Origin of the sequence: Amycolatopsis sp. 2-15 (assembly GCF_030285625.1) — a bacterium.
In the GTDB taxonomy this organism is placed as follows: Bacteria; Actinomycetota; Actinomycetes; order Mycobacteriales; family Pseudonocardiaceae; genus Amycolatopsis; species Amycolatopsis carbonis.
Genome location: NZ_CP127294.1, coordinates 3423878 through 3478276, shown reverse-complemented (window position 1 = coordinate 3478276; position 54399 = coordinate 3423878). Strand labels below are relative to the sequence as shown.

63 protein-coding genes and 2 pseudogenes (1 of these 65 running past the window's edge) are annotated in these 54399 nt (G+C 71.2%); 28 read left to right on the top strand and 37 right to left on the bottom strand.

Going from position 1 to position 54399, the window contains the following annotated elements:
* Positions 1-7, top strand: partial view of a zinc-binding dehydrogenase gene (locus QRX50_RS17120; RefSeq protein WP_285974792.1) — the 3' end only. 212 nt of this gene lie to the left of the window's left edge; the window shows 7 of its 219 coding nt (coding positions 213-219); the start codon falls outside the window, past its left edge; it ends in the stop codon at positions 5-7.
* 73 nt (positions 8-80) lie between these two features.
* Here the strand turns inward: QRX50_RS17120 and QRX50_RS17115 are convergent, their stop codons facing one another.
* The 3 genes from QRX50_RS17115 to QRX50_RS17105 form a co-directional block, all read right to left on the bottom strand.
* On the bottom strand, positions 81-593 hold the full coding sequence (locus QRX50_RS17115) for a hemerythrin domain-containing protein (RefSeq protein ID WP_285972930.1): 513 nt from the start codon (positions 591-593) through the stop codon (positions 81-83).
* Positions 590-973: a nitroreductase/quinone reductase family protein gene (locus QRX50_RS17110; protein WP_285972929.1), complete on the bottom strand. Its 384-nt coding sequence runs from the start codon at positions 971-973 to the stop codon at positions 590-592. The genes QRX50_RS17115 and QRX50_RS17110 overlap by 4 nt, the downstream gene beginning before the upstream one ends.
* Positions 974-1262: 289 nt before the next feature.
* Positions 1263-2438, bottom strand: coding sequence for an FAD-dependent monooxygenase (locus QRX50_RS17105; protein WP_285972928.1), 1176 nt, complete (start codon positions 2436-2438; stop codon positions 1263-1265).
* 106 nt (positions 2439-2544) lie between these two features.
* Here QRX50_RS17105 and QRX50_RS17100 point away from each other — a divergent pair, with 106 nt between their 5' ends.
* On the top strand, positions 2545-3450 hold the full coding sequence (locus tag QRX50_RS17100; RefSeq protein WP_285972927.1) for an IclR family transcriptional regulator: 906 nt from the start codon (positions 2545-2547) through the stop codon (positions 3448-3450).
* Between the two features lie 19 nt (positions 3451-3469).
* Positions 3470-4030 carry a GNAT family N-acetyltransferase gene (locus QRX50_RS17095; RefSeq protein ID WP_285974486.1) on the top strand — a complete coding sequence of 187 codons (561 nt, stop codon included), beginning with the start codon at positions 3470-3472 and terminating at the stop codon, positions 4028-4030.
* 151 nt (positions 4031-4181) lie between these two features.
* Here the strand turns inward: QRX50_RS17095 and QRX50_RS17090 are convergent, their stop codons facing one another.
* The 3 genes from QRX50_RS17090 to QRX50_RS17080 all read right to left on the bottom strand — a co-directional run bounded on the left by QRX50_RS17090 (position 4182) and on the right by QRX50_RS17080 (position 10095).
* Entirely contained in the window at positions 4182-6641 is a 2460-nt protein-coding gene (locus QRX50_RS17090; protein ID WP_285972926.1) for a CehA/McbA family metallohydrolase, read from the bottom strand.
* A 47-nt stretch (positions 6642-6688) separates the two neighbouring features.
* Positions 6689-8872: an outer membrane protein assembly factor BamB family protein gene (locus tag QRX50_RS17085; RefSeq protein WP_285972925.1), complete on the bottom strand. Its 2184-nt coding sequence runs from the start codon at positions 8870-8872 to the stop codon at positions 6689-6691.
* 119 nt (positions 8873-8991) lie between these two features.
* A complete protein-coding gene (locus QRX50_RS17080) occupies positions 8992-10095 on the bottom strand; it encodes an FAD-dependent monooxygenase (protein ID WP_285972924.1) in 1104 nt (367 codons plus the stop codon).
* A gap of 119 nt (positions 10096-10214) precedes the next feature.
* Here QRX50_RS17080 and QRX50_RS17075 point away from each other — a divergent pair, with 119 nt between their 5' ends.
* Positions 10215-11120: a TetR/AcrR family transcriptional regulator C-terminal domain-containing protein gene (locus tag QRX50_RS17075; RefSeq protein WP_285972923.1), complete on the top strand. Its 906-nt coding sequence runs from the start codon at positions 10215-10217 to the stop codon at positions 11118-11120.
* Here QRX50_RS17075 and QRX50_RS17070 read toward each other — a convergent pair.
* The 3 genes and pseudogenes from QRX50_RS17070 to QRX50_RS49520 form a co-directional block, all read right to left on the bottom strand.
* Positions 11008-11982 (bottom strand): alcohol dehydrogenase catalytic domain-containing protein, encoded by a 975-nt coding sequence (locus tag QRX50_RS17070; RefSeq protein ID WP_285972922.1) that lies wholly within the window; start codon positions 11980-11982, stop codon positions 11008-11010. The genes QRX50_RS17075 and QRX50_RS17070 overlap by 113 nt on opposite strands.
* A gap of 170 nt (positions 11983-12152) precedes the next feature.
* A complete protein-coding gene (locus QRX50_RS17065) occupies positions 12153-12557 on the bottom strand; it encodes an SDR family NAD(P)-dependent oxidoreductase (protein ID WP_285972921.1) in 405 nt (134 codons plus the stop codon).
* A gap of 133 nt (positions 12558-12690) precedes the next feature.
* Positions 12691-12822 (bottom strand): annotated as a pseudogene (locus QRX50_RS49520) (hypothetical protein); the annotation flags it as partial.
* A gap of 53 nt (positions 12823-12875) precedes the next feature.
* On the opposite strand from QRX50_RS49520, the gene QRX50_RS17055 reads away from it, so the two are divergent.
* The 5 genes from QRX50_RS17055 to QRX50_RS17035 all read left to right on the top strand — a co-directional run bounded on the left by QRX50_RS17055 (position 12876) and on the right by QRX50_RS17035 (position 16030).
* Positions 12876-12992, top strand: coding sequence for a LysR family transcriptional regulator (locus QRX50_RS17055; protein ID WP_285972919.1), 117 nt, complete (start codon positions 12876-12878; stop codon positions 12990-12992).
* Between the two features lie 35 nt (positions 12993-13027).
* Complete coding sequence (locus QRX50_RS17050; RefSeq protein WP_285972918.1) at positions 13028-13696, top strand: LysR substrate-binding domain-containing protein; 669 nt, start codon at positions 13028-13030, stop codon at positions 13694-13696.
* 467 nt (positions 13697-14163) lie between these two features.
* Positions 14164-15156 (top strand): hypothetical protein, encoded by a 993-nt coding sequence (locus QRX50_RS17045; protein ID WP_285972917.1) that lies wholly within the window; start codon positions 14164-14166, stop codon positions 15154-15156.
* A gap of 299 nt (positions 15157-15455) precedes the next feature.
* A complete protein-coding gene (locus QRX50_RS17040; protein WP_285972916.1) occupies positions 15456-15659 on the top strand; it encodes a hypothetical protein in 204 nt (67 codons plus the stop codon).
* Positions 15656-16030: a type II toxin-antitoxin system death-on-curing family toxin gene (locus QRX50_RS17035; RefSeq protein WP_285972915.1), complete on the top strand. Its 375-nt coding sequence runs from the start codon at positions 15656-15658 to the stop codon at positions 16028-16030. The genes QRX50_RS17040 and QRX50_RS17035 overlap by 4 nt, the downstream gene beginning before the upstream one ends.
* Positions 16031-16758: 728 nt before the next feature.
* On the opposite strand, the gene QRX50_RS17030 is transcribed toward QRX50_RS17035, so the two are convergent.
* Positions 16759-17814, bottom strand: a complete 1056-nt coding sequence (locus QRX50_RS17030) for a DUF3089 domain-containing protein (protein ID WP_285972914.1) — start codon at positions 17812-17814, stop codon at positions 16759-16761.
* 187 nt (positions 17815-18001) lie between these two features.
* Between QRX50_RS17030 and QRX50_RS17025 the strand changes: the two genes are divergently transcribed.
* The 3 genes from QRX50_RS17025 (at position 18002) to bcp (ending at position 19494) form a co-directional block, all read left to right on the top strand.
* A complete protein-coding gene (locus QRX50_RS17025) occupies positions 18002-18184 on the top strand; it encodes a hypothetical protein (protein ID WP_285972913.1) in 183 nt (60 codons plus the stop codon).
* Positions 18185-18364: 180 nt separating this feature from the next.
* Complete coding sequence (locus QRX50_RS17020) at positions 18365-18901, top strand: hypothetical protein (protein ID WP_285972912.1); 537 nt, start codon at positions 18365-18367, stop codon at positions 18899-18901.
* Positions 18902-19017: 116 nt separating this feature from the next.
* Positions 19018-19494: a thioredoxin-dependent thiol peroxidase gene (bcp, locus tag QRX50_RS17015; RefSeq protein WP_285972911.1), complete on the top strand. Its 477-nt coding sequence runs from the start codon at positions 19018-19020 to the stop codon at positions 19492-19494.
* Positions 19495-19531: 37 nt separating this feature from the next.
* Here bcp and QRX50_RS17010 read toward each other — a convergent pair whose 3' ends face one another.
* Together QRX50_RS17010 and QRX50_RS17005 are read right to left on the bottom strand one after the other, a co-directional pair.
* Complete coding sequence (locus QRX50_RS17010) at positions 19532-21298, bottom strand: sensor histidine kinase (RefSeq protein ID WP_285972910.1); 1767 nt, start codon at positions 21296-21298, stop codon at positions 19532-19534.
* A complete protein-coding gene (locus tag QRX50_RS17005; protein WP_285972909.1) occupies positions 21288-21986 on the bottom strand; it encodes a response regulator transcription factor in 699 nt (232 codons plus the stop codon). Before QRX50_RS17005 ends, QRX50_RS17010 begins: the two co-directional genes overlap by 11 nt.
* A 182-nt stretch (positions 21987-22168) precedes the next feature.
* Here QRX50_RS17005 and QRX50_RS17000 point away from each other — a divergent pair, with 182 nt between their 5' ends.
* The 4 genes from QRX50_RS17000 to QRX50_RS16985 are packed head-to-tail and all read left to right on the top strand — an operon-like array spanning position 22169 to position 25687.
* On the top strand, positions 22169-23245 hold the full coding sequence (locus QRX50_RS17000; RefSeq protein ID WP_285972908.1) for an efflux RND transporter periplasmic adaptor subunit: 1077 nt from the start codon (positions 22169-22171) through the stop codon (positions 23243-23245).
* On the top strand, positions 23242-23925 hold the full coding sequence (locus QRX50_RS16995; RefSeq protein ID WP_285972907.1) for an ABC transporter ATP-binding protein: 684 nt from the start codon (positions 23242-23244) through the stop codon (positions 23923-23925). Before QRX50_RS17000 ends, QRX50_RS16995 begins: the two co-directional genes overlap by 4 nt.
* A complete protein-coding gene (locus QRX50_RS16990) occupies positions 23922-25133 on the top strand; it encodes an ABC transporter permease (RefSeq protein ID WP_285972906.1) in 1212 nt (403 codons plus the stop codon). The genes QRX50_RS16995 and QRX50_RS16990 overlap by 4 nt, the downstream gene beginning before the upstream one ends.
* A gap of 11 nt (positions 25134-25144) precedes the next feature.
* On the top strand, positions 25145-25687 hold the full coding sequence (locus tag QRX50_RS16985) for a hypothetical protein (protein WP_285972905.1): 543 nt from the start codon (positions 25145-25147) through the stop codon (positions 25685-25687).
* Positions 25688-25768: 81 nt separating this feature from the next.
* On the opposite strand, the gene rdgB is transcribed toward QRX50_RS16985, so the two are convergent.
* The 11 genes and pseudogenes from rdgB to QRX50_RS16930 form a co-directional block, all read right to left on the bottom strand.
* Entirely contained in the window at positions 25769-26377 is a 609-nt protein-coding gene (rdgB, locus tag QRX50_RS16980; RefSeq protein ID WP_285972904.1) for an RdgB/HAM1 family non-canonical purine NTP pyrophosphatase, read from the bottom strand.
* Positions 26374-27150: a ribonuclease PH gene (rph, locus tag QRX50_RS16975; RefSeq protein ID WP_285972903.1), complete on the bottom strand. Its 777-nt coding sequence runs from the start codon at positions 27148-27150 to the stop codon at positions 26374-26376. Before rph ends, rdgB begins: the two co-directional genes overlap by 4 nt.
* A 38-nt stretch (positions 27151-27188) precedes the next feature.
* Entirely contained in the window at positions 27189-27956 is a 768-nt protein-coding gene (locus QRX50_RS16970; protein WP_285972902.1) for an MBL fold metallo-hydrolase, read from the bottom strand.
* A gap of 29 nt (positions 27957-27985) precedes the next feature.
* Entirely contained in the window at positions 27986-28792 is an 807-nt protein-coding gene (gene murI, locus QRX50_RS16965; protein WP_285972901.1) for a glutamate racemase, read from the bottom strand.
* Positions 28789-29460, bottom strand: a complete 672-nt coding sequence (locus tag QRX50_RS16960; protein ID WP_434533279.1) for a rhomboid family intramembrane serine protease — start codon at positions 29458-29460, stop codon at positions 28789-28791. The genes murI and QRX50_RS16960 overlap by 4 nt, the downstream gene beginning before the upstream one ends.
* 341 nt (positions 29461-29801) lie before the next feature.
* Entirely contained in the window at positions 29802-29939 is a 138-nt protein-coding gene (locus QRX50_RS16955) for a hypothetical protein (protein WP_285972900.1), read from the bottom strand.
* A 40-nt stretch (positions 29940-29979) separates the two neighbouring features.
* Positions 29980-31139, bottom strand: a pseudogene (locus QRX50_RS16950) (FAD-dependent oxidoreductase).
* A 130-nt stretch (positions 31140-31269) separates the two neighbouring features.
* Positions 31270-31980, bottom strand: coding sequence for an aspartate/glutamate racemase family protein (locus QRX50_RS16945; RefSeq protein ID WP_285972899.1), 711 nt, complete (start codon positions 31978-31980; stop codon positions 31270-31272).
* On the bottom strand, positions 31977-32927 hold the full coding sequence (locus QRX50_RS16940; RefSeq protein WP_285972898.1) for a PLP-dependent cysteine synthase family protein: 951 nt from the start codon (positions 32925-32927) through the stop codon (positions 31977-31979). The genes QRX50_RS16945 and QRX50_RS16940 overlap by 4 nt, the downstream gene beginning before the upstream one ends.
* Before the next feature lie 4 nt (positions 32928-32931).
* Positions 32932-33210: a MoaD/ThiS family protein gene (locus tag QRX50_RS16935; RefSeq protein WP_220243760.1), complete on the bottom strand. Its 279-nt coding sequence runs from the start codon at positions 33208-33210 to the stop codon at positions 32932-32934.
* Positions 33211-33276: 66 nt separating this feature from the next.
* Positions 33277-33693 carry a M67 family metallopeptidase gene (locus tag QRX50_RS16930; protein ID WP_220243761.1) on the bottom strand — a complete coding sequence of 139 codons (417 nt, stop codon included), beginning with the start codon at positions 33691-33693 and terminating at the stop codon, positions 33277-33279.
* A 74-nt stretch (positions 33694-33767) separates the two neighbouring features.
* On the opposite strand from QRX50_RS16930, the gene QRX50_RS16925 reads away from it, so the two are divergent.
* A complete protein-coding gene (locus tag QRX50_RS16925; protein ID WP_285972897.1) occupies positions 33768-34148 on the top strand; it encodes a hypothetical protein in 381 nt (126 codons plus the stop codon).
* Here QRX50_RS16925 and QRX50_RS16920 read toward each other — a convergent pair.
* The 3 genes from QRX50_RS16920 to clpS are packed head-to-tail and all read right to left on the bottom strand — an operon-like array spanning position 34145 to position 35981.
* Positions 34145-35131 (bottom strand): P1 family peptidase, encoded by a 987-nt coding sequence (locus tag QRX50_RS16920; RefSeq protein WP_285972896.1) that lies wholly within the window; start codon positions 35129-35131, stop codon positions 34145-34147. The two genes, QRX50_RS16925 and QRX50_RS16920, sit on opposite strands and share 4 nt — an antisense overlap.
* The gene (locus tag QRX50_RS16915; RefSeq protein ID WP_285972895.1) at positions 35128-35685 is read right to left on the bottom strand and encodes a DUF2017 domain-containing protein; all 558 of its coding nucleotides are present in this window, start codon (positions 35683-35685) and stop codon (positions 35128-35130) included. Before QRX50_RS16915 ends, QRX50_RS16920 begins: the two co-directional genes overlap by 4 nt.
* The gene (gene clpS / locus QRX50_RS16910) at positions 35682-35981 is read right to left on the bottom strand and encodes an ATP-dependent Clp protease adapter ClpS (RefSeq protein ID WP_220243765.1); all 300 of its coding nucleotides are present in this window, start codon (positions 35979-35981) and stop codon (positions 35682-35684) included. The genes QRX50_RS16915 and clpS overlap by 4 nt, the downstream gene beginning before the upstream one ends.
* A 74-nt stretch (positions 35982-36055) precedes the next feature.
* Between clpS and QRX50_RS16905 the strand changes: the two genes are divergently transcribed.
* Both QRX50_RS16905 and QRX50_RS16900 read left to right on the top strand, forming a co-directional pair.
* Positions 36056-37360 (top strand): nicotinate phosphoribosyltransferase, encoded by a 1305-nt coding sequence (locus QRX50_RS16905; RefSeq protein ID WP_285972894.1) that lies wholly within the window; start codon positions 36056-36058, stop codon positions 37358-37360.
* 13 nt (positions 37361-37373) lie between these two features.
* Complete coding sequence (locus QRX50_RS16900; protein ID WP_285972893.1) at positions 37374-37958, top strand: isochorismatase family protein; 585 nt, start codon at positions 37374-37376, stop codon at positions 37956-37958.
* A gap of 163 nt (positions 37959-38121) precedes the next feature.
* On the opposite strand, the gene QRX50_RS16895 is transcribed toward QRX50_RS16900, so the two are convergent.
* A complete protein-coding gene (locus QRX50_RS16895; protein WP_285972892.1) occupies positions 38122-38793 on the bottom strand; it encodes a hypothetical protein in 672 nt (223 codons plus the stop codon).
* Between the two features lie 178 nt (positions 38794-38971).
* Here QRX50_RS16895 and QRX50_RS16890 point away from each other — a divergent pair, with 178 nt between their 5' ends.
* The 3 genes from QRX50_RS16890 to QRX50_RS16880 all read left to right on the top strand — a co-directional run bounded on the left by QRX50_RS16890 (position 38972) and on the right by QRX50_RS16880 (position 42109).
* The gene (locus QRX50_RS16890; protein WP_285972891.1) at positions 38972-39562 is read left to right on the top strand and encodes a biotin transporter BioY; all 591 of its coding nucleotides are present in this window, start codon (positions 38972-38974) and stop codon (positions 39560-39562) included.
* An 81-nt stretch (positions 39563-39643) separates the two neighbouring features.
* Positions 39644-41695, top strand: coding sequence for an ATP-dependent DNA helicase (locus QRX50_RS16885; RefSeq protein WP_285972890.1), 2052 nt, complete (start codon positions 39644-39646; stop codon positions 41693-41695).
* Between the two features lie 81 nt (positions 41696-41776).
* Positions 41777-42109 carry a hypothetical protein gene (locus tag QRX50_RS16880; protein WP_285972889.1) on the top strand — a complete coding sequence of 111 codons (333 nt, stop codon included), beginning with the start codon at positions 41777-41779 and terminating at the stop codon, positions 42107-42109.
* A 65-nt stretch (positions 42110-42174) separates the two neighbouring features.
* Here the strand turns inward: QRX50_RS16880 and QRX50_RS16875 are convergent, their stop codons facing one another.
* The 3 genes from QRX50_RS16875 to serB form a co-directional block, all read right to left on the bottom strand.
* Positions 42175-42579: an OsmC family protein gene (locus QRX50_RS16875; protein WP_285972888.1), complete on the bottom strand. Its 405-nt coding sequence runs from the start codon at positions 42577-42579 to the stop codon at positions 42175-42177.
* A gap of 78 nt (positions 42580-42657) precedes the next feature.
* On the bottom strand, positions 42658-43434 hold the full coding sequence (locus QRX50_RS16870; protein WP_285972887.1) for a peptidyl-tRNA hydrolase: 777 nt from the start codon (positions 43432-43434) through the stop codon (positions 42658-42660).
* Positions 43431-44660 carry a phosphoserine phosphatase SerB gene (gene serB / locus QRX50_RS16865; RefSeq protein ID WP_285972886.1) on the bottom strand — a complete coding sequence of 410 codons (1230 nt, stop codon included), beginning with the start codon at positions 44658-44660 and terminating at the stop codon, positions 43431-43433. Before serB ends, QRX50_RS16870 begins: the two co-directional genes overlap by 4 nt.
* Before the next feature lie 287 nt (positions 44661-44947).
* On the opposite strand from serB, the gene QRX50_RS16860 reads away from it, so the two are divergent.
* Positions 44948-45331, top strand: a complete 384-nt coding sequence (locus QRX50_RS16860) for a hypothetical protein (protein ID WP_285972885.1) — start codon at positions 44948-44950, stop codon at positions 45329-45331.
* Positions 45332-45412: 81 nt separating this feature from the next.
* On the opposite strand, the gene ctaD is transcribed toward QRX50_RS16860, so the two are convergent.
* Entirely contained in the window at positions 45413-47185 is a 1773-nt protein-coding gene (gene ctaD / locus QRX50_RS16855; RefSeq protein WP_285972884.1) for an aa3-type cytochrome oxidase subunit I, read from the bottom strand.
* 136 nt (positions 47186-47321) lie between these two features.
* Here ctaD and QRX50_RS16850 point away from each other — a divergent pair, with 136 nt between their 5' ends.
* Complete coding sequence (locus QRX50_RS16850) at positions 47322-48149, top strand: phosphotransferase (protein ID WP_285972883.1); 828 nt, start codon at positions 47322-47324, stop codon at positions 48147-48149.
* On the opposite strand, the gene QRX50_RS16845 is transcribed toward QRX50_RS16850, so the two are convergent.
* Positions 48146-48874, bottom strand: coding sequence for an alpha/beta fold hydrolase (locus QRX50_RS16845; protein WP_285972882.1), 729 nt, complete (start codon positions 48872-48874; stop codon positions 48146-48148). The genes QRX50_RS16850 and QRX50_RS16845 overlap by 4 nt on opposite strands.
* Before the next feature lie 39 nt (positions 48875-48913).
* Here QRX50_RS16845 and QRX50_RS16840 point away from each other — a divergent pair, with 39 nt between their 5' ends.
* The gene (locus QRX50_RS16840) at positions 48914-49411 is read left to right on the top strand and encodes a GNAT family N-acetyltransferase (protein ID WP_285972881.1); all 498 of its coding nucleotides are present in this window, start codon (positions 48914-48916) and stop codon (positions 49409-49411) included.
* 252 nt (positions 49412-49663) lie between these two features.
* Here the strand turns inward: QRX50_RS16840 and QRX50_RS16835 are convergent, their stop codons facing one another.
* Together QRX50_RS16835 and QRX50_RS16830 are read right to left on the bottom strand one after the other, a co-directional pair.
* Positions 49664-49969: an Rv1322 family protein gene (locus tag QRX50_RS16835; RefSeq protein ID WP_285972880.1), complete on the bottom strand. Its 306-nt coding sequence runs from the start codon at positions 49967-49969 to the stop codon at positions 49664-49666.
* A 166-nt stretch (positions 49970-50135) separates the two neighbouring features.
* Positions 50136-51257, bottom strand: coding sequence for an alkaline phosphatase family protein (locus QRX50_RS16830; protein ID WP_285972879.1), 1122 nt, complete (start codon positions 51255-51257; stop codon positions 50136-50138).
* 44 nt (positions 51258-51301) lie between these two features.
* Here QRX50_RS16830 and QRX50_RS16825 point away from each other — a divergent pair, with 44 nt between their 5' ends.
* Complete coding sequence (locus tag QRX50_RS16825; protein ID WP_285972878.1) at positions 51302-51505, top strand: FmdB family zinc ribbon protein; 204 nt, start codon at positions 51302-51304, stop codon at positions 51503-51505.
* A 3-nt stretch (positions 51506-51508) separates the two neighbouring features.
* On the opposite strand, the gene QRX50_RS16820 is transcribed toward QRX50_RS16825, so the two are convergent.
* Entirely contained in the window at positions 51509-52621 is a 1113-nt protein-coding gene (locus QRX50_RS16820; RefSeq protein WP_285972877.1) for a trans-sulfuration enzyme family protein, read from the bottom strand.
* A 60-nt stretch (positions 52622-52681) separates the two neighbouring features.
* Between QRX50_RS16820 and QRX50_RS16815 the strand changes: the two genes are divergently transcribed.
* Positions 52682-53167 (top strand): Lrp/AsnC family transcriptional regulator, encoded by a 486-nt coding sequence (locus tag QRX50_RS16815; protein WP_285972876.1) that lies wholly within the window; start codon positions 52682-52684, stop codon positions 53165-53167.
* Here QRX50_RS16815 and QRX50_RS16810 read toward each other — a convergent pair.
* Positions 53148-53732, bottom strand: a complete 585-nt coding sequence (locus QRX50_RS16810; RefSeq protein ID WP_285972875.1) for a hypothetical protein — start codon at positions 53730-53732, stop codon at positions 53148-53150. The genes QRX50_RS16815 and QRX50_RS16810 overlap by 20 nt on opposite strands.
* Positions 53732-53941, bottom strand: a complete 210-nt coding sequence (locus QRX50_RS16805) for a hypothetical protein (RefSeq protein ID WP_285972874.1) — start codon at positions 53939-53941, stop codon at positions 53732-53734. The genes QRX50_RS16810 and QRX50_RS16805 overlap by 1 nt, the downstream gene beginning before the upstream one ends.
* Positions 53942-54121: 180 nt before the next feature.
* Between QRX50_RS16805 and QRX50_RS16800 the strand changes: the two genes are divergently transcribed.
* Positions 54122-54301, top strand: coding sequence for a hypothetical protein (locus QRX50_RS16800; protein WP_285972873.1), 180 nt, complete (start codon positions 54122-54124; stop codon positions 54299-54301).
* Positions 54302-54399: the final 98 nt, after the last annotated feature.

Below are 54399 nucleotides of genomic sequence, written 5' to 3'. Positions count from 1 at the left end.
GCCCTGATCGCCGCACGAGGAAACCGGCGCAGGGCTCGACAACGGAGGGGCTGTGCCGTACAGCCACTCCGGGATCCGGCTCAGCCGTACTGAGGTGCCGGGGCGGTCGCGTTGTGGGCGGTCACCACGGCTTGTTCCTCGAAGTCGAAGTGGGACTCCAGCTCCCCCGCGAGCCGCTCGAGCTCCGCCCGCAGCTCGACGGGATCGGACTCGCCGGGCACGAAGCCCTCGACGAGCGCCTGGATCGAGTCCTGCAGCTGCGCCACGACCTTGTGCCGCTCGGCGAGCTGCGCGACCGCGGGAGCGAGTGCCGGGAACTGCTCGGCGATCGGCGGGAACACCGCGACGTCCTCGCCCACGTGGTGCCGGCGCAGCGCGGTGCAGAAGCTCAGGCAATGGGTGCGCAGCTGCTGGGCGAGGTCCGGCTGTGGCCGGGTGGTGGTCGTCGCGGCGCCCTCGACGACGTTGTCCACCTGCCCGCGCAGCGTCCGCAGCTCCCCGCGCAGCCACTCGTGCACCTCGACGATCCAGTCGCCCATGCCCTTGACCCGTTCTTCACCGGGCGCGGCTTCGATGCGGTGCAGCACGATCACCGGGATCTGCCGGGTCGTCTTGGCCTGGTAGCCGCCGTATCGGGTGCCTCGGCGACCACTTGCTCGAACAGCTTGTCGTGCGCGTCGCCCTGGGGGATGGCGGCGATCGCGCGGTAGGTGTCCTCGCCGGTCTCGACCGTCACGATCGGGTTCTTGCGAATGTTGTGGTACCAGGCGGGGTGGTGGTCCGCACCGTTGGCCGACGCGACGACAACGCCGTTGCCGTCGATCTCCAGGTACCCGAGGATGGCCTCGCGCGGCTGACCCGTTTTGGCGCCGATCGTCGTCAGCACGGCCAGCGCCCAGCCTTCGAACATGCCGGTCAGCTTGCCGTTGTTCGCCCTGAACTCGGCGATGACCTGGCGCTGGAAGGCATTCACGTCGAAGCCGGACCAGTCTTACGCGTGCCCATTGTCTGGTTGTTCGTCGCTCACGTATTTCCTTTCGGTGATTCCGGAAGGAGGTCGCGGCACAGGATCAGACACGAAAAATACCCCGCAGGCCTGGACATGGCGCAGCAATCCCTACAGCGGGATTGAGAAGCTGCGAGAGACGGAGTTTCCGATCTCTGTGCTGGCTGGTTAGCCACTACCTCCATGCATAGGCCCATACGGGGCTCACCACGAAGTTAACACGGGTGCCCGAGTGCGACAAGTCCACAAAGGAGAGTCACGGCACGAGTTCCGCGTCGTACCCGTAGATCCAAGCGTTGGCGGCCAGCGGATCCTGATCGGACAACGACGCGTCGCGGGCTTGTTGGGCCGGGCCGTCGGGCAGGTGGTTGAGGTGGGCGCGCTCGTGCGAGACGGTCTGGAGCCGGGCGGTGCGGGCGCGGCGGGCGTACTCGTAGCGGCGCAGCGCGCGGGCCGGCTCGGTGGTGTCGTCGGCCAGGCACAGCGCGAGGGCGGCCGCGTCTTCGACCGCTTGTGCGGCGCCCTGGGCGAAGAACGGGAACATCGGGTGCGCGGCGTCGCCGAGCAAGGTCGCGGGGCCATGGCTCCACCGCGCGAGCGGGGCCCGGTCCACCAGTGCCCAGCGGCCCGGGGTGCCCGCGGCGGCGATCAGCTCGCGCAGGCGCGGGTCCCAGCCTTCGAACTCGGCGGCGAACTCCGCGTGGCTCGCGGTGGCGCTCCAGGACTCGACGACGTCCTCGCCGGCCGGAGCGAACGCGACGATGTTGATGAGCTTGCCCGCCGAGATCGGGTAGTGGACGAGGTGGTGGTCGGGACCGAGCCAGAGCGTGTGGGCCTTGCGCAGCGCGAACGCGGGCGCGTCGGCGGCCGGCACGAGGGCCCGGAAGGCGCACAGGCCCGAGAACGTCGCGGGCGACGGGCCGACCAGGGCGGTGCGGATCATCGAGTGCACGCCGTCGGCTCCGATCACGACGTCGGCGGTCGTGGTGGTGCCGTCGGCGAACGACAGGTCCGCACGGTCGTCGGCGATCTCGACGCCCACGCACTTCGCGCCGAGCCGGAGCGCGTCCGGCGGCACCGCGGCCTGGACGACGCTCAGCAGGTCAGCGCGGTGCACGGTATACGTGCGCTCGCCGTAGAGCCGTTCGCACGATTCGGCGAGGTTCTCCGCGGACAGCACAGTCCCGTCCGCCCAGCGGCGAAACTCCCACCCGACGTCGACGGCCACCGCTCGCGCGAGCAGTTCGTCCAGGACACCGAGGCGGCGCAGCAGGCGCACCAGGTTCGGGCCGGCGACGAGCCCCGCCCCGACCTCGCCGAGCTCGGCGGCCTGCTCGTAGACCGTGCACGCGAGCCCCGCCCGCCTCAGGAACGCGGCGGCGGCCAGTCCCCCGATTCCGCCTCCGACGACGGCGATCCGCAGTTCGGGCACCGGCGTTCCCTCCTTCGTTCCGGGTGCCGGTGAGCATGCCCGCGCGCAAGGCCGTCGAGGAACGTCGATGTTCATCCAACGGACATCGACGTAGGCTACGAGCACCATGCCCCGCACGAACGAACCCGGCCGCAGCGTCAGTTCTCGGCTGTTGCAGGTGCTGTTCACGTTCACGCCGGAGAACAGCGCCCTGACCCTCGCTGATCTGACCCGCCGCACGGGGCTCCCGCACGCGACGGTCCGGCGGCTCGGCCACGAGCTCCTCAGCGCCGGCGCCCTCGACCGCACCCCGGACGGCCGGTTCACCATCGGCCTGCGCCTGTGGCAGCTGGGCACGCTCGCGCCGCTGTCGGTGCCGCTGCGCACGGTCGCGCTGCCGTTCCTGGAGGACTTGCACGCGGCGCTGCACCAGCACGTGCAGCTCGCCGTCCTCGACGGGCACGAGGCCGTGGTGATCGAACGCTTGTCCGCGCGCGACGCCGTCGACCTGGCCTTCCACGTCGGCGGGCGGCTGCCGCTGCACAGCTCGGCCGCGGGCAAGGTGCTGCTCGCGCACGCCGGCCGGACCCTGATCGAGGCCTACCTCGCGGCCGGGCCGGCGCGGTTCACCGCGCGGACCGTGACCGACCGGGCGGACCTGCGGGCCGAGCTGTCCGCGTGCCGGCGGTCCGGCACCGCCACCGTGCGCGGCGAGATGACCGAGGACGCGGACTCGGTGGGTGCCCGCATCACCGACGGCCACGGCCGGGTCGTCGCGGCGCTCTCGGTCGTCGTCCGCACGGGCTCGCTCGACCTGGCCACGGTCGTCGCGCCGGTGCTCGCCGGCGCGTTCGGCATCTCGCGCCGCCTGGGCTGGCGGCCCGGGATCGGCGTGTGCGACGCCGACCTCCCCTGCCGGGCGCCGGGCGGCCGGCCCTTCGAAACGCCGATCGGCAACCCGGTACCGTGCCGTACCGATGACCGCGAACCTCACTCGCCCGGTGCTGTCCGGCAGCCGTGCCGCCGTGCGTGAGAACTGGGTGGGCCGGCAGGTGCGGTTGCGGGAGATCCGCCCCGACGACCAGCGGGCCCTGGCCGGGTTCGACCGCGACGGTGACGGTGGTTACCGCCACTGGGCGACGCACCGGGCGGAGGTGGCCGGGTCCGGCGGAGACCGCCACCTGGCGATCGAGACACGGCACGGCCGCACGCTCGTCGGGTCGATCTGGGTCCGGACGGACCCCGCGGCGAGCCGCTTCAGCTACGGCGTCGGGATCGGCGCGCAGCACCGGCGGTGCGGATACGCCGAAGACGCCGTGACGACGCTGCTCGCCGCGATGTTCGGGCCGGCCGGCTACCGCAAGTGCGAGGTCAGTGTGCACGGCCGCAACTTCGCGTCGCTCGCCCTGCACGCCAGGCTCGGGTTCCGGGAAGAAGGCCGGGTGCGCGACACCGAGGCACTCCGGGGACAGATCACGTACCCGGTGCTGATGGGTCTCGGCGCGGACGCGTTCGCCGCCCGGCGCCTGGACACCGCCGACGGCCCGTGGACCGCGCGGCACTCGCGAACCCGGCGGCGCGGGCGTCACTGGCGGACTCGCGTGCGGTACTGAGCCGTTCCCGGCGGCAATCCAGGCCGCCCGGAAGCGCGATCACCTCACACTGGGTGACTACGTCTCATGACAACCACAAGTGAACCCCTCCCCTCGCTCGGCGAGGACAACACGGCAGGCCCGGTGGACGGCGGCCGGGCCGGCAACCACTTCAGCGGCCGCCCGTGTCCACGATGTGAATCTGTTGCGTAGTGTCGCGCTGACCCCGATTTACGTTACGGTCCGTGACGAAAGCCACGACGCCGCCGGACGCCGCGGGGTACGTGGCGTTGCCCGGCTTCGTGAGCTGGACCGGAGCCGACCAGCCGGCCGGCGTGAGACGCGACGTGAACACCTTCCAGCGCCAGTCCGTGGCGCGGGAGTCGTACCAGACGGCGCGGACGGTGCCGTCCGGGTCGTGGCTCAGGCGGGGCCGCTGGCTCATCGCAGCCGGTTCGAGGGCGAACGGCGTGGCCGCCGACCAGGTGCGCCCGTCGGCGGAGCGGGCCGAGCGCAGAGACAGGTTCGCACCCGAGCTCTGGAGGGCGCCACTGTCCCAGGCGACGATGAAGTCGCCCGAGTGGTCGACCGCCGCGCTCGGGTGGCGGTCGGCTCGGTCGGTGGCGGCGCTGACCTGGGCCGGCGCGCCCCAGCCGCCCCGAGTGCCCGCGCGGGTGGCGGCGAGGATCTGCCAGTTGTCCGGGTCCGTACCGCCCGACGCGGGCTGGCCGGCGGGCGGGGTGTGGCCCGTCCACAGTGGATCCGGGTCGTACCGATCGTCTTGCCACGCAACGAGAATGCGATCGCCGTGGCCCACCGTGACGGTCGGGAACACCGAGGCCGGGTAGCGCGGCGAACGGGCGTCGACGGCACGGTTGCCGGCGCTGACCGTCTTGCCCGCGGCCGACAGGTTGACCGGCTTCCGGTCGATGCCGACCACCTGGGTGTAGACGTCGAACGCGCCGGCGGTGTTGTCGGCCCAGGTGACGACGGGCTGTCCGCTGGAAAGCAGCGCGATCGCCGGGTGCACGGCGCGGCCGGTGCCCGCGTCCAGCCGCACGGCGGGGCCGAAGAGCAAGCCGCCGGTGCTGCTGTGGCGCAGGTAGATCGCGGGGCGGTGCGGCTGTTCGTGGCCGCGCTCGTCCTGCCAGACCACCCACACGTCACGCCCGGAAGCGGCGACGCGCGGCGCGGTGGCCGTACCCGAACCGCTGGAGAGCTCGACCTCGAAGAGACCGAAGCCGCGCCGGTCCACGCGCTTGTAGACGATCCGGCTGCGGCCGTCGGAGTGCCGCTGCGCGACCACGTGCACGTCGTTGCCGGTGACCGCGATGTCGGCGAACCCCGTGAACTCACCGGTGCCGCCGAGCACCGCCGCCGCGTTGTCGCGCCCGGATTGCATGGCGGGCAACGGGATCTCCGGCGTGGGCGTGACCACGCGACCGACGGAGACGAACACCGGCGAAGTCGCCGCGCGCAACTGGTCGGGCAGCGCCGGGTCGGCGTCGGCGCCGGACGCGCTGCCGGGCGAGCGCACCTCGGCTCGGAACCACACGTGGTCGCCCGACAGGCTCAACGGCAGAGTGCGTGTGTCGTCGTTCCCCCGCACGGTGGTGTCCAGCAGGGCCTCGGCGGAGCGGCCCGGCGTGCCGTACACGAGCAGGCGCGTGCCGGCGCCCTGGCGGACCCGCACGCGCAGCGAAGCGCGCCGCGGCAGCTTCCGCGAACCGACCACGGTCTCGTCGCCGCCGATGGCCTCGAACCGGCCGTCGCCGTCGAGGTCGGCCTCGATCGTCACGAACGGTCCCGACACACCGGAGGACACGGTCGTCCGGCCGGCCTTCAGCGCGTCGAGGATCGCGCGGACGCTGCGGTCGCCGGCGAACACGCGCGTGGCCGGCTGGCCGGGACCCGCGATGTCCCACAGCTCTCGGAAGTGGCAGTCGCTCGCGGCCGTGACGCCCGTGACATAGCCGCGGTTCCAGCGCGTCTCGGCGAAGTCCATCTGCGCGTCGGGATTCGTCGAGACGTTGAGCACCTCGATGTTGTGGATGCCCTGCACGCTGGCGTTGTCGTTCGGTCCGGCCGCGCGGGTGTACTCACCGTCGTCGGGATGCGCGATGTGCCACACCGCGTCCTGCGACCGAGCGTCCCAAATGGACTGCTGCACGTGCCGGAACGCCGCCGAGCCGGGCGGGTTCGCGCCGTCGACGACGTTGTCCACCGCGCCGAGCACGATCGCGTGCGGCGAGCCGTTGGCCTCTTCGCCGGGGATCAGCAGCAACCGATCGGACGTCCACTGCGGATCCCAGTGCTGGTCGTACGTGCGGTGGTCGGTCAGCGGCAGGAAGTCCAGCCCGGTCTTCTCGGCCTGGCCGATCTGGTCGCCGACGGGCAGGTTGCCCGGCAGTGCCTGCTTCGACGTCTGGCGCGGCAGGCTGCCGTCGGACGAGTGGTCGTCGTGCACGTGCGTGTCACCGACGAGCCACTGGCCCTGCGGTTCGCGGCTGCCGCCGAACGGAAATCCGCCGAACGGGAGTCCCTGGGTCGCAGCGACGGCCGGCGTGGCCACGAGGCCGGACGCCGCGATCGCGCCGCCCGCCACCATGAACTGTCTTCGAGTGAGGCCCATCTCTGTCCTTCTTCCGGGCACCGGCACCGATCGGGCGCCCGTGGAACTCAGGGGAGGGAAATCCCGTGGACGACACCGTTCTGGTCGCCGACCACGAGCGTGCGCCCGTCGATCACCGGGCGGCCGAACGTGTAGACGAGGCTCTGCTGCAGCCAGCCCAGCCGGGCACCGTCGGAGAGCCGCACGCCGATCACCTTGCCGTCGACGGTCAGCACCCACGCCGTGCCGTCGCTGATCGCCACGCCCGCGTTGAACACGCGCAGCGCCAGATTCGTCGTCCACAACGGTTTCCCGGTGGCGAGGTCGACCAGGGTCAGCACACCCCACTCGGTGGTCAGCAGCACGCTGGAGCCGGCGATGAGCGCGGGCGCGTACATCGCGCTGCCGGCGACGGTCCAGCGCAGCGCACCCGTAGCCCGGTCGAGCGCGATCGCACTCGACACGGTGGCGACGATGACCACGTCGCCACCGAGCGCCACGACGGTGTCCCACCCGCTGTACAGCGCGACGTGGTTCTCGACACCGGACACCATCTGGTACGCCCACAATTCCTTGCCCGTTCGGGCGTCGTGCGCCCGCGCGTACCCGTCGGCCGCCGAGGTGTACACGCGCTCGCCGTCACTCGCGGCCTGACCGGATGAGAACCCGCGCGCCGGCACCGACCAGCGACGCCGGCCGTCGGTGCCGACCGCAAACAGCGCCTGCCCCGCCGAGAACACCACCTGCTCGTGTCCGTCCACAGTGGAAACCAGCGGCGCGCTCACGACCGGCGCCTTCGCGTCGAACGCCCACACCCGCCGTCCATTGCGGACATCCAGCGCGTACAGGTGATGGTCGGCCGAGGGGACAAAAGCCAGCGTCCCGCTGACCGCCGGACGCCGGTACACCGGGCCGAGCTGCGTACGCCACTCACGGTGGCCGCCGCGCCGCAACGCGGTCACCTCACCGGCCGACGAAGCGGCGAGCACCAGGCCGCTGCGCGCGTCCGCGAGGGTCACGCCGCCCTGCACCGAACCCGAAAGCTGCTCCTGCCACCGGTCGACGGGGTCGCCGGCCACCGCCGGCACCGTGAACAGCGCGACCTGCTCCCACCAGCTGCCGTCGGCCGCGTTCACGCGCACCTGAAGCCGCTGCCGCCCCGGCGCCAACGCCGAGACGTCGACGCTGCCGGTCCAGCGGTCCCCCGAACCCGCGAGCGGCTGCCACGCGGCCGGGCTCGTGCCGCCGAACACGGCCTGCGGGTACGGCTGCACGCCGACCTGCTGCGTGGCCGACGCGCGCACCTCGACCGGCAGCGAGCCGCCGGAAACCTTGCCCACGTGGACATAACGCGGCCGCTGCTCGCGGCCCTGTCCGCTGCCGGTCAGCGGCACGGTCGCGAACGGCGCCTCGGTGTCGGTGCCGTCGGCGGCCACGGTGACTCGCCGCACGTCGAGCACGTCGGTGCCGTCGGCGGCCGTCGTTTTCTCGGCCCAGTAGTAAATCGGGCCGTTGCGCACGGCGTTCAGGGTCACTTGGGTGAGCCCGTTGAACTTGGTGACGTCCTCGCGGTGCACGTGGCCGGCGATGACCCCGCGCAGGTTGTGCCCGGCGAGCACGTCGAGCACCGCCGGCTGGTCGTCGACGTAGTAGAACTGGTTGCCGAACGGGAAGTGCTGGAACAGCACCACCGGCGTGTCCCGGTGCACGCGGCGCAGGTCGCGCTCGAGCCAGTCGAGACCGGCAGGTCCGTAGTGGCCGGGCTCCTGCAGCACCTGCGTCGGGTCGAAACCGACGAAGTGGACACCGCCGGCGTCGAACGAGTACGGCGTCGGGCCGAAGTGGCTGTGGAACTCCTCCTTGGCCGACGGGTCCCACCGCGTCTCGTGATTGCCCGGCGAGTAGTGGATCTTCCCGCGCAACGCGGCGGGCAGCACCTTGCCGTACTGCTCGTACTCGTCGGGCAGGCCGGTGTCGGTGATGTCGCCGCAGTGCAGCACGAGGTCCGGGTCGCGGCGCGCGATCGAGGCGTACGCCTGCGTGAGCCACGTGGTCGACTGCGGGCTCGTGGTGTTCACGTGCGTGTCCGAGACGGCGGCGAACGTGAACTTGCGGCCCGGCCGGCCCGGCGTGGCGTCCGCCGGCGCGGCGCCGAGCAGCGTGGCCAGCGCCGGTGCCGCCACCACCCCCGCGGCGAGCCCGAAAAACGCCCTTCGGTGCAATCCATCGTGCCGGCAAGGCTCGTCGACCATCGGGTTCCTCCATTCGAGAAGCTGAACCCTCAAACCTTCACCCATTCAGGTGACGCCAACCTGACGCATCGCCGTGGCGCGGCTGAACGCCGGACCAAGCTCTGCCGGGCTCGTCGGCGTTACGTGAGGCTGATCGCATTCTTCGCGCGGTCCACCGACTCCTCGGCCGCCGGACCGCCGGAGTTTTCCGTCGCGAGCGTCTGGTTGGCGGCGACGAACGGGCGCAGCCGCGTTTCGTAGGCGGAGAACGCGGTGGTGTGGTCGTCGTGGCGAGCGAGTTCGTCGGCGAGCACGTACGCGCCGACGAGAGCGAGGCTGGTGCCCTGACCCGAGAGCGGCGACGCGCAGTAGCCCGCGTCCCCGAGCAGCGTCACGCGGCCGGCGCTCCAGGAGTCGAGATGGATCTGCTGCATGGCGTCGAAGTAGAAGTGGGGCGCACCGGCCATTTCGGACAGCAGCCGCGGTACCTCCCAGCCCGCGCCGGCCAGCTGCTTCGCCACGATTTCCTTCTGCGCCACGACATCGCGGTAGTCGTACGACAGCGGCGGCGACCCGAACCCCAGCGTGACCCGCAGCTCGGTATTGTCGCGCACCGGGTAGACGGCGCCGCCGGTTTCGCCGTCGCGGAACCAGACCTGCCAGTTGTCCAGTCCGAGCAGGTTGGGCGCCGGGAAGATCGCCAGGTACTGCCCGAGGTGCTGGGCGAACCGCTCCTCCGGGCCGAACGCCAGCCGGCGCACGGCGGAGTGCAGGCCGTCGGCGCCGACGACGAGGTCGAACGTGCGGAGGCCGCCACGCTCGAACTCCACGCGCACACCGTGTTCGTCCTGCTGCAGCGCGGTGATCGAATCGTCGAAGACGTACTCGACGTCAGGCTCGGTTGCCTTGTACAGCAGGGAAACCAGGTCGTCGCGGACCAGTTCCACGTCGGGGCTGTCCAGGCGGCCGCTGCTGTAGGTGTGCTCCTGCGAGCGGAACAGCTCGGCGCCGGAACCGTCCACCACGGACATTCCACGCATCCGCGTCCGCACCGCGCGCACCTGCTCGCCGAGCCCCATCCGGCCGATCACGTCGAGCGCCACCCCGCGCACATCGACTGCCTGACCGCCCTCCCGCAGGCCGGGCGAGCGCTCGACCACGGTCACGGAGAACCCGGCCCGGTGGAGCCAGTAGGCCAGCGTCGGGCCGCCGATGCCGGCGCCGGAGACGAGGACGTTACGCATGGTTTCCTCCAGGTGTTCGTCGTATCCTTACGGACCACACACTGGCTTCGGCCAGGCAACCATGCCAAAACTGACCTAGTACAGATGGTCAGCTGTACTGGTACAGATCGGAGCCGGGGATGGCCGAGCAGCGCTACCTGGAGATCGCCGCGGAGCTGCGCCGCCGGATCGCCGACGGAGAGCTCGTGCCGGGGGCGAAGGTGCCCTCGACGCGCCGGATCGCCGTCGAGTGGGGCGTCGCGACGGCCACCGCGGCCAAGGCGCTCGCCGCGCTCGGCCAGGAAGGGCTGGTGCGGGCCGAACCGCGGTCCGGCACCGTCGTCGCGGGCCGGAAACCCGAGCCGAAGCCGCGCCCGCGGCCGCCGGGCCTCTCGCGCGAACGGATCGTGCGGACGGCCATCACGATCGCCGACGAAGAGGGCATCGCCGCGTTGTCCATGCGGGGAGTGGCGGCGCGGCTGGGCGTCGCGGCGATGGCGCCGTACCGCTACGTCGCCGGCCGCGACGAGCTGGTGCTGCTCATGGCCGACGCGGCCTTCGGCGAACGCGGCTACCCCGCGCGGCCGTCGGGCGACTGGCGGACGCGACTCGAACTCACCGGTCGCACCCTGTGGTCGCTGTACCGGCGGCACCCGTGGCTCGCGCAGCTGTCGCCGATCACGCGCCCGTTGCCGCTGGCCAACCTGGCCACGCACGCGGAGGAGGCGCTCTCGGCGCTCGACGGCTTCGGCCTGTCCGCCAAGCAGCTGTGCGACCTGCACGTGCTTTTCTTCAGCTACATCCAGGGCGTCGCCATCCACCTCGAACGCGAGCGGCACGCCGCCGGCACGTCGGGGCTGACCGAGGACGAGTGGCTGGCCACCCAGGCGCCGGGCCACACGGCGATCATGGCCAGCGGCCGCCACCCGGTCTTCACGCGGATGCTGACGACGCTGGAGGAGGACGGTTACGACCTGGATCTCGACGAGCTGTTCGAGCTCGGCCTGCGCTCACTGCTCGACGGCGTCTCGCTGCGGCTGGCCTGACGTGAGAAAACGCGCCCACCCCGGGGAAGGTGGGCGCGCTTTCGGACCAAGGCGTCAGTCCGCGATCTGAAGCACCACGCGGATGTTGGCCTTCGGCATGTGCTGGTAGGCCTCCTCGGCCTTCTCCAGCGGGAACGTCTCGTACACCGGCCGGATGCCGCGCAGGACGGCGAAGTTCAGCGTGTCCTCGCTGTCGCGGGCCACGCCGCTGTACATTCTGGCCTTCGAGCACGATCACCTGGCCGTTGGGGCGGATGCCGTTGATCAGCTCCGACTGCATCTCGGCGCGGTCGACCGTGCCGAGGATCGCCGAGGCGCCGCCCATCTTCTTCAGGGACTCGCCGACGCTGCCTTCGTTGCTGTCGATGTACTCGTCCGCGCCGAGCTGGCGGGCCAGCTCTTCCTTGGCGCGGCCGCGGTTGATCGCGACGGTGCGGAAGCCCATCTTGTTGGCGAACTGGACGGCGAGGTGGCCGACGCCGCCCACGCCCTGCACGGCGACGAGATCGCCGGGGCCGGCTTTGGCGTGGCGCAACGCGTTGAAGGCAGTGATGCCGGCACACATGAGGGGCGAGGCCTCGGCGAACGTCAGGCCTTCGGGGATACGGGCGACCGCGTCCTCGGGGGCGACCATGTACTCGGCGTAACCGCCGTCGAAGGACGTGCCCGTGATCGTGCGGCTGTCACAGTTGACGAAGTCACCGCGGCGGCAGTATTCACACGTGAAGTCGACACCGCCGGACCAGCCGACCCCGACCTTGTCGCCGACCTTCCACAGGGTCACGGCGTCGCCGACCGCGTCGACGACACCCGCGATCTCGTGCCCGGGCACGCGCGGCAACTTGGTGCCGAACAGTCCCATTCGGGGGATGATCTCACCGCCGCACACACCGCACGTTGCACCTTGACCCGCACCTGGTTGGGCTTCGGCTCGGGGATCGGCAGTTCGACCTGCACGAACGGGCCCACCCGCTTGCTGAACCTGAGCCGCGCGCATTGTCCCTGTCATTTTCCCACAATTCCTTTCGGTGGTCAGTGCATTCCGCCGTCGCAGACGAGCTGCTGTCCGGTGATCAACGCGGCTTCGTCTCCGGCGAGAAATGCCGTCACACCCGCGACGTCTTCTGTGGTGCCCAATCGCCCGATCGGGACCATTTCGATCAAACTGCGTTGGTATTCGTCGTTGGCCGGGTCGGTGAAAATTCCGGCGCCGTCGATCGGACCGGGCACGACGGTGTTCACGGTGACGCGGCGCGGGCCGAGCTCCATCGCGAGCACCTTCACCAGATATCCGGTGGCGACCTTGCTGGTGCCGTAGAGGCCGACACCCAGCTGCGGAACCGTGGTGGTGTTCGAGGAGATGGTGATGATGCGGCCACGGTCGGCGATGCGGCGGGCGGCCTCGCGCAGTACGAAGTACGGGCCCTTGGTGTTCACCCGGAAGAGGAGGTCGAAATCCTCTTCGGTGACGTCGGTGACGTCGGTGACGTCGGTGAGGGGGGATGTTGACCTTTTCCATGCCCGCGTTGGCCACGACGATGTCGATCTTGCCGAACTCGGCCACGGCGGCGTCGTAGAGGTCGACGATGCCGTTCACCTGAGACACATCGGCCGCGTGCACCAGCGCCTTCACACCGTACGCTTCGGCCGCCTTTTTCACCTCTTCGGCGGCGGACGCGTCGCGGGAGTAGTTGATGACCACGTCGGCGCCCTGCTCCGCCAGCCGCAGCACGATGGCCCTGCCCAGGCCTTTCGATGACCCAGCAGGCGGTCAGCGGGCAAATCCGGCAGCTCGAGCGCGTGGCCGGCACGCCGCTGGTCCGGCGCCGGTCCTCCGGCGTCGAGCTCACCGCGGCGGGCAGGCGTTCCTGAAACACGGTCGCGAACTGCTCACCGCTTGCTCGGCGATGGTCTCGGAGGCGCAGCTCGTCGGCTCGGGCCTGTCCGGGCGGCTGCGGATCGCGTTCAAGGCGCAGAGCACCGCGCACTTCCTGCCCGACGTCGAGTCGTCACTGCGCCGCGTCGCGCCCGACGTTCAGGTCGACGCCCTCGCCGTCCACACCCTGCCCGACGAGCTCGATGCCCTGGTCGCGGTCACCGCCGACGCCGCGTTCCTGTGGCTCCCCATCGGCGACGACCGCCGGTTCGTCACGCACTGGCTGCTCGACGAGCCACGCTGGGTCGCGCTGCCGCCCGGGCACCACCTCGCCACGCGGACGTCGCTGAAGGTGTCCGACCTGGTCTTCGAACCGATCGTCGGACCGCGCGACGGGATGCCCGAGGCGGTGGTGAAGTTCTGGTTCATCGACCCTCGGCCGGACGGCACCCGCGCGGTCTACGGGCCGCAGGGCCGGACGCCGGCGGAGTGCCTGCACCACGTGGCGGCGGGGCGCGGGTCGTGGATCGCACCCGCGTCGACAGCCACGTACTTCCCGTACCCGCGGCTGGTGTGGCTGCCGCTGGAGGACGCGGCGCCGTTGGGGCTGGCGCTGATCTGGTTGCGGGAGGACTCGAACCCGCTGCTGGACCTGCTACTGGAGGAAAGCAAGCGCGTGACTCGGCCGACTCCGGTGTGAGGCAGCCGGCCAGGATGGTGGCACTCAGCGCGGCCGCCTTGTGGTGACCCCGGTCGGTCCTTTTCGGACTGTTTGTGTGGCCCGGCCTCGCCTGCGCGCGACACCGGCACCTCCACGACGACGGTCCTCCTCGCCGGCAACGACTGGGCCGGAGCCCCACACTGGTTCGTGCCGGCCTCGTCGTGCCGGCAATCTGCTGTGGCAGGGCCGCCGGTTGACGGCCGAGAAGCCCCCACCACTTCAAAGGCCCCGGAGGTGCGCCTCGCACAGACTCGCGCCGCCGCCCGGGTCTGCGCGCCCAGGCGTCGACAAGGTCGATCTGCGTCGGCGCCCTTCCGTCCGGTTCTCGCCCAGCGCAGGGACGTTTTCCGGGCGTCCGACGAGAGCCTCCCGACTGCGGCCACGCCGGATTGTCGGGGCGATCTCTATGCTGTGCGTGTCCGGTTGATGACGGAGGGGGATCAGGCGTGGTTCAGTCACCGACGCCGCAGGGGCGCGTGCTGGCTTTCGTGCTGGCCGGTGTTGCCGGGGTGTGCGAAGTGCTGCTGTTGTGGAATGAGGTCGCGGAGCTGGGCCGGCATTTCAATCTGGACCCCGGGCCGTACTTCCACCTGGTCATCGCTTTACTCGGCCTCGGCGTGCTCGTGGGCGCGGTGCTGCTGGCCACGCGGCGGCCACGAGTCGCGCGGGTGTTGATGCTGGGCGCTGTTGTGCAGGTGATTCTCGCGGTGCCCGGGTCAATGCGAATCTTGGGGATTCGGCGGTCGAGTGCTTTCGAGGACGTGTTCCTGCCGGCCGGGCTGGCCGCGGCGATCGCGGTGCTGCTGTTCGTGCCCGCGGTGGCGATGGCTTTGCCGGCGGCTATGCCGCGGTTCGCCGGCGCGCCGGGTTGGCCCCCGGGGTACGGCGGTGCTCCGGCCGGTTACCCGGGCGCCGGGATGCCGGGGGCGGGTCCTGGCCAGTGGCAAGGGATTCCCGGGCAGACGTGGGCCGGGCCGGTCGCGGGGCAGCAGTGGCAGGGGATTCCTGGGCAAGCGATGCCCGGGCCGGTTCCCGGGCAGCACTGGCAAGGGACGCCCGGGCAACCGGTGGCCGGACCGCTTCCTGGCCCGCAGTGGCCGGGTGCCAGCGGAGCCGGGCAAGCCTGGCCGAGCGGCGCGGTGCCGGGACAGATCCCCGGAGCCGCGATGCCAGGCTCCGCTCCGGGACAGCAATGGCCAGGCGCCGGCGAGACCGGCCAATCCTGGCAGGGCGGCGCAAAGCCGCCCGAGCCGGCGGCGCCGGGTTCGGTTCCACCCGGCCAGGCGTGGTCCGGTGCCGTCACGGCGCAGGGCCAGCCCGGACCGGCGTGGCAGGGCTACGTTCCGCCGGGGCAGGGCCCGGTGCCTGGACAGCCATGGCCGGGTTCGACTGACGCCGGCCAGCCGACGCAAGGTTCCGGCTCGCCGAATGGGTCCTAGCCGCCGGAACAACCGCCGCAAGAATCCGCCGCCGCGCAGCGGAGACAAGGCGGGGTGCCACCTGGGCACGGGGGCCAAAGGTCCGCTTCCGTCCGGTCCGAAGAGGGCCGGCTCGGTACCGCAAAGACAGTAGATGCCGGGTTCCGGCGCGCCGAGGCTCTGCGGTCGAGCGGGCCGGGTCGGCCGGGCCGGGGTCGCGGTAGACGGGCCGTATCCGCCGGCGCCCCACTGAGCGATGTCCGGTCGGGGCCGGGAAAACCGGGGTTCGCCAGGTGGGGTGAGGCCTTAAGGTTCGAGGCATGGGTCAGGTATTGCCGGTCGAGTTCAGCGACGGCGAGGTGCGCGAGATCGGACGGCAGGCGGCCGCCGAGGGGCGGAGCCTGCAGGAGTACGTGCGGGAGACGCTGATGGCCGCCGTGACTTCGCGCGCCCAGCAGCGCGCGACGGTGCTCGACCAGGTGCTGGAAGCGAGCGCCGGCCTCAACGAGCGGCTGGCGCGATGACCGAGTACCTGACGATCCACGACCTGATGGTCGTCGCGCGCCGGGTGGTGCGCGGTGAGCTCGCGGTGCGCGACACGGGCATCCTCGCGGCCGCCGTGGCGCGCCCGCGCACGTCGGTCTTCGGCGAGGACGCCTACCCCGGCGTGTGGGAGAAGGCAGCCGCCCTCATGGAGTCACTCGGCCGCGGCCACCCCCTCATCGACGGCAACAAACGCCTCGCCTGGACCGCCACCTGGTTCTTCCTCGGCCTCAACGACAAACCCCTCCGCACGCCCCTCGACGAGGACGCCGCCGAACCGTTCGTCCACGACGTCGTCCAGGGCCACCTCGACCTGCCCCGCATCGCCGCCCGCCTGGCCGACTTCGCCTAGCTGAACGGCGGGCTCGGAACCCAAGCACCGCGAGGACCCGGCGCCCGCCGCCCGGGCTCCAACCCAAGCCAGGTCAGGGCGCTCCGGCAAGGAGCCATGCTGCGGTCGCGTCCCGGCCACCGCGCCTCGTCATCGGGCGGCGAGAATCCCTTCGCAGCCCCGGCACGCCGGTAGCAAGCCATGCTCCGCCCCACCCCAGGCCACCCCACCCCACGATCCAGCCAGAACCCCTCACCGCCCCAGCACACCGACAGCAAGCCATGCTCCGCCCCACCCCAGGCCACCCCACCCCACGATCCAGCCAGAACCCCTCACCGTCCCGGCACGACAGAGCCCAGCTCCCCATTGCGCGAAACTCCCACCGCAGGGCTTCGACAGACCGGCACCGGTCCATCACCCAGCCCGCTCCGTCCAGCCGCGGGATCCTGCGGAACTCCGGACCGCGGCCCAACCCGAGACGCCAACCAACTCCAGCCCTGGCCGAACCGCGCGCACCTGCCGGAACTCTGCGGAGCGGCAAGCTCGGAAGCGCCCAGCCGGACCGGGATCAGCCCCCACCGGAACCGAACCCGGCCGTGGCCCAGCGACGTCTCACCGCGCACCGGCCTCCCACTGTGCCGTTTGCGCGTCGACCAAAGCCGTCAAGTCGCCCAGTGTCAGGGAGAAGTCGTCGACGTGGAGGCCGAGGCCGACGCTGCTCGGGGGGCCCACCAAGGTGTCGCCGCCGGTCAGCTGGAGCCAGGAGGCGGTGCCGCCGGAACGTCGCGGAACGCGCAGGCGCCGCTGAACTCGCCGGGGTAGCGGGCGAAGCCGGTGGGGAACACCGGCAGTGAGGTGCCGAGGAGGACGGCGGTGAGGTGGCCGTTGGGGAGAAGAGTGTTGCCCTGCACCAAAGTCCGGGTGGGGAGCCGGGTGTCGAGCGGAGTGGTCGCGTCGGGGGCGGTGCCGGCCATCAGAGCGGCCGGGTTGGTACAGAGGATGCGGTGGCCGGGCGTCGAGGAGAGGCCGAAGGCGGAGCCGGGCGGGGGGACCGTTCCGGCCGGTTGCTTGTACGACGAGTAACCGGCCACGCAGCCGACCGGCACCGGCACGGCAGCCGACGCGCGCGAGCACACCGGCAGGTACTGGAAAGCCGCGTCCGGATCGGAGCCGCCGCCGGCCGGGCGGTCGGTGGGGACCTGGACGTTGCCGCCGAGCAGCAGCGCGCTCACCAAGGAGGGCTGCGCGTCCGGGTGGCCGTCCACGCGGTCGCGCAGGAGCGAGGCGGCGTCGGCGGCGCCCTGCGAGTGGCCGATCACGACCACCCCGCGGCGACGGTGCGTGACCGGGTCGACGTTGTACTCGCGCCAGTAGGTGTCCCACGCCTGTTCGACGTCTTCGAGGCCCAACGCGTAGTCGGGCGCCGTGCCGGTGAGCACGCCGACGAGGTGCGCGGCCAGCGGCGCCTGCCGGTACGCGGGCACGAACATCCGGCAGCGGCTGAGCAGCGGACCGACCTGGGCGTAGGTCGCGGCGGCCGCGGCGTCGTCCGGACCGGGTGGCAGGGAGCCGATCTGGAGCGCCGGATTCGAGAGCAGGTCGACGGTCGGGTAGACGGAGAAACAGTCCACCGGAGGGGCCGCCGGCGGCTCGAACGGTTCCACCACACTCGCGCCCGACTCCACCCGAGTGGTGTCGAACGTCACCCGGCCAGGCGACGCGGGGTAGCCGGCCGTGAAGCGGCCGCCGGGCGTCGCGATCTGCGGGTCACCCGCCAGGTTCTGGTTGCACGGGTTCGCGGCCATCCCCGGCAGGCACACCCACACCGAGTGGTCGAGCGGTGCCGTGCCCGGTGGTGGCGCAGCGGCGTCGGCCGGGGCGGCGGCCGAGAGCCAGCAGAATCACGCTTTTCCGCACGCTCGAACGCTCCTTCACCGGGTGGACGAGTCCCCCGTAGGCTGACAGGAGCGAAGCCGATCCGGGAGGTGAGTCGTGCCGTCACTCAATCCGCTGCGCCTGCTGCGCAAGTGGACGGACTGGTTCGAAAACCGCGGCGTGTACATCCCGGGCGAGGAGAGCCGCGCGGTCGACCCGGTGCGTGACTTCGGGTGGCTGATGGTCGCGTGGGGTGCGGGCGTGGCGATCTTCATCCTCTTGTTCGCCTTCGCCGTTTAAGTGGCACATCGGTGACGACTGTCACCCGCAGTGCCCTTTCGGTCACGGATCGGCCACGGCTGTACACCAGGTCCGCGTCTTCGTGCGCGCGCACGTGCATGTGCAGGGACAGTGGAGCGGGTCGACTTCGGTCACTACGCCGAACGGCCCGAGACCCCGCCCCGACTGGAGTAAACCGAGATGGCGCCCGCGCGCACCCCCAAGCTGCTGCTTTCCGCCTGTTTGCTGATGGCGGTGGCGGCCTGCGGGGTCGACGCGCAGGAAGGCACGGCGGCGCTAGGCGGTGGCGGTGCCCCTGCGAAGGCCGCAGCCGCGCAGACGTCGCGTGACCTGCAGTTCGGCGCGGAACACCGGTTCGCCAGCGGCCTCACGATCTCGGTTTCCGCCCCGCAGTCGTTCCAGCCCAGCCCGGCGGCATACCCGCGCAGCCCGCGCGCGGCGTCGTTCGGCATCGAGATCACCAACAACGGTGCGGATTCCTACCGCCTGTCGGGTTTCACCGTGGTCGCGATGATCGAGGGACGCCCGACCAAACAGGTCGTCGACGCCACCCAGGGCCTCGGCGGCATCACCGACGCGGGCAAAGACCTGCAGCAGGGCCGCTCCGCGCAGCTGACACTCGCGTTCGCCGTACCCGACCGCACCACGCAGCTCACGGTGCAGCTGCGACCCAGCGCGAGCGAGCCCGCCGTGGCCACGTACTGCGGGGCCGTCTGAATTACCAATCCGGCCAAAAGTAGGCCGACCCCCACGCGGCACGTAACCGTTGCTACGAAGCCATTCGGCCGTGACTGTGGTCGGATTGGTAACGATCGGCACAGTACGCTGCGTGCATGACCGAGCAGCGACTCTCCCCCGGCGACGCCGCCCCCGACTTCACCCTGCCCGACAGCACGGGCAAGAGCGTCTCCCTCAGCGACTTCCGCGGCCAGGCCGTCGTCGTCTACTTCTACCCGAACGCCGGCACCCCCGGCTGCACCAAGCAGGCCTGCGACTTCCGCGACAGCCTCGCCCAGCTCAACGACGCCGGCTACCAGGTCCTCGGCATCTCCCCGGACAAGCCCGCGAAGCTCGCAAAGTTCGTCGAGAACGAGCAGCTGACCTTCCCCCTGCTCTCCGACGAGGACAAACACGTCCTCACCGCGTGGGGCGCCTTCGGCGAGAAGAAGAACTACGGCCGCGTCTACCAGGGCGTCATCCGCTCCACCTTCATCGTCGACGCGGAAGGCAAGATCGCGAACGCCTTCTACAACGTCCGCGCGACCGGTCACGTCGCGAAGCTCATCCGCGACCTCGGCATCCCCGCCTGACGCCGCACACACCCGCCGCGCGGGTGAGGTGAGTCGCTCACTCGGGCGGGCCGGCAGCGGGGAAACGCAGCGTGAACGTCGACCCCGCACCCAGCGTGCTCTGCACCGAGACCGTCCCGCCGTGGGCGGCCGCCAAGTTGCGGACGATGGCCAGACCCAGGCCGCTCCCGCCGCTCGCGCCGCGGGTGCGGGCCTTGTCGGCGCGCCAGAAGCGGTCGAAGACGTGGGGCAGGTCGTCGGCGGCGATGCCGACGCCGGTGTCGGCCACGGAGAACACGACGTCGGAATCGACGCGCGTGGCGCGGACCGTGACGGAGCCGCCGCGGGGGGTGTGGCGGACGGCGTTGGACACGAAGTTGTCGATGGCCTGCCGCAGGCGCACGGGGTCCGCCGTGACGGCCGGGTCGGCCATCGGCTGCACGACCAGCCGGACGCCCGCCGCGTCGGCGCGGGCGGTGTGGGCCGCGGCGAGCTGGGTGAGCAGGGAATTGGCGTCGATGGGCTCGGGGTGCACACGCAGTGCACCGGCGTCGGCGAGGGCGAGGTCCTGCAGGTCGTCGACGATGTGCTGCAGGTGCAGCGCCTCTTCGAGCAGCGACGCGACGAGCTCGTCGTCGAGCCGGCTCACGCCGTCCTGCGTGGCCTCCAGCCAGCCGCGGATGTTGGACAGCGGCGTGCGCAGCTCGTGCGCGATGTCGCTGACCATGGCCTTGCGCGCGGTCTCCAGCTTCTCGCGCGCCTCGGACATGTCGTTGAACGCCCGCGTCAGCCGCGCGATCTCGTCCTTGCCCTTCACCTTCACACGCGCGCCGGCCTCGCCCGCCTCCATGCGCTGCGCCGCGCCCGTGAGCGCGTGCAGCGGCCGGATGAGGCGGATCGACGCCAGCCCGGTGGCCACGACCGTGAGCACCAGGATCGCGCCGGCCACCTCGGCCAGGCGCACCTGGTTGTCCGACGACAGCGTGAAGCCGCTCGGCGGCTGGTCGCTGCCGTTCTCCGTGATGTAGAGCCACGCGGCCGGCGCGACGTAGGGCGTCAGCTGCTCGCGACGCGCCGAGGTCACGCAGTTCTGCGTGGTGGTGTCGGTCGCGCCGGTCTCAGGCCCGACGAACGTCCACGACAGCGACAGCTGCGCCGCCGGCGCGCTCTTGTCACTGCGCCCGAGGCAGGCGTTCACGAGATCCGACAGCTTGTCGAGCGCCGCCTGCTCGGTGTCGGTCGGCTGTTCCAGGGTCGCGCCGTTGCACCGCGACAGCGCGAACGGGTCCTGGGCCACCACACGCGGGTGACCGCCGGACGAGAACTCGATGCTGCCGAGGCTCCCCCGCTCCTGCACACACCGCAGCACCCGCTGCGCGATTCCCGAAAGTTTCGCCTTTTCGTCCTGCGGCAACGCATACGGGCCCACCGCCGCCGGATCGATCCGGTCCGGTGTGGACTGCACACCCAGCCCCGGGTCGACCGACAACGGGTCGATCACCACCGACGGCTGCGGCGGCAACCGGCCCGGATCGGCGTCGGAGCTCGCGATCACCTTGCCCTTGGGCGTCGCCAGCACCACGCGTCGGCCGGTGCCCTCCGCGTAGGTGGTCACGACCTTGCCGACACCGTCCCAGTTCGGGTGCGCGGCCGCGTAGCCGAGCAGGCCCTGGTAGATGGTGCCGTCGTCGGCGAAGACCTGGCCCTGCTCCTGGCGGATCGCGCCCGTCGTGGTGCGTGCGGCGAGCCACGCCGTGGCGGCGATCGCGCACACCGCGACCAGCGCCGACACCGCGATCAGCCGGACCAGCAGGCTACGCCGCATCGAGCGGCCCAGCCGTGAGCTTGTAGCCGACGCCGTAAACGGTCAGCAGCCGCTTGGGCTTGCGCGGCGCCGCCTCGATCTTCTTGCGCAGGTTCATCACGTGGACGTCGATCGCGCGCTGGGTGATGTAGCGGTCGAAGCCGTGCAGGTGCTCCAGCAGCTGCCCGCGCGTGAACACCTGGTCCGGGTGCGCGGCCATCACTTCGAGCAGCCGGAACTCGCCCGGCGTGGTCTCGATCAGTTGCCCCGACACCGCCACCTCGTGCCGTCCGACGTCCACCGTCAGCGCGCCGACGCGCAGCGGGCCGCCCGAAGGCACCGCACTTTTCGTACGGCGCAACAAAGTCCGCACCCGGGCCATCAGCTCGCGCGGGCTGTACGGTTTGGTGATGTAGTCGTCGGCCCCAAGGTCCAGACCATGCAGCAAATCGTCCTCTGTGGACCTTGCGGTCAGCATCAGCACGGGCACGTCGGACTCGGCGCGCAGGAGCCGGCACACCTCGAGCCCGTCCATGCCGGGCAACATGACGTCGAGCACGAGCAGGTCCGGCGGACGGCGGCGGACGAGGTCGAGCGTCTCGCGGCCGTCGGGCACGACCACCACCGAGTGGAGTTCCCGCTCGAGGTAGCGGCGGACGAGCTCCGCTTGCTTCGGGTCGTCCTCCGCGAGCACGATGTCTGCGCACATGCTGCGAGCATAAGGATCTCCGCCGCAGCGGGCGACCCAGCGCCGCGGGAACACCGGATCAGCACCGCTTCCTGACGGCTTCCTGACAATTCGCCGCGATAGTGGCCTCCGGACCCGCCGGCTCAGTCCACTTCGGACGCGCCGGGTGAGCGAAAGCGGAGAAGCGATGATGGAGGCCGTCAGTGGCCGGTAAGTCCCGGCGGCGCGCGATCGCCGTCTCAGCCTCGGTCGCCGTTGTGGTGCTGCTCGGCATCGGCGCGTACGTGGCCATCGACCACGGCCGCGGCACGGCGGAAGCCGCGGCACCCCCGCCCGCCGTGACCACCGTGGCCGTGGCCAAGACCGACCTGTCGAACACGCGGACGTTCACCGGCACCCTCGGTTTCGGCACGCCCGAGCCGCTCAAGGGCGCGGGCGCCGGCGTGGTCACGCAGCTGCCGGACGTGGGCACCGTGGCCCAGCGCGGGAAGCCGCTGTACTCCGTGAACGGCGTGGCAGTGCCGGTGTTCTTCGGCGACACCCCGCTGTTCCGCAAGCTCGACAACCCCGACCTGACCGGCCCGGACGTCGCCACGGTGGCCGACAACCTCGCCCGCCTCGGCTACTCCGTCGGCACTCGCGCGAAGGATCCGCAGAAGGCGAAGTTCACGTTCGCCGACGCGTTGAAGAGGTGGGAGAAGAAGGCCGGTCTGCCGGACACGGGCACGCTCGACGTCGGCCAGGTCGTGGTGCTGCCCGGCGCGGCGCGCGTGAACAGCGTGACGGCCCAGCTCGGCGATCCCGCCGCGGGCCCGCTGCTCACCACGACACCGACGGCGAAGGTCGTGGTCGCACCCGTGGACGCGGCGGAGGTCGGCTCGGTCAAGACCGGCATGGCCGTGACGATGGTGCGCCCGGACGGCAAGGAGGTCCCGGCGAAGGTCACCTCGGTGAGCACCGCCGTGACCGGCGGCGACACCTCGGGCGGCGGTCCGGCGCAGGGGCCGCCGAAGATCAACGTGACCGTGGAGCCCGTGAACGCCTCCGACGTCGGCGATCTCGATTCGGCGTCGGTGCAGGTCAAGGTGGCCACGGAGACCCACGCCGGGGTGCTGGCCGTGCCGCTCGGCGCGCTGGTCGCGTTGCGCGAAGGCGGCTACGCCGTGCAGTTACAGGGCGGGAAGCTCGTGCCGGTGAAGACGGGCATGTTCGCCCGCGACCAGGTGGAGATCAGCGGCCCGGGCATCACCGAGGGCGTGCGGGTGGTGACGACCTCGTGATGCCGGTGCTGGCCCTACGCGAGGTGAGCAAGCACTACCCCGGGGGCGTGAAGGCGCTCGACGACGTGTCCCTGGCCGTCGCCGAGGGTGAGCTGCTGGCGATCGTGGGACCGTCCGGTTCGGGCAAGTCGACGCTGCTGAACATCGTCGGCACGCTCGACCTGCCGACTTCCGGCACCGTCGAGCTCGGCGGCCAGGACGCGACGCAGCTGAGCGACCGGCGGCTGTCCGCGCTTCGCGGGCGGTGGCTCGGGTTCGTGTTCCAGCAGTTCCACCTCACCGACGGCCTCAGCGCGGCGGAGAACGTGGCCACGGGTCTGCTGTACGCCGGGGTGCCGCGCAAGCAACGTCGTCCGCTGGCCTTGGAAGCACTGGGCCGGGTGGGCCTGGCGCACCGCGTGGACCACCGGCCGCACGAGCTCTCGGGTGGTGAGCGCCAGCGGGTCGCCATCGCGCGGGCCGTGGTGAACGACCCCGCGCTCGTGCTCGCCGACGAGCCGACGGGCGCGCTCGACACCGCCAACGGCCGCGCCGTGCTGGAGCTGCTCCACGGCCTCAACGCCGAAGGAACGACCATCGCGATCATCACGCACGACCGCGACATCGCGGCGAGCCTGCCGCGGCGCATCGAGTTCCGAGACGGCCGGATCGTGCAGGATCTCGTGGTGAGGGCCGCGTGAGCACCGCACTCGACACGCGCCCGGTGCGCCTGGGCCTGCGCGACGTCCTGCGTCTCGGTCTGCTCGGCATCAGCACCCGGCGGCTGCGCGCGGCCCTGTCGGCGCTCGGGATTTCGCTCGGCATCGCCACGATGATCGTGGTCACCGGCATTCCGGCGTCGAGCCAGGCCGCGCTGCTGGACAAGCTGACGGCGCTGGGCACGAACATGCTGCGCGCCGAACCGCAGCCGAACCAGACGCCACCGGTGCTGCTGCCGGAGTCGTCCGTCGGCAGCGTCGCGCGGATCGGCCCGGTCACCACGGCGGCGGCCGTCGCGAACACGCACCAGACCGTGCGGCGCTCCGATCTGACCGACCCGCTCGACGGCTCTGGTCTCGCTGTGCTGGCCAGCAGCCCGGACCTGCTGTCCGCGCTCAACGGCACCGTGCAGAGCGGCAAGTTCCTCGACGCGGCAACGCAGAACCTGCCCGCGGTCGTGCTCGGGTACGTCGCGGCTTCGAGGCTCGGCATTCCCGCGGTGACGCCCGGACGGCCCGCGCCGATCGTGATGATCGGCAAGCAGTGGTACACCGTGACGGGCGTGCTGGCGCCGATGCCGCTCGCGCCGGACATCGAGCGCGCGGTGCTCGTGGGCTGGGGTTCGGCGAAGCAGTTCCTCGGCTTCGACGGCCACCCGACGGTGATCTACGTCAAGGCCCGCGAGGACGCGATCGCCGACGTCCGCGCGGTGCTGCCCGCGACGCTGTATCCGCAGCTGCCGGGGCTGGTTTCGGTGAGCCGGCCGTCGGATGCGCTGGCGGCCAAGCAGGCGAGCCAGACGACGTTCTCCGCGCTGTTCCTCGGGCTGGCGGGTGTCGCACTGCTGGTCGGTGGTGTCGGCGTGGCCAACACGATGTTCATCTCGGTGCTGGAACGCCGCCGCGAGATCGGCCTGCGGCGCGCGTTGGGGGCGACGCGGGGACAGATCCGCGGGCAGTTCCTCACGGAGGCGGTGGCGCTGTCCGGCCTCGGCGGCCTGGCGGGGACGGTGCTGGGGATCGTCGTGACCCTGCTTTACACGACTTACCAAGGGTGGCCGCCGGTCATCCCGCCGCTGTCCGTGGCCGGCGGCGTGGCAGGCGCGCTGGTGGTGGGCGCGCTGGCGGGGATCCACCCGTCGATCCGCGCGTCGCGGCTCACCCCGACGCAGGCGCTGGCAACGACATGAGGGAGCTTCGAATGTCCAAAGTGGTCTGGCTCGCGGGGCTGGTGCTGGTTCTCGCGGCGTGTTCGTCGCCCGCTGACCCCGGTCCCTCGGTCGATTCGCTGGGCACGCCTTCGGTTTCCGCGTCGTCCTCGGCGCCCCCTTCGACGGACGCCGACGGCGGCCGCCCCCGCCACCGCGTCGACGAATCGCCGGAAGACTCCCAGGGGCTCATCGAACCGTGGCGCACCTGCATGAAGGACCACGACGCCGACGTCGACCAGCAGCCCCACAGCATCGCGGGCGCCGAACAGTGGTCCAAGGACCACCAGGCCGCCGGCAACGCGTGCCGGTCCAAGCTGCCCCTGCTGCCGTGGGGCGAGGACCCGGCGAACCCGGCGTACAAGGACAACCTGCACCGCTGGGTCGAATGCATGACGTCCCAAGGCATGCACGTCGCCGAAGATCCGGACGGCGACGAGTCCCCGTGGCACTACACGAGCAACAACCAGCCGCCGAACTCGGACAAGATCGAGCAGGGGTGCGAAGTTCAGGTGATGGGCCCGAGCGACAAGTAGCGCGCCGCGCCCGCCCCAATGCGGCGTTGGTTGCGCTCAACGCACCGAACGCCACATTGGGGTGGTTTGGGCCGGGCCGCGTCAGGCCTTGGCGAGGTCGCGCAGGGCCGGGAGAAGAGCGCGCAAGGCGCGGCCCCGGTGGGAAGCCGCGTCCTTTTCGGACGGTTCCAGCTCCGCCGACGACCGCGTCTCGCCGTCGGGGACGAAGATGGGGTCGTAGCCGAAGCCGTGGGTGCCGCGGCGGGCGCGGAGCAGGGTGCCGCGCCATTCGCCGCGGACGATGGTTTCCTCGCCGGACGGGAGGACGAGGGCGGCGGCGCAGACGAAGGCCGCACCGCGGCGGTCGTCGGGGGTGTCGGTGAGCTGGGCGAGCACCAGGTCGAGGTTGGCGTCGTCGTCGCCGTGGCGGCCGGACCAGCGGGCGGACAGGATGCCGGGCATGCCGTTCAGCGCGTCGACCGCCAGGCCGGAGTCGTCGGCGACGGCGGGCAAACCCGTGGCGGCCACTGCGTCGCGGGCCTTGGCGACGGCGTTGCCTTCGAAGTCCGGCGCGGTTTCCGGCGCTTCGGGGAACTCGTCGACGTCGGCGAGGCCCAGCACCTCGATGCCGGCGATGCCCTCGGCCTCGAGGATGCGCCGCAGCTCGCCGAGCTTCTTCTGGTTGCGCGTGGCCAGCAGCAGCTTCGTCACTTGGCGCCCTTCTTCTTGTCCGGGCGCGGCTGCGGCAGCTCACCCGGGTACGGCAGCGCCAGGGCCTCGTTCTGCAGCTGCGTGAGCGTGGCGCAGCCGGCGAGCGCCAGGTCGAGCATCGTGTCCAAAGTGGACCGCGCGAAGGTGGCGCCCTCGCCCGTGCCCTGCACCTCGATGAGCGTACCGGCGTCAGTGGCGACCACGTTCATGTCGACCTCCGCGCGCGAGTCCTCCTCGTACGGCAGGTCCAGGCGCACGCGCCCGTCGACCACGCCGACGCTCACCGCCGCGACCGAGGACGACAGCGGCTGGGGGTCGTTGAGCCGGTTGGCCGCGCCGAGCCACGTGATGGCGTCGCGCAAGGCAACGTAGCCGCCGGTGACCGCCGCGGTGCGGGTGCCGCCGTCGGCCTGGATCACGTCGCAGTCGATCACGATCGTGTTCTCGCCCAGCGCCGCGAGGTCGATGCACGCGCGCAGCGACCGGCCGATCAGCCGGGAGATCTCGTGGGTGCGGCCGCCGATGCGGCCCTTCACGGCTTCGCGGTCGCCGCGGGTGTTGGTGGCCGACGGGAGCATCGCGTACTCCGCCGTGACCCAGCCGAGCCCGGAGCCCGCCCGCCAGCGCGGCACACCCTCGGTGACGCTGGCCGCGCACAGCACGCGCGTGTTGCCGAACTCGATGAGCACCGAACCGGCAGGCCACTTCTGGAACCCGCGGGTGATCTTGATGTCGCGGAGCTGGTCGTCGTTCCTGCCATCTTTCCTCGTCACGGGGTGCACAATAAGGCAGGCCCCCGACAGTCCGCCGCTCAGATCTCGTAGACGGCGCCCTGGCTCACGAGCTCGCTGTCCGGGAACACCGCCGCGGCCTCCGCCAGCACCGCGCGGCTGTCGGTCCACGGCGCGATGTGCGTGAGCAGCAGCCGCCCGACGCCGGCGTCCTTCGCCAGCTCACCGGCCTGTTTTCCGGACAGGTGCACGCCGTCGGGCCGGTCGGCCGCGTCCGTCCACGAGGCCTCCGACAGCAGCACGTCGACGCCGTCCGCCAGCTCGCCCAGCGCGGTGCACGGGCCGGTGTCGCCGGTGTAGGCGAGGAAAGCACCGCCGTAGGAGATCCGCAGGCCGAACGCCGGCGTCGGGTGCTGCACCACGGCCGCCGTCACGTCGAACGGCCCGATCCGCACCGTTTCCTCACGCAGCGTGTGGAAGGCATAGACGTCGGACAGGTCCACGGCGGCCCGCTCATCGGCGTCGGCGGCGTACGCGTTGGCCAGCCGCGTCGGCGCGTCCGCCGGTGCGTACAGGGGCAGCTGCCGCGGGCGAGCCGGGTACGGCGGCGCCGGGTGGTAGCGGCGCAGCACCGTGAGCGAGTTGACGTCGGCGCAGTGGTCCGAATGCAAGTGCGACAACACGAGCGCGTCGAGGTCGAACGGGTCGCACACCGTCTGGAGCTGCGCGAACGCGCCGTTGCCGAGCTCGAGGCCCAGCCGGAACCCCTCCGCCTCCAGCAAGTACCCGGACGCGGCGGTGTTCGGCCCGGGGACGCTGCCCGAGCACCCGAGGATCGTCAGTCGCACCCCATCACCCTAAGGGCGTTCAGTGAGACTTACGCGCTCGTGGGAGCGAGGACACCCGGCGCGAACCCCATGAACCGCGCGGCCAGGCGCGTGAACGGCTCCGGCGAGCCCGTGGCCAGGAACTCGTGCCGCGGCGGCGCCTCGCGCTCGGCCAGCAGGTCGAGCTCGGTGAGCACGCGGTAGAGGTCTTTGGCCGTCTCGTCCGCGCTGGAGACGAGCGTGACGTCCTGGCCCATCACGATCTGCAGCACGCCGGAAAGCAGCGGGTAGTGCGTGCAGCCGAGCACGAGCGTGTCGACCTCGGCTTCGAGCAGCGGCTGCAGATAGCCCTGCGCGAGCCCCAGGATCTGGCGCCCGGACGTGATGCCGCGCTCCACGAAGTCGACGAACCGGTGGCACGCGACGCTCGTGAGCCGCACGTCGGGCGCCGCGGCGAAGGCGTCGTCGTACGCGCGGGAGCGAACGGTCCCCTCGGTCCCGATCACGCCCACCCGGCCGCTGTGCGTGACCGACGCGGCTCGGCGAGCGGCAGGCAGGACGACCTCGATGACGGGGACGTCGTAGCGCTCACGGGCGTCGCGCAGGCAGGCGGCCGAGGCCGTGTTGCACGCGATGACCAGGGCTTTCACGCCGCCTTCGACGAGGTCGTCGAGGGCTTCGAGCGCGTACTGACGGGCCGTCGCGATGGGGAGGGGGCCGTAGGGGTTGCGCGCGGTGTCGCCGACGTAACGCAGCTGCTCGGCGGGCAGCAGCTCGAGGATCGACCGGGCGACGGTGAGACCGCCGACGCCGGAATCGAAAACCCCGATGGGCGCGTCGGCGGTCGGGGTGCTCACACCTCGAGGCTACCGGCCGCCTTCTTCTTGGGACGGTCGCCCCGCGCCGTCAGCCAGGCCGCGAGGACACCGGCGAGCGCGCCGAAGAGGTGGCCCTGCCAGGAGATGCCGGGGTTGCCCGGCAGCAGGCCCCACAGCATCCCGCTCCACACACCGAGCAGCACGACCGCCACCACGATCTGCCCGAACGCCCGGTTGAAGATGCCGCGGACCAGCAGGAACGCCAGCCACCCGAACGCCAGCCCGGACGCCCCCACCGTGTAGGTGTTCGACGGCCCGACCAGCCAGACCCCCAGGCCCGACACGATCCAGATGATCGCCGTGACCACCGCCCAGCGCCCGATCCCCGCCGCCATCGCCAGGAACGACAGCACGAGCACCGGCACGGTGTTCGAGAACAGGTGCCCCCACCCGGCGTGCAGCAGCGGCGCCCACAGGATCCCGTCCAGGCCGGACGCCTGCCTCGACACGATGCCCCCGTGGTCGAGGTCCGCGGGCAGGATCACGTCCAGGAGCTCCACCAGGTAGAGCACGAGCGTGAACCCCACCGCGACGATCGCCGCCGCCTTGGGGTTGGGCGGCAGGATGCGCTTCGCCACATCGGTGGCCTTCGCCTTGTCCGCCGGCTGGTCCCCGAACGGCATGGGCTGCGGTGGGAGTGTGCTCACGTGTTCCAGGCTACGTCCGTCCGGTGTGGGTGGCCTCGGGTGAATTCCCTGATGTTCGAGTTCAGGGCGGTGGCGACAGTGTCGGGGCTTGCTCAGCCGACCCACCGAACCACCACGCCGCACGCAGGCACGGCCCCCACGGTCGGTAGCCGACGCCGTCCGCTCGAAGCCGACCTACGTGATCGTCCCGTTGGCCCTCGCCCGCCACAGAACCGTGCGGGCTTCGCGGGTGTCCAGGCGTTCCAGCCCGCGGGTTGCCCACGAGCGCAAGGATTCGTCATCAGGGCTGTCGAGCTGGGCGGCGAGGACGGGCAGCGCCTCGGGCGCCTTCGCCTCGCCGATCAGCTCCAGCAGCGCAAGCCGTAGTCCTCGGTCTCCCGCTCGAACTCGGCGATCAGCTCGCCGACGTGGTCGGTGACCTCGGTGAGCAGCAGTTGAAAGCCGTCTTCCCCGGTCTGCGGGTCGTGGCGCCGCATCATCCGCAGGGCGGTCTCGAAGGTGCCGGGCCCGGGATCGAGGCTAGTGGCCGGAGTCGAAGGGGCTCTGCCCCGCCGTGAGTTCCGAGAAGACCTTGATAAGGTGCTCCGCCGTCGCCTCCTCGCTCTGGCCGGCCATGGCCTCCTCGAACTCGGCGCTGCCGGTCGCGATCCGGGCGCTGCGCGGGAACATCGCCTGCTCGTACTCGGACAGCGCGGCCTCGACGTCACCGGGTGGGCGGCGAGGGCCTGGGCGAGCTCGGCGGCGTCGAGCATGGCGAGGTTGGCGCCTTCGCCGTTGGGCGGCATGAGGTGGGCCGCGTCGCCGACGAGGGTCACGCCCGGCACGCGGTCCCAGCGGTGCTCGAGCGGCAGGACGTAGCGCGGGCGCAGCACGGGCGCGGTGTCGCCTTCGGTGATGAGCGCCGTCAGTTCCAGGGCCCAGCCGGTGAACTCCTGCGCGACGCGGGCAGCAGCACCAGCAGGGTCGGTGAAGTCGATGGCCGCGAACCAGTCCAGCGGCCGCGTCAGCCACACGTACGTGTGGATGGTGTCCCCGCTTTCGCGTTGGGCCATGATGCCCTTGTCCGACCCGATCGCGCCCATCGAGCCGCCGCCGACGGTCTTGGCGGAGGCGGGGTGGCGGGTGCCGGCGTCGTACAGGTAGGTCTCGACCATCGTCGTGCCGGCGTACCCGGGGACGGCGGACGACAGCAGCGGTCGGACGCGGGACCACGCGCCGTCGGTGCCGACCAGCAGGTCGCTCACGACAACGCTGCCGTCGGTGAAAGTCACTTCGTGGGGGCCATCACCGGCAGAGCGCGCGTCGGCGACCTTGGCGCCCCAGCGAACCGTGCCGGCGGGGAGCGAGTCGAGCAGCAGCTGCCGCAGCTCCCCACGTTGGACTTCGGGCCGGCCTCCGGCGCCGTCGTCGGCTTTGTCGAACAACACGGTCCCGTACTTGTCCAGGAACCGCACCTGCTGACGGCCGTCGAGGATCAACCCGCGGAACTCGGCCATGAGGTCGGCGGCGCCGACGGCGACCTGGCCGTTGTAGTCGTGGATGTCGAGCATCCCGCCCTGAGCTCGCGCACCCGTGGACGCCTCGGCTTCGTAGACCGTGGCGGGAATGCCGTGAACGTGCAGGACGCGGGCGAGATTGAGGCCGCCGAGGCCGGCGCCGATGATCGTGACGGTGTTCATGATGACTCCTCCGGGTTCAGAGCGGCCCGGTGAGCCGCTCTCGAACCGAAGGTTGCCGTGATCCACTGGCACGGCACGCACACCGCGCTGCCACTCGCCTGGCACGGCCTGTCAGGGTCGTGCCAGGAGCTCAGGCCGGAGCCGGCGGCAGCTCGCGAAGCCCCAACGCCCAGTCCACCGCGGCCTCCGCGTGGAGCCGCGTGGTCGGAAAGACCGGGACCGCGCTGTCGGACTGGTCGACCAGCAGCTCGATCTCCGTACAGCCGTAGATCACGCCCTGCGCACCGGCCTCGACCAGCCGTGCGATCACCTCGCGATACGCCGCGCGCGAAGACGGCCGGACAACGCCGTGCACCAGCTCGTCGTAGATCACCCGGTACACCAACTCCTGGTCCACTTCGGACGGAACCAGCACCGAAAGTCCATGCGCCGCAAGGCGTTCACGATAGAACGGCTGGCTCATCGTGAACGCCGTCCCCAGCAGGCCCACCGAGGAAACCCCGGCGGACAGCACCGCCGCGGCCGTCGTGTCCCCCAGGTGCAGGGACGGCACGCGCAGCCGCAACGCCGAAGCCACCTTGTGCATCGTGTTGGTGCACAACACGATCACGTCCGCGCCGGCCGCCTCCAAGGCCGAAGCGGCGGCGGCCAGCAGCTCCCCCGCCGCCGCCCAGTCACCCGAAGCCTGCAGCGCCTCGATCTCCGCGAAGTCCACGGAGTACAGCACCACCCGCGCGGAGTGGTACCCGCCCAGCGCCGAGCGCACGCGCTCGTTCACCAGGCGGTAGTACTCCGCCGAAGACTCCCAGCTCATGCCGCCCAGGAGCCCGATCGTCCTCACGCCCAGAGCTGCCCGTCCAGCCGCGCGGCGGCTTCGTCGAGCGAACCCGCGTACGCGCCCGTGGACAGGTACTTCCAGCCGGCGTCCGCGACGACGAAGGCGACGTCCGCGCTCTCCCCGCGAGCGGCGGCCTTCTCCGCGACCGCGAGAGCCGCGTGCAACACCGCGCCCGTGGAAATACCCGCGAAGATGCCCTCGTTTTCCAGCAGTTCCCGCGTCCGGCGAAGCGCGTCGTACGCGCCGACGGAGTAGCGCCCGTTGAGCACGCTGGGGTCATACAGCTCCGGCACGAACCCCTCGTCGAGGTTGCGCAGGCCGTACACGAGCTCGCCGTACCGCGGTTCGGCCGCGATGATCTGCACACCGGGCTTCGCCTCGTGCAGGTACCGGCCGACGCCCACCAAAGTCCCCGTCGTGCCGAGGCCGCCGACGAAGTGCGTGATCGTCGGCAGGTCCTTCAGCAGCTCAGGGCCCGTGCCACGGTAGTGCGCGTCGGCATTGGCCGGATTGCCGTACTGGTAGAGCATCACCCAGTCGGGGTTCTGCTCGGCCAGCTCCTTGGCCCGCCGCACGGCTTCGTTCGAGCCGCCCGCCGCCGGCGAGAACACGATCCGCGCGCCGTAGGCCTGCAGCAGCTGCTTGCGCTCGGTGGAGGTGTTCTCCGGCATCACGCACACCAGGCCGTAGCCCTTGAGCTTCGCGGCCATGGCGAGCGAGATGCCGGTGTTGCCCGAGGTCGGCTCGAGGATCGTCGAGCCACGACGAAGCCGGCCCTCACGCTCGGCGGCCTCGATCATGGCCAGCGCCGGCCGGTCCTTGATCGAACCGGTCGGGTTGCGGTCCTCGAGCTTCGCCCACAACCGCACGTCGTCGGTGGGCGAGAGCCGGGGCAGCCCCACGAGCGGCGTGCCGCCGAGCGCGTCGAGCAGGGACTCGTAGCGGGTCATCGGTTTAGCGCGCGCCGCCGGCGACGGCGGGCAGGATGGTCAGCGTGTCGCCGTCCTTCACCTCGGCCGCGAGGCCACCGGCGAAGCGCACGTCCTCGTCGTTGACGTAGACGTTGATGAAGCGGTGCAGCTTCTCCTCCTTGACCAGGCGCGCCTTCAGCCCGGAGTGGCGCGACTCGACGTCGTCGATCACCTCGAGGACGGTCTTGCCCGCCGCCTCGACGGACTTCTCGCCGCCGGTGTGCGTGCGCAGGATGGTCGGGATGGAGACGGTCACGGCCATGGTTTTCTACCTCCGAAGTGGGTTCTGAGAAGCTGACGCGCGGGACGCAGCCCTTATTCCGGCAGCTCAGTCGACGATCTCGACCGGCTCCTCGGTGATCTCGGCGTCCACGATCCGGTACGAGCGGAACTCGTGCGAATCGGGGTCTTTCGTGGAGACGAGCACGTAGTGCGCGTCGGGTTCGGCGGCGATGTTCGCGTCGGTGCGCGACGGGTAGGCCTCCGTCGCGGTGTGCGAGTGGTAGATCACCACGGGCACCTCGTCGTTGGCGTCCATCTCGCGGTACAGCTTGAGCAGGTCACCCGAGTCGAACTCGTAGAACGTCGGTGACCGCGCCGCGTTCAGCATCGGGATGAACCGTTCGGGGCTGTCAGAGCCCACGGGACCGGCGATCACCCCACACGCCTCGTCGGGGTGGTCACGGCGGGCATGGGCGACGATCTCGTCGACGAATTCACGGCGGATCCGGAGCACATTCGACATCTTAGGTGGTGGACCCACCCTGTCCAGACTGTGAGACCTTCCGCTCAGGCACCTGGTCGGGGACAATTTCGGGCATGCCTGTGCCGACGAAGGTCCGCGACCGCTGCCTGCCGTTCCTGCCCGACGGCGACCGGGTCCAGTACGTGTTCGCCGGCAACTCGCTCTACCTCAACGGGATGGCGGCGCTCTACGGCTTCCTGGTGGTGGTGACCGACCGGCGCGTGGTCGTGCTCGCCTGCGGCCGCTTCCGACGGCTGCGGCCGAAGTCGGTGTGGGAGGTCCTGCCGCGCTCGAGTGAGCTGGGGCCGGTGGAGGAACACCCCTCGCTGGGCCCGACGATCTCGTTCGCGGACCTCGTGCTGGAGATCGACGAGGCCGACATCGTCGCGATCCGGGCCGCCGACCTCGAACGCGACGGCGCGTGGGTCCCGCAGGACCCGCTGCCGGACCTCTAGAACGCCTCCGGCCACACGTCCCGGTACGCCGCGACCCCACCCGCCGCGGTGGCCGTGAGCAGCCCGTGGACCATCGCGCGGGCGAACACCCGCGCGGCGGCCGAGCACAACGCGTCGAGCGCCGCCGCCCGCTGGCCGTCGGCAAACGTGCCGATGCCGGCGGGCAGCTCGCGAGCGCCCGTGGCCAGGGCGAAGACCGTGTCGCCGTCGAACATCGTGTGGGCCGGGCGCACGGCGCGGGCCAGGCCGTCCTGCGCGGCGACCGCGAGCCGGCGCGCCTCGGCCTTCGACAGCGCCGCGTCGCACGCGACCACCCCGATCGTGGTGTTCAGGTCGGTCCGCGCCGGGGGCACCTCACCCGGCCGCGAAGGCCAGCGGACGCCGAACTCGCCGTCCACCTCGTGATCCGCGGCGAACGCCCGGCCGGTCGCGAAGTCCACCGCCTCGCCGCCGGCGTTCACGGCCGCCAGCGCCCCGACCGTCACGCCGTCGACGACCTCGCTCGCCGAGCCGATGCCGCCCTTGAGCGACCCGACCACAGCTCCGGTACCGGCGCCGACCGTGCCCGAGGCGAACGTCTTCGAGGCCGCTTCACAAGCCGCGTAACCGAAAGCCGCGTCCGGCCGGTTGCCCCAGTCGCTACGCGGAAGATCGAACAGCACCGCGCCGGGCACGATCGGCACGACCTCGTGCGGCTGCAGCCCGACGGGGAAGCCCAGGTTGCGCTCCGAAAGCCAGCGCATCACGCCGTCGGCCGCGGCCAGGCCGTACGCGCTGCCGCCGGAGAGGCACACGGCGTTCACCCGCTGCACCAGGTTCTCCGGCTCCAGCAGGTTCGTCTCGCGCGTGCCGGGCGCGCCGCCGCGCTGGTCGACCGCGCCCGTCGCGCCGTCCGGCACGAGGACCACGGTGGTGCCGGTGGCCCAGCCGTCACCCAGGCGGTGATGGTGCCCGACGAGGACACCCGGAACGTCGGTGATCACGCGGTCAGCGCCTGGATCAGCGTCTCCTGCACCCAGGTCAGCCAGTGGTACACGCCCAGGTGCGGGGCGCGCGGGTCGTCGTCGGGCAGCTCGTCCGGCATGTCCTCGGTGACGTCGAGCGCCGTGCCGAGCGCGAGGCGCACGTCGTTGAGCGCGCCCAGCCACGCGTCGGCCTGCTCGACGTCCAGGTGCACGTCGCCGCCGTCACGCGGCAGCGTGTCGAGCACGACCTTCGCCACGCCGACCTTCGTCTCCAGCAGCTCGGGCTCGTGCAACGAGCGCATGGCCGCCGCGGAGTCGAGGTCCTCGCGGGAGGGGTTGTCGGGGTCGAGCTTGTGAAAATCGGGCAGCAGCCGGGAGAGCACCGGGTCGTCCGGCGACTCCGACGGGCCGGTGCGGATGCCGGTGAGCTCCGCCAGCTCATCCTGCGGAGCCTCCTCGGCCCGCGCGCGCAACATGTCCTCGAGCTGGCTGACCAGGCCGCGCAGCACGGCGGCCTCCTGCTGCTCGAACCCCGCGAGGATCACGTCGCCCTTGCGGCGCCACGCCTTCACGAGGGCTGCTCCATCGTCGCCCACAGCCCGGCGGCGTGCAGCTTCGCCACGTCCGTCTCCACCTTCTCCTTGGACCCCGACGACACGATCGCCTTGCCCTTGTGGTGCACGTCGAGCATCAGTTTCGTGGCGTGGTCCCGGCTGTAGCCGAACAGCTTCTGGAACACATACGTCACGTACGACATCAGGTTGACCGGATCGTTCCACACGACGGTCCGCCAGGGCTTGTCCTCCTCGGCGACCTCTGCCCCGAGTGGATCAACCTGCGTCTGTTCGGATGCGACAGGCGTGGACATGCACCCCATGGTGTCACGGGGGTCACGGGGTACGCCGCGCCAGGTCCGGCCATGTGGGTGAATAGGCTGGCCCCATGGGTGCACCCGAGCCGGTCACCAGCGCCAGCACGGCGCTGCTCACCGACCACTACGAGCTGACCATGCTGGGCAGCGCGCTGGCCGACGGGACCGCCGAGCGGCCCTGCGTGTTCGAGGTCTTCGCGCGCCGGCTGCCCGACGGGCGGCGCTACGGCGTCGTCGCCGGAACCGCGCGCGTCCTCGACGCGATCGCCGACTTCCGGTTCACCGACGCCGAGCTGACCGTGCTGGAACAGACGGCGGTGGTCGACGACGCGACGCTGTCGTGGCTGGCCGACTACGAGTTCTCCGGCGACATCGAGGGCTACCCCGAGGGCGAGCTGTACTTCCCGGGCTCGCCGATCCTCACCGTGAGCGGCACGTTCGCCGAAGCCGTGGTGCTGGAGACGCTCGCGCTGTCGATCCTCAACCACGACAGCGCCGTCGCCTCGGCGGCCGCGCGCATGGCCGGCGCCGCGCACGGGCGCCCCATCATCGAGATGGGCGGGCGGCGCACCCACGAGTACGCCGCCGTCGCCGCCGCGCGCGCCGCGTACATCGCGGGCTTCGCGACCACGTCGAACCTCGAGGCCGGGCGCCGCTACGGCATTCCCACGCGCGGCACGGTCGCGCACGCCTTCATGCTGCTGCACGACAGCGAAGAGCAGGCGTTCCGCGCCCAGGTGGACAAGATGGGCCCGGACACGACGCTGCTCGTGGACACCTACGACATCACCGCCGGCATCGAGACCGCCGTCCGCGTGGCCGGTGCCGAGCTCGGCGCGATCCGGATCGACTCGGGCGACGTCGGCCCGCTCGCGCGCAAGGCGCGGGACCAGCTCGACTCCCTCGGCGCGAAGGACACGCGCATCGTCGTCTCCGGTGACCTCGACGAGCACGCCATCGCGGCGCTGCGCGCGGAGCCGGTCGACGCGTATGGCGTGGGCACCTCCGTGGTCACCGGCTCGGGCGCGCCGACCGCCGGCATGGTCTACAAGCTGGTGGAGGTCGACGGCCGGCCCGTCGCGAAACGCAGTGCCCACAAGGAATCCCGCGGCGGGCGCAAGCACTCGCTGCGGCGGCACCGCTCCACCGGCACGGCCGTGGAGGAGGTCGTGTGGACGGCGGCCTCGGGCCGCCCGAAGGCCGAGGAACACGATCTTGACCTGCAGATCCCCCTGGTGCGCGGCGGCCGCGCGGTGGATGATCTGCCCACGCTGGACGACGCGCGGGCCCGGTTGCGGCGCGCACAGGTCAGCCTGCCGTGGGAAGGGCTCAAGCTCTCGCACGGCGAGCCCGCGATACCGACGACGTTTCTGTAGAGGGAGCCGAGACATGGGAACCGCGCTGATCGTGGTGGACGTGCAGAACGACTTCTGCGAGGGCGGCTCGCTGGGACTGCCCGGCGGCGCGGCCGCGGCGGAGGCCATCTCGCGCCAGGCCGCCGAAGGGGGCTACGACCACGTGGTCGCCACTCGCGACCACCACATAGACCCGGGCGACCATTTCAGCGACACGCCGAACTTCTCCACGAGCTGGCCGCGCCACTGCGTCGCGGGCACCGCGGGCGCGTCGTTCCACCCGTCGCTCGACGTCGTGCCGATCACGGCCGTGTTCTCGAAGGGCGAGTACACCGCGGCGTACTCCGGCTTCGAGGGCAAGTCGGGCGACGGCCGGTCGCTCGCGGAGTGGCTGCGCGCCAACGACGTGACCGACGTCGAGGTCGTCGGCATCGCCACGGACTTCTGCGTGCGCGCCACGGCGCTCGACGCCGCGCAGGCCGGTTTCGGCGTGAAGGTGCTGCTGGACCTCACCGTCGGCGGTTCGCAGCCGACCGTGGACGCGACGCTGGCCGACTTCGACAAGGCCTGTGTCACCTACACCGGCACCGCGGTGGTGCCGCCGCCCGCCGCGTCCTGACCGTCCTCAATAGACCACCCCAATGTGGCGTTGGTTGCGTTCAGCGCACCCAATGCGGCGTTCGGTGCGTTCAGCGCACCCAATGCGGCGTTGGGTGCGTTGCATGGATAGAGCACCGAACGCCACGTTGGGGCGCTTGCGACCGGGTGCGCGGGCGAGCGGCTCAGGCCGGCGGCTGCGGTGCGCCGCCCTTGCCGAACGGGTTGCAGGCGGCGGTGCCGAGGTAGATGTCGCCGCTGGCCGGGCCGCCCTGCGGGAACAGCTGGATGTGCACGGCGTGCGTCACGAGGCTGCCGTCGGCGGGCTGCGGGGTCACGGTCTCGTTGATCGTGACCGCCGCCAGTGCCGTGCCCGCTTCGCCGCCGGGGATCAGCACGCGGTAGTCCGCGGGGATCGACGACGGCACGGTGAACCCGCCGACCTCACCGATCGAGACCGTGCCGCTGCTGCCGTTCTTGGTGGTCGAGCAGCCCGCGGAGTAGGTGCGGACGGTGATCGCCGGGCCGCCGAAGCGCTTGAGCACGTCGGCCTCGAACCGCTGACCGCCCGAGGCCACGGTGGCGACGGCGCCGGTGCGGCCGCACGTGGTGGCGCCGAGGCCGAACGCCGCGACGTCGCCGGTGTCGCCGCCCGTGGTGCGCGCGGTGGTGGGACCGTCGGCGTCGCAGCGGGCGAGGTCACCGGTGACCACGTGCTGGTTGTCGACCAGCACGTCGACGCTGCCCGAGGAGCCCCAGCCGGTGGAGGTGGGGCCGTCGGCGAGCGCCGGGGCCGGTAGTCCCGCGGCCGCCGCACCCAGCAGTGCCGTCGCCGTGACCAAGACCCGTCCGCGCATCACCCGTGCTCCCTTCGACCTGTGGTTGCATCCTCGGCAGCGGGGCACCCCCGCGAAACGTCACAACCCCTACACCACCCGGACGAGTGGTGTGGTGAGGAACGCAACTTGTCGGGGAAATACGGGGTAACGAGCGTTAACCTCCTCGGACGTCCGTTTTCGATCGTGGGAGGTCTCCGTGTCGTCGCTGTCCCTCACCGGCCGCCGCCAGGTGCTGGCCGACCTCGTGCCCGGCGCCCTGGTGCGCGACCTGACGCTGGTCGCCGGCGGTGCCCTGCTCACCGGCGCGGCCGCGCAGCTGGTCATCCCCGTCCCGGGCAGCCCGGTGCCGATGACCGGCCAGACGTTCGCCGCGCTGCTCGTGGGCGCTTCGCTCGGCATGCGCCGCGGCGCCGCTTCGATGCTGCTGTACCTGCTCGTCGGCGCGGCCGGCGTGCCGTGGTTCCAGGGTGCGACGTCGGGTCTGTCCGGCGCTTCGGCCGGGTACGTCGTCGGGTTCGTGTTCGCCGGTGCTCTCGTGGGCGCGCTCGCCAAGCGCGGTGGTGACCGCACTCCGCTGCGCACGGTGGGGACCATGGTGCTCGGCAACGTCGTGATCTACGCGTTCGGCGTGCCGTGGCTGATGGCCGCCGCCGGCTTCGACTTCTCGACGGCGTTCGCCAAGGGCGTGGTGCCGTTCCTGATCGGCGACGCGCTGAAGATCGTGGTGGCGGCGGGTGTCCTGCCGCTCGCGTGGGCCGCGGTGGCCCGCCTGCGCAAGGAAGACTGAGCGCGCGGCGCTCCGGCACGAACGGCCCGATCGCGGCCGGAGCGCCAAACCTGTCGCCCCCGGCGGCTATCGTGTATCGCTGTGCCCGCTCGAACAGATTTCCCCGGCGTCCTCGAACTCCTCACCCACGCGGTGGAGTCCGTGGGCGGAGCCGAGCGGCCGGGCCAGGTGAAGATGGCCGATGCCGTCGGCCACGCCATCCGCACCGGTGAACACCTCGCCGTACAGGCGGGTACGGGAACCGGGAAGTCGCTGGCGTACCTGGTGCCCGCGATCCGCCACGCGGTGGAGAAGGAAGCCACCGTCGTCGTCTCCACGGCCACCATCGCGCTGCAGCGCCAGCTCGTGGACCGCGACCTGCCGCGCCTGGCGAAGGCGCTGAAGAAGCCGCTCGGCCGCGAACCGACCTTCGCGATCCTCAAGGGTCGCCGCAACTACCTGTGCCTGCACCGGCTCGACACGGGGGCGCCCGACGAGCCGGAAGACGCGCAGCTGTTCGACCCGTTCGCCGTTTCCCGGCTGGGCAAAGAGGTCACGCGCCTGCACGAGTGGTCTTCGGACACCGAGACCGGTGACCGCGACGAGCTCGTGCCAGGTGTCTCCGATCAGGCGTGGCGCCAGGTTTCCGTCACCGCCAGAGAATGTCTCGGCGCCGCACGCTGCCCGATCGGCACCGACTGCTTCGCCGAACGCGCGCGGGCCGAGGCCGGGCGCGCGGACGTGGTCGTGACCAATCACGCGCTGCTGGCCATCGACGCGTTGCAGGGCTACCAGGTGCTGCCCGACCACGACCTCGTGATCATCGACGAGGCCCACGACCTGGTCGACCGCGTCACGTCCGTCGCCACGGGTGAGCTGACCAGTGCCATGGTGTCCGCCGCCGCGCGCCGGTGCGGGCGGCTGATCGACGCGGATGTCGCCGACCGCCTGCTGGAAGCCAGCGACGGACTCGCGCTGATCCTCGACGATCTCCCCGCCGGGCGGCTGGATTCGCTGCCACAGGCACTGACCGGCGCGATTCCCGCGGTGCGCGACGCCGCGAAGGCCTGCCTGACGGCGCTGGGTTCCGACCGCAAGGAAGACGTCGACGGGGCCACCGCGCGCAAGCTGGCGCGCTCGTTGCTCGAAGAGGTGCACGACACCGCCGCGCGCCTGCTCGACGCGTACGACGAGGATCTGGCCCACCAGCGCGACGTCGTGTGGCTCACGGGCGACCGCTACTCGGCCAACCCGCGGCCGCCGGCGTTGAAGGTGGCACCGCTGGGTGTCGCGGGGCTGCTGCGCGAGCGCGTGTTCAACCTCAACACCACCGTGCTCACCTCGGCGACGCTGACGCTGGGCGGCGAGTTCGACACCATGGCGCGCCAATGGGGTCTGCCACCCGGTGGCGCCCGCGTCACGAAGGCGCCCGGCGCGGCCACGGACAAGGAAGCGCCGGCCGACGAGGACAAGGGACCGAAGTGGACCGGCCTCGACGTCGGCTCTCCGTTCGACCATCGGCGCAACGGGATCCTCTACCTGGCCAAGCACCTGCCGCCGCCGGGCCGCGACGGCCTGGCCGAGTCCACAATGGACGAACTAGCCGGGCTGGTCGAGGCCGCGGGTGGCCGCACGCTGGGGTTGTTCTCGTCGATGCGCGCGGCCAAGCAGGCCGCGGAGGCGATGCGCGAGCGGCTCGACTACCCGATCCTGTGCCAGGGCGACGACTCGATGCCCACGCTGGTGCGCCAGTTCACCGACGAGCCGCGCACGTGTTTGTTCGGCACGCTCACGCTGTGGCAGGGCGTCGACGTGCCGGGGCCGTCGCTGCAGCTCGTGGTGGTGGACCGGATCCCGTTCCCGCGCCCCGACGACCCGGTGCTGTCGGCCCGCCAGCGGGCCGTGGAAGCCCGTGGTGGCAACGGGTTCCTCACCGTCGCGGCCACGCACGCGGCGCTGCTGCTCGCGCAGGGCACGGGCCGGCTGCACCGCTCGATGACCGACCGCGGTGTGGTCGCGGTGCTGGATTCGCGCCTGGCCACCGCGCGGTACGGCGGTTTCGTGCGCGCGTCGCTGCCGCCCTTCTGGCCCACCACGGATCCCCAGGTCGCGCGCGACGCGCTCAAGCGGCTCGACGCAGCCGCACCAGCGTGATTGACACACCCGCGCCCGCGTGACGGCGGGCACAACCCGGGCGGGTACGGTGAAGAGAACGAACACGACAGGGAGCACCGGTTGACCCAGGATTCGTCCAGCGCACGATCCCGGACCGTCAGTGTCGACGACACCGGGGTGCGGCGCCGCCTCGCCGATGGCAGCGAAGAGGCCGTCCAGTGGGCGGAGCTCTCGTCCGTGATGGTCAGAGTGATCCCTGACGGCCCGTGGAACGAGGACGTGTTCTTCATGCTCGTCGGCCACGACGGCAAGGGCACGGCCGTCCCCAGTGGCGACCCGGCCGCCGACGCCCTCATCGAACGCCTCCAGTCGTTGCCCGGCTTCGACAACGAGAAGTTCATCGAGGCCATGACCACGGACGCCGACCAGGCGTACGTGGTCTGGCAGAGCTGACCTTCCCGCACGGACTCCAACCGCACAGAGCCGAGGCCCCGCGTGGGGCCTCGGCTCTTGCCGCGTCAGGCGGTCGGGAAGGACTCCGTGACGGGGATGGCCTTCTTGAGCGTCCGGCTCACCGTGCACAGGCGGTCGATCGCACGGTCCACCGCGGTTGCCAAGTCCTCGCGCTGCTGGGCGTCGAGCGAGGACACGTCGACATCGAAGGTCACGTGCACCCCGTCCAGCTCTGAAGCGCCTTCGCGGCGGTCAGCCGTGACGCCGACGCGGAACTTCGAGTCCTCGCCGATGCGGCGGGTGATCAGGTTCTCCGCTGTGACGGCGGAGCAGCCCGCGGTCGCGATCTGCAGCAGCTCGGACGGCGAGAACGCGCCTTCCGCTCCCGTGCGCCCGATCCGCACCTCCGCGCCGCGCTCGTTGCGTCCCACGAACTGGTGCTCGCCTTCGCGCTGCACTTCCAGGGTCATCGCCCGCTCCTCCCGACGTTGTCTACAGAGCAGAACCGTAAGCGGCACACCGGTGTTCCGCGCCGAGACGCACCGCACTCACGCCGGGTACTGCGCCGGGTATTGGGCCAGCACCGTGATCGTGCCTGGATCGACCTCGGTGAAGCCCGCGTCCCGGACGGCGATCACGCGGTCCTCGCGCCAGCCGGCCTCGGGGTCGTCCACGGGGCAGAGTTCTTTCCACCGCGCGGGCGACGGCGTGCGCACGGCCACGCGGTAGTCCTGCGCCGCCCACGCCGCCAGCTCGGCGTCCGACAGCAGCGAGGCCAGGATCATCGTCCCGTGCCCGACCTGCGCGGAGGCCTTGCCGACGGTCATCGGCACCTCCGGGTTGAGCAACAACAGCGGCATGCCCTCGGGTGCCGGGCCCGGGGTGTCCGGCGGCAGCTCACTGCCCGAGATCTGCAGGCGCGACACCTCTTTCGGCGTCTCGCTGACCAGCCCGGGCACGAGCGCCCTGGCTTCGGCTCCGTCCACGGAAACGGTGATGCCCGGCAGGTCCAGCACGGCCTGCCAGTGGGTGCCCCGGGCCCGCCGCGCGACCTTGCGGATGCGGTTGTCCAGCCACGCGTGCATCGGCTCGGCCCATTCGCCGCCGGGCTCGGAGCGTTCGTCGAGGCACACGGCCAGCGCCGCGGCGGCCGCCGCCTCGAGCAGGGGCGTGCGGCCGGGCGGCTCGGTGCGTTCGATGCGCAGGATGACCGGCATCGCGCGCACCTGGGCCGGGTCCTCGTCCGAAGTATCGGACGTGTCCTCCGCGGGCAGCCCCAGCCAGTAGGCGTAGCGGCTGCCCAGCGGCTCCAGCACGTGGTTCACGGCCTGACCAGCTCCAGTCCGTCGGCGGCGTCGGCCGCCTCCACCTCGGCGCGCGTGACGCCCAGAACGAACAGCACCGCGTCCAGGTAGGGGTGCGAAAGCGCGGTGTCCGCGACCTCGCGCAGCGCCGGCTTCGCGTTGAACGCCACGCCCATGCCGGCCGCCGACAGCATGTCGATGTCGTTGGCCCCGTCGCCGACTGCGACGCACTGGCCCAGCGGAATGCCGTAGTCGTCGGCGAAGCGGCGAAGCGCCTTCGCCTTGCCCGCGCGGTCCACGACCTCGCCGACGACACGGCCGGTGAGCTTGCCGTCGACGATCTCCAGCTCGTTGGCCGCCGCGAAGTCGAGGCCGAGCTCGTCCACGAGGTGGTCGATGACCTGCGTGAACCCGCCCGAGACCACGCCGCAGCGGAAGCCCATGCGCTTCAGCGTGCGGACAGTTGTACGCGCGCCCGGCGTGAGCTCCAGTGTCGCCGCGACCTCGTCGAGCACCGACGCGGGCAGCCCGGCCAGCAGCGACACCCGCCGTTCGAGCGATTCGGTGAAGTTCAGCTCGCCGCGCATCGCGGCCTCGGTGATCTCGCGGACCTGCGGCTCGACGCCGGCGTGCGCGCCGAGCATCTCGATGACCTCACCCTGCACCAGCGTGGAGTCGACGTCGAACACCACCAGCCGCTTCGCGCGGCGGCTGATGCCCGCGCGCTCCACCGCGACGTCCACGGCGGCGGTCGAGGCGGCGTCGGCCAGCACCGACCGCAGCTCGGCGTCGGCGGCTTCGGTGTCCTCGCGGACCGAAACGTACAGTTCCAGCCCGGTCACCGGGTAGTCGGCGACGCTGCGGATCGAGTCGATGTTCGCGCCGAGCGCGGCCAGCCGGGCCGCGACCTCGGAGAACGACCGCGCCGTGACTGGACGGCCCAGCATCACCAGCACGTGGGACGAATCCTGCTTGCCGAGAGCGAAGGGGTCGGCGCCGATGGCGTCACCGATCTTCACGTCCACCTGCATGCCGACGGTCGCCATCGCCTGCTCCACGGACTCCTGCAGGCCCTCGGGGTCGCGGTAGACGCCGGCGAGCACCCCCAGCACGAGCTGTCCGCGGATCACGACCTGCTCGACGTCGAGCACGTCGACGTCGTGGCGGGTGAGCACGGCGAACAGCACGGAGGAGACACCGGGCTTGTCGGGACCGGTCGTGGTGATCAGGACGGGCGTCTGGGTCACTGGGCTCTATCCCTCGTTCGGCGCTGTGCGAGCACGCTCAGTCTGGCGCGGAACGCCAGGCACAAAAAGGGCGCGTGCGCGGCTTCACACAACCAGGCCCGAACGAGGGACGCGGCCCGGAACGGATCGGGTTACGTCGGTGTGGAGAACCAGTCTGCTTCACGGAGGCCGGAGAACAAATTGAGTTGGATCCCGAGCGTAGAGTCCGATTCGTGTAGCGATCCCAGGGTTGCCAAACTGAGTGGAAACCAGCCCTGAACAGGTGCTGTGGCGCATGGCTGGGCGTGATGCCGGAGGGAACGCTCGGCATCGGCACGGAGGACGAGGCCAGGGCCACGCTGGAGGGGTCCGGCTACGTGGCGATGTGGCCGTTCCTCGAGACAAGTCTCGAGGAGTGTCTCGACGAATTTTCCCGCTCCTGGCACCTTCTTGGCGGGCATGGAGTTTCCAGTCCGCAGAGGTTGGTTGAGCTGACTGTGGCCTCCGCGTGCAAGCGCCGTCGGCCGTATTGGATGGCGCTGGCCGTGGCTTGGTTGATCCGGATGGCGCCGCTGCCGTACTTCGACGCCCGACTTGTCTCCGACCTGCTGAAATTGGCCGCGGAGGCGGAGGTTCTCCCCGCTGAGCTGCGCGTTCAGGCCCGCGCGGCGTTGGCTGACGCCGGCAAGTAGCTCGACCCCACAACCAGCAAAAAGGGCGCGTGCCCGGCTTCACACAAGCCGGGCACGCGCCCCTGTGGTCAAACGGGCTTCTTACTGCTCGCCCGCGTTGTCCTTGTCGTGGCTGCCCGGCATGGTCGCGTCGACCAGCTTCTGCGACGGCGCGCCCTGGTGGCGCGGCTTGCCGAAGAAGCCGATCTCACCCTCGGCGTGCATCCGCTCGACCATGTGCGGGTAGTGCAGCTCGAAGGCGGGGCGCTCGGAGCGGATCCGGGGCAGTTCTGTGAAGTTGTGCCGCGGCGGCGGGCACGACGTCGCCCATTCGAGGGAGTTGCCATAGCCCCACGGGTCGTCGACCGTGACGATCTCGCCGTAGCGGTAGCTCTTGAACACGTTCCAGATGAACGGCAGCGTGGACGCACCGAGGATGTACGCGCCGATCGTGGAGATCGTGTTCAGCGTGGTGAACCCGTCGCTGGCCAGGTAGTCGGCGTACCGGCGGGGCATACCCTCGGCACCGAGCCAGTGCTGGACCAGGAACGTGCCGTGGAAGCCGATGAACGTGGTCCAGAAGTGCCACTTGCCGAGCTTCTCGTCCATCATCCGGCCCGTGATCTTCGGGAACCAGAAGTAGATCCCGGCGAAGGTCGCGAACACGATCGTGCCGTAGAGGACGTAATGGAAGTGCGCCACCACGAAGTAGCTGTCCGACACGTGGAAGTCGATGGCCGGCGCGGCCAGCAGGATGCCGGTCAGGCCACCGAACAGGAACGTGACGATGAAGCCCATCGAGAAGATCATCGGCGTCTCGAAGGACAGCTGGCCCTTCCACATCGTGCCGATCCAGTTGAAGAACTTCACGCCCGTCGGGACCGCGATCAGGAAGGTCATGAAGGAGAAGAACGGCAGCAGCACGGCGCCGGTGGCGTACATGTGGTGCGCCCACACCGCCACGGACAGGGCCGCGATCGCCAGCGTCGCGAAAACCAGGCCCTTGTAGCCGAACACCGGCTTGCGGCTGAAGACCGGGAAGATCTCCGACACGATCCCGAAGAACGGTAGGGCGACGATGTACACCTCTGGGTGACCGAAGAACCAGAACAGGTGTTGCCAGAGGATCACCCCGCCGTTGGCCGGGTCGAAGACGTGCGCTCCTAGGTGCCGGTCCGCCAGCAGGCCGAACAGGGCCGCGGTCAGGATCGGGAACGCGAGCAGGATCAGGATGCTCGTGACCAGGATGTTCCAGGTGAAGATCGGCATCCGGTACATCGTCATGCCCGGCGCGCGGAGGCAGACCACGGTGGTGACCATGTTGACCGCACCGAGGATCGTGCCCAGACCGGAGACGATCAGGCCCGAGATCCAGAGGTCGGCGCCGACGCCCGGCGAGTGGATCGCGTCCGACAGCGGGGTGTAGGCGAACCAGCCGAAGTCGGCGGCGCCACCCGGCGTCAGGAATCCGGAAAGGACGATCAGCCCACCGAAGAGGTAGAGCCAGTACGAGAACGCGTTGAGCCGCGGGAACGCGACGTCGGGCGAACCGATCTGCAGCGGCAGCACGAAGTTCGCGAACCCGAAGAGGATCGGGGTCGCGTACAGCAGCAGCATCACCGTGCCGTGCATGGTGAACAGCTGGTTGTACTGCTCCTGCGACAGGAACTGCTGGCCCGGGCGGGCCAGCTCCGTGCGGATCAGCATGGCCATCGCTCCGCCCGCCATGAAGAAGGCGAACGAGGTGACCAGGTACATGATGCCGATCTGCTTGTGGTCCGTCGTGCGGAACAACCGCAGCAGGTACGAACCCTTAACCGTCTCGCGCGCGGGGTATGGGCGCGTTGCGATCGGCTTGGGGGCTACGGCCGTCACTCCTGCCTCCAACACTGAAACCTTGAGGTGGTCATCGTCCGGGTCGCCGGGGGTCGGGACAGGCCCGATCCGACGGCTAGAGGGATCGTAGCCCTCGCTACCCACCGTCGCTCGCACCGGCTGGTTAGATCACCGCATGGCCGACCCGTACACGGCTTCCGCGCTCGACGCGGCCCTCTCGGTGGGCCGTCGGCTCGGCCTCGCGACGGGGTCGGCCGAGGTCCTCCACGAACGCTCGAACGTGCTGGTGAGACTGGGTTCCGTGGTCGCGCGGGTGCCCGGGACGACGCGCCTGCTGCGGCCCGACGCGACGGCCTGGCTCGAGCGCGACGTCGCCGTTTCGAGGCACCTCACGCAGAGTGGTGTGCTCGTCGTCTCACCCACCACGGATCCCCCGGCCGGGCCCCATTTCGCCGACGGGCTGCCGGTGACGCTCTGGCACTGGACTCCGCACGATCCGGACCATCGGCACACGCCGGGAGAAGTCGCGAGTTCACTCGCGACCGTCCACGCGGCACTGCTTGCCTATCCGGGTGAACTTCCCGTGCGCGGGCCCGTCGACGAGCTGCTGGGCGCGCTCGACCGGCACGGGGCCACGATGGACGGTGCCGCGGATTCCCTGCGCGCCGAGGCGGTACGGCTCGCGGCCGCGCTGCCGGCGGACCGGATCCAGGCCCTGCACGGCGATGCGCACCCGGGCAACATCATCGCGACCGCGGAAGGCCCGTGCTGGCTGGATTTCGAGGACACCTGGCGCGGACCGCTCGCCTGGGACCTCGCGATCCTGGCGAAACAGGGCGGAACCGCTTTTCTGGCGGCCTATCCGGACGTGGTGGATTCGGCTTCGATCGAGGTGTGCCTGCGGTTGCGTGAGCTGTTCGTGGTGGTGTGGCGGTATTTGCTCGCGCTGCGCTGGCCCGCGCGGCGCGGCGAAGCGCGGGCGGCGCTGGCGGACTACTTCTAGGCGAACCAGCCGAGGATCGCCTCGACGACGCCCGCCGGGTCTTCGAGCGGCGTGAGGTGCCCGGCGCCGGGCAGGACGACGAGCGTGGCTTCGTCGAGGGCGTCGACCATCTTGCCGGCTTCCTCGACGGGGGTGAGCTTGTCCTCCGCGCCGACGACGACGAGCGCGGGCACGTCGGACTTGCGCAGCACGTCGAGGGAATCGGGCCGGTTGCGCATCGCGCGCGCCGCCCACGCGACCCCGGCGGGCGACTGGGCGTCGATGAGCTCACGCACGCGTTCGGCCGGTTCCTGGTTGTGCAGGAGGTTCGGGAGGATCGCGTCGGCGAGCCAGCCCTGGACGCCCTCGGCCTCGGCGCGTTCAGCGACCTTGAGGCGGTTCTCCGCCGCTTCGGGCGTGTCGGCCATGGCCTTGGTGTCGATGAGCACGAGCCCGGCGACGCGTTCGGGGGCTGCTTTCAACACGGCGAGGGCGAGGTAACCACCCATGGAACAGCCGCCCAGCACCACTTCGTCGAGCTCCAGCCGGTCGAGCAGCGCGAGGACGTCGCGCGCGGCGTCGTCGAGGCTCGGCTCGCGGTCGGTCTCCGGCAGCGGGCTGCGACCCAGGCCGCGCTGGTCCGGCGTGATCAGCCGCAGGCGCTCGGCCAGGGGCGCGCGGACGAGGTCCCACATGCGGGCGTCGAGGGGGAAGGCGTGCAACAGGAGGAGCGGCAGTTCGGTCATGAGGCGATTCTGTCGGACCCCGCCGCTAGCGTGCGGGGTGTGCTGAGGGAGATCGTCACTTCGCGGCTGGTGCTGCACCCGTTCACCGAGGAGGACCGCGCCGCCGTCGTCGCCATCCAGACGGACCCGGCGACGAACCGCTTCAACCCGGACCCACCGGACACCCCGGGCGGCGACCTGCTGTTCGACTCGTGGCTCGCCCACTGGGCCGAGCACGGGTTCGGCTACTGCGCCGTACGGGAGCAGGGCGGGCCCGAGGTGCTGGGCCTGACGGGGGTGCGGCTGCGGTTGTTCCGGGGTGATCGCGTGCTGAACCTGGCGTACCGCTTCGCACCGTCGTCGTGGGGACGGGGGTACGCGGTGGAGGCGGCAGGGGCCGCCGTGGAGTGGGCTGAGCGGGAACTGCCGGAGCTTCCGGTGCTGATCAGCGTGAACGCGACGAACGCGCCATCGTTGAGGGTGGTGGAACGGCTGGGGTTCACGAGGTTCGAGGAGGACGTGTACGAGGGGGCGGTTTCGCGACATTTCCGCCGCTGAGCTCGGGCGGTGGCGCGCCGGTTGGGGAAACAGCGCCGACTCGGCTGTTCTCGCATCAGGCTCGCGCGCTTCTCGATGCCGGGCGCGAATCCGCGGGCGCGGCTTGGCGAGCGCCGGGGCATGCCTCGCCCTTCTCGCGGCGGCCGTCCCCCGCCTACCGGCGCCAGGTCGGCAGAGCACGTCACAGCAGGTCAGGCAGACGGGTTTCCGCCGCCACCTCGCACCCACCGTCTGGCCGCGGCCATCCCCGACCTACCAGCGGCGGTTCGGGCGCCGGCGGGTCCGGGCGTCCCAGCAGGTGCGGTGCCAGTGGCGGCGGTCGGCGGCGGAACCGGTTTCGTCCGCAGGCCAGACGACCACGTGGGGTGTGCCGGGGCGGATCTCGTGGTCGCAGCCGGGGCAGCGGTACGTCTTGGTCGCGTGGGAGCCGGGCACGGTGCGCACGAGCCATTCGCCGTCGGGGCCGGACTCGGAATGTGCCCAGCCGCTGACCGCGCTGAGGTCGGGCTGCTCGGCACGACCGTGCCGGTCTCTGCCGGGGCGATTGTGTCGGGGCACGGGAAACACGTTAACGGGAGGGATCGGTGGGCTGCAGAGCGTGGTCCGGCTTGCCACCGTGGCACGGTCGCGATCGAGGTCGACCCGCGGGGCGCGGGCCGGCTCGCACGGCGTGACCCGGACCCCGGCAAACCGGCAAATCCCTGGTCTACCGGCAAATCCAGGGTCAGCCGTGCGCGAGTGCCAGCGGCACCAGCTGCTCAGCCTCCGTCAGCGAACCGTGCTGGCCGATCAGCGACGTCTCCACCGCTTCGGCCAAGCCGCGGACCATGCCGAACGTGCCCTGGGCCGCGGCGACGACGTCGCCGATGCGGGGGCGCACGCGGTCGCTCACGGTGCCGAACCAGCCCGCGGCGATGGCCTCGTCGCGGGGCAGCACCCAGGCACGCGAGCCGAGCACAGACTGCCAGGCCGCCAGAACGTCGGCGGCCGCGCCCGGTTCGGCGTAGACGTGGCGGGCGCGGACCTCGCCGCCGAAGGCGCGGACGCCCGCCAGCAGCGACGGGGTGTCCTCGAGGTCGAGTTTGTCGTCCACGGTCACCATGCCGTGGTCGGCGACGACCGCCAGCAGCGCACCCGCAGGTAGTCCGTCCACAATGGACTCCACGAGGCGGTCGACGTGCCGCAGCTGCATCCGCCAGGCGGTGGAGCCGGGGCCGTAGAGGTGGCCGAGCAGGTCGAGTTCGCTGTGGTAGGCATAGCAGAACGAGCGCGACGCGAGCACCTCCAGCGTCCGCGCCGCGAGGTCGCCGAGGGCGTGGACGCCGGCGTAGCGCGCGCCGCTCTGGGTGGCGCGGGTCAGGGCCGTGTCGGAGAACTGAGCGGACGACACGACGGCGGCGTCGAGGCCGGCGGCGGCGGCGGCTTCGAAAGTCGTCGGAAGCGGCTGGACCGAGCGGGGCGGGAGGGCGCCGCGCAGGTCCCTGCCGTCTTCGTGGGAGCGCCAGCGCAGGGCGTTGAGCACGCCCGCGCCCGGCACCTCGAACGTGTACCCGACCATCCCGTGCTCCCCCGACGCCAGCCCGGTGCCGATGGCGGCGACGCCGGCCGCCGTGGTCGACGGGAAGCCGACACGCAACGGGCTCTTCGCGAGCTCCGTGAGCACCGGCGCGTCGGCCGCGTGCTCGGCGAGGAGCTGCCAGCCGAGACCGTCGATGAGCAGCACGCACGCGCTGCGGGCCTCCGGCAGCGCCAGCGAACCCGTCTCGCCCGGCACGCCAAGCGCGGCCAGTACCGCGGGGACGACCTGGCCGAGGTGCGGGAGGTCCGTGATCTGGGGAACGTCCACGAAGACAGCTTCCCACCCGCCCGTGCGGCAGCGATAATCGACGCATGCCCACTTACGCCTACCGCTGCCGCGACTGCACCGACACGTTCGAGCTGCAACGGCCGATGAGCGAGTCCGGCGCGCCGGCGCCGTGTCCCGAGGGGCACACCGACACCGTGAAGCTGCTGACCACCGTCGCGCTCACCGGCGCCGCCGCGAGCCCCGCGCCGTCGGGTGGCTGCTGCGGCGGCGGGTGCTGCGGCGGCTGACGGTCAGCAGGCCTTCAACGCCTGGTCGAGGTCGTGCCAGAGGTCCTCGACGTCCTCGAGGCCGGCCGAGAGCCGGATCAGCCCTTGGGTGATGCCGTTCTCCTCGCGGTCGGTCTCGGCGACGACCCGGTGCGTGAGCGACGCCGGGTGCTGGATGAGCGTGTCGACGCTGCCGAGGCTCACCGCCGGCGTGATCAGCCGGACGGCGGCGATCAGCGCGTGCGGATCCCCCGCCACCTCGAACGCGACGAGCGGGCCGCCCAGCTTCGGGTAGTGCACGGCAGTCACCGCTTCGTGCTGCGTGAGCCGCTCGGCCAGCACGGCCGCCGTCGCCGACGCCGCCGTAACGCGCAGCGGGAGCGTCGAAAGCCCGCGCAGCAACAGGTATCCCGCCAGCGGGTGCAGCACGGCGCCCGTCGCGAAGCGGATTCCCCGCAGCCGCGCGGCTTCCTCCGCATCGCACGCGACGATGCCACCCATCACGTCGCCGTGGCCGCCGAGGAACTTCGTCGCGCTGTGCAGCACGAGGCGCGCGCCGTGGCGGCCGGGGCGTTGCAGGACAGGTGTGGCGAAGGTGTTGTCGACGAGCACGGGCACGTCGCCGCACGCGTCGACGAGGGCTTTGACGTCGAGCTCGGTGAGCGTCGGGTTGGCGGGCGTTTCCACGAACACGAGACCGGTGTCCGGCCTCAGCGCCGCGGGCACCTCACCGGGCGCCGCCCACGTGACCTCGGTGCCGAGCAGCCCGGAGGTCAGCAGGTGGTCGGTCGAGCCGTACAGCGGCCGGACGCCGACGACGTGCCGCTTTCCTTGCGACGCGGCGGAAAGCAGGCACGCGGACACCGCCGCCATCCCGCTCGCGAACGCCACCGCGTGGTCGAATCCCTCCAGTTCGGCCAGCGCGCGCTCGAACCGCTCGACGGTCGGGTTGCTGACGCGGCCGTAGATGCCGGAGACCTCGCCGCCGGCCGAGAACTCGTCGATCCGCCGGGCCTCGGCCGCGCTGTCGCGGGACGGGTACGTCGTGGAGAAATCGAGCGGTACGGCGTGCAGGCCCAGGTCGGTCAGGTCGTCGCGGCCGGCGTGGACGGCTCGGGTGCGCAGCGCGTTCGTCATGGTCCGAAGGTTCGGTCATCGTGCGGATTTGGCGCAACAGCTTCGGATATCATTCGGCTTGTGACTGGATCTGTCGAACTGAGCCCGGTCGACCTCGAGATTCTGCGGGTGCTGCAGAACGATGCCCGGACGTCGAACAAGGACCTCGCTGCCGCCGTCGGCATCGCGCCGTCCACGTGTCTGGATCGCGTGGCGCGCCTGCGCGAGACCGGCGTGATCACGGGCCAGCACGCGCAGGTCGACGCCGCCAAACTCGGGCGTCCGCTGGAGGCATTCCTGTTCGTGCAGGTCCGCCCCCACCGGCGCCAGCTGGTCGACCCCTTCGTCGCCGACCTGCTCGCCCTGCCCGAGGTGCGCGCCGTCTACCACCTCACCGGCCCGGACGACTTCCTGGCGCACGTGGCCACCAGCTCGGCCGCCGAGCTCCAGCGGCTGGTGCTGGACGAGCTCACCGCCCGCGACGAGGTCGCGCGCGTGCACACGAACCTGGTGTTCCAGCACTGGAGTGGCGGGCCGTTGTTGCCGCCTACTCCGTCCGCACCTTGACGGGGTGCCGCGGGTCGGTGGGGCAGAGGAAGATGTTCAGTGCCCCCTGCTCACCGAACTCCCAGCCGGCTTCCTCGTCGTCCCGCCGCTCGCACCCGCAGGGCACCTCGTCCTCCTGCGTCGCCAACGCGATCGCCTGACGCAGGCGCGCGCCACACTCGCGGCAGCTCAGGTCTTGGGGATCCCCGGCGTACCAAGCCGTCCAGCCGCCGACTTTCGAGAACTGGCCGAGCTCGTAATCGACGTCATCGCGGCTCGCCGGCAACCCCAGCTCCGCGCGGCGGTCCTTGGGGAACTCCTCTGGGTACGGGAATTCTCGGAGCCGGCACGGATGCAGGACGCGCGCCTGGGGCAGGAACAGGTCATCCGCGTCTTCAGGTGGCTCCGGCGCTTCGGCGACTTCGCCGACGGTTTTCGAGTTGCGCCAGATGAGGCGCACCGCCGGGCCGCAGTGGTGTTTGCTCGCGTGGCGCGTCGGGCACAGCAGTACCTGCGCCAGATCCGTGCCGTCGGGGAACGGCAACTCCGGGAAGTCGCGGCGGAAAAACTGGGCAGCGTCGACCATCACGGGCACGGGCTCGTCGCCCGGATGGCCGCCGTCCAGCCGTCGTCGGTCGCCTCGGGCTTCGGCGGCCAGGTGACGGGGCACGTCGGTCGCGGCTCGCTCGCGGGCCACAGCAGGGGACCGCCCACGTGGCTTTCGCCGACGACGGGCTCGCCTTGCGCGGGATGGAGGCGCACCGCGGTGCGCGCATGCTCGGTGGCGGGAGTCACCGCGCGAGGGTATCGCCCGGCACCGACAACTCCGGAGAACAGCGCGAATACCGACCGCGGCGATTCCTTTCGATCGGGAATCGGTCAAAAACCCGGCCGCCGATCCCGGTAACGGACAACGCAGCCGGCCCGACGTCCGGACCACAAAGGATTCGCCGGTCGAGGGACGGAGGAAGCGCCATGACGAGCACGACCGGACCGGCCGCACAGAATTCCCCGGATTACTGGGGTCCACCGACGGAACCGATGCGACTGCCGCGCCAACCTGGGCAGATCAGCACGGTGCTGTTGCTGCTCGCCGCGCTGTGCGGGGCAGCCGTGATCGGCGCGATCTGGCTGGGGATCGCGCTGACAGCGTGAGGGTATTTTCGGTTTGTGAATTGCCGGAATTCGGGAGTGGGCGGTGGCGGAGAACAACTTCTCCGGCGCCGTTCATCGCGCGGCCTGGCGAGGGAAGT

Bases quoted from the DNA above. Each gene is read 5' to 3' on its own strand.
- QRX50_RS17100 (WP_285972927.1), top strand. From the start codon at position 2,545: ATGCCCCGCACGAACGAACCCGGCCGCAGCGTCAGTTCTCGGCTGTTG.
- QRX50_RS17090 (WP_285972926.1), bottom strand. From the start codon at position 6,641: ATGGGCCTCACTCGAAGACAGTTCATGGTGGCGGGCGGCGCGATCGCG.
- QRX50_RS17085 (WP_285972925.1), bottom strand. From the start codon at position 8,872: ATGGTCGACGAGCCTTGCCGGCACGATGGATTGCACCGAAGGGCGTTT.
- QRX50_RS17080 (WP_285972924.1), bottom strand. From the start codon at position 10,095: ATGCGTAACGTCCTCGTCTCCGGCGCCGGCATCGGCGGCCCGACGCTG.
- QRX50_RS17075 (WP_285972923.1), top strand. From the start codon at position 10,215: ATGGCCGAGCAGCGCTACCTGGAGATCGCCGCGGAGCTGCGCCGCCGG.
- QRX50_RS17070 (WP_285972922.1), bottom strand. From the start codon at position 11,982: ATGGGACTGTTCGGCACCAAGTTGCCGCGCGTGCCCGGGCACGAGATC.
- QRX50_RS17055 (WP_285972919.1), top strand. From the start codon at position 12,876: ATGACCCAGCAGGCGGTCAGCGGGCAAATCCGGCAGCTCGAGCGCGTG.
- QRX50_RS17050 (WP_285972918.1), top strand. From the start codon at position 13,028: ATGGTCTCGGAGGCGCAGCTCGTCGGCTCGGGCCTGTCCGGGCGGCTG.
- QRX50_RS17040 (WP_285972916.1), top strand. From the start codon at position 15,456: ATGGGTCAGGTATTGCCGGTCGAGTTCAGCGACGGCGAGGTGCGCGAG.
- QRX50_RS17035 (WP_285972915.1), top strand. From the start codon at position 15,656: ATGACCGAGTACCTGACGATCCACGACCTGATGGTCGTCGCGCGCCGG.
- QRX50_RS17030 (WP_285972914.1), bottom strand. From the start codon at position 17,814: ATGGCCGCGAACCCGTGCAACCAGAACCTGGCGGGTGACCCGCAGATC.
- QRX50_RS17020 (WP_285972912.1), top strand. From the start codon at position 18,365: ATGGCGCCCGCGCGCACCCCCAAGCTGCTGCTTTCCGCCTGTTTGCTG.
- bcp (WP_285972911.1), top strand. From the start codon at position 19,018: ATGACCGAGCAGCGACTCTCCCCCGGCGACGCCGCCCCCGACTTCACC.
- QRX50_RS17010 (WP_285972910.1), bottom strand. From the start codon at position 21,298: ATGCGGCGTAGCCTGCTGGTCCGGCTGATCGCGGTGTCGGCGCTGGTC.
- QRX50_RS17005 (WP_285972909.1), bottom strand. From the start codon at position 21,986: ATGTGCGCAGACATCGTGCTCGCGGAGGACGACCCGAAGCAAGCGGAG.
- QRX50_RS16985 (WP_285972905.1), top strand. From the start codon at position 25,145: ATGTCCAAAGTGGTCTGGCTCGCGGGGCTGGTGCTGGTTCTCGCGGCG.
- QRX50_RS16955 (WP_285972900.1), bottom strand. From the start codon at position 29,939: ATGATGCGGCGCCACGACCCGCAGACCGGGGAAGACGGCTTTCAACTG.
- QRX50_RS16940 (WP_285972898.1), bottom strand. From the start codon at position 32,927: ATGACCCGCTACGAGTCCCTGCTCGACGCGCTCGGCGGCACGCCGCTC.
- QRX50_RS16935 (WP_220243760.1), bottom strand. From the start codon at position 33,210: ATGGCCGTGACCGTCTCCATCCCGACCATCCTGCGCACGCACACCGGC.
- QRX50_RS16930 (WP_220243761.1), bottom strand. From the start codon at position 33,693: ATGTCGAATGTGCTCCGGATCCGCCGTGAATTCGTCGACGAGATCGTC.
- QRX50_RS16925 (WP_285972897.1), top strand. From the start codon at position 33,768: ATGCCTGTGCCGACGAAGGTCCGCGACCGCTGCCTGCCGTTCCTGCCC.
- clpS (WP_220243765.1), bottom strand. From the start codon at position 35,981: ATGTCCACGCCTGTCGCATCCGAACAGACGCAGGTTGATCCACTCGGG.
- QRX50_RS16905 (WP_285972894.1), top strand. From the start codon at position 36,056: ATGGGTGCACCCGAGCCGGTCACCAGCGCCAGCACGGCGCTGCTCACC.
- QRX50_RS16900 (WP_285972893.1), top strand. From the start codon at position 37,374: ATGGGAACCGCGCTGATCGTGGTGGACGTGCAGAACGACTTCTGCGAG.
- QRX50_RS16895 (WP_285972892.1), bottom strand. From the start codon at position 38,793: ATGCGCGGACGGGTCTTGGTCACGGCGACGGCACTGCTGGGTGCGGCG.
- QRX50_RS16875 (WP_285972888.1), bottom strand. From the start codon at position 42,579: ATGACCCTGGAAGTGCAGCGCGAAGGCGAGCACCAGTTCGTGGGACGC.
- QRX50_RS16860 (WP_285972885.1), top strand. From the start codon at position 44,948: ATGCCGGAGGGAACGCTCGGCATCGGCACGGAGGACGAGGCCAGGGCC.
- QRX50_RS16850 (WP_285972883.1), top strand. From the start codon at position 47,322: ATGGCCGACCCGTACACGGCTTCCGCGCTCGACGCGGCCCTCTCGGTG.
- QRX50_RS16845 (WP_285972882.1), bottom strand. From the start codon at position 48,874: ATGACCGAACTGCCGCTCCTCCTGTTGCACGCCTTCCCCCTCGACGCC.
- QRX50_RS16825 (WP_285972878.1), top strand. From the start codon at position 51,302: ATGCCCACTTACGCCTACCGCTGCCGCGACTGCACCGACACGTTCGAG.
- QRX50_RS16820 (WP_285972877.1), bottom strand. From the start codon at position 52,621: ATGACGAACGCGCTGCGCACCCGAGCCGTCCACGCCGGCCGCGACGAC.
- QRX50_RS16810 (WP_285972875.1), bottom strand. From the start codon at position 53,732: ATGGTCGACGCTGCCCAGTTTTTCCGCCGCGACTTCCCGGAGTTGCCG.
- QRX50_RS16800 (WP_285972873.1), top strand. From the start codon at position 54,122: ATGACGAGCACGACCGGACCGGCCGCACAGAATTCCCCGGATTACTGG.